At 36.6% G+C, this 57,671-nt stretch carries 51 protein-coding genes and 1 tRNA gene (1 of these 52 running past the window's edge); 39 read left to right on the top strand and 13 right to left on the bottom strand.

The window, feature by feature from the left end; genetic code table 11:
- The 5 genes from ACN0U3_RS10395 to ACN0U3_RS10375 all read left to right on the top strand — a co-directional run.
- Nucleotides 1-871 carry the 3' portion of a Glu/Leu/Phe/Val family dehydrogenase gene (locus ACN0U3_RS10395; RefSeq protein WP_417266171.1) on the top strand. It extends 227 nt beyond the left edge of the window, so 871 of the gene's 1,098 nt are visible here — the last part of the coding sequence; its start codon lies off the left edge, out of view; the stop codon is at nt 869-871.
- Nucleotides 872-974: 103 nt separating this feature from the next.
- A complete protein-coding gene (nusB, locus tag ACN0U3_RS10390; RefSeq protein ID WP_417266170.1) occupies nt 975-1,919 on the top strand; it encodes a transcription antitermination factor NusB in 945 nt (314 codons plus the stop codon).
- A 53-nt stretch (nt 1,920-1,972) separates the two neighbouring features.
- Nucleotides 1,973-2,443, top strand: coding sequence for a DUF1573 domain-containing protein (locus tag ACN0U3_RS10385; protein WP_073219012.1), 471 nt, complete (start codon nt 1,973-1,975; stop codon nt 2,441-2,443).
- Between the two features lie 27 nt (nt 2,444-2,470).
- Nucleotides 2,471-2,761, top strand: coding sequence for a preprotein translocase subunit YajC (yajC, locus tag ACN0U3_RS10380; protein WP_073219009.1), 291 nt, complete (start codon nt 2,471-2,473; stop codon nt 2,759-2,761).
- Nucleotides 2,762-2,917: 156 nt separating this feature from the next.
- Nucleotides 2,918-4,156, top strand: a complete 1,239-nt coding sequence (locus ACN0U3_RS10375; protein WP_417266169.1) for a DUF445 domain-containing protein — start codon at nt 2,918-2,920, stop codon at nt 4,154-4,156.
- A gap of 82 nt (nt 4,157-4,238) precedes the next feature.
- On the opposite strand, the gene pepT is transcribed toward ACN0U3_RS10375, so the two are convergent.
- Nucleotides 4,239-5,501, bottom strand: coding sequence for a peptidase T (gene pepT / locus ACN0U3_RS10370; protein ID WP_417266168.1), 1,263 nt, complete (start codon nt 5,499-5,501; stop codon nt 4,239-4,241).
- Between the two features lie 85 nt (nt 5,502-5,586).
- On the opposite strand from pepT, the gene ACN0U3_RS10365 reads away from it, so the two are divergent.
- From ACN0U3_RS10365 to guaB, 9 genes are all read left to right on the top strand, one after another.
- Entirely contained in the window at nt 5,587-6,633 is a 1,047-nt protein-coding gene (locus ACN0U3_RS10365; protein WP_417266167.1) for a quinone-dependent dihydroorotate dehydrogenase, read from the top strand.
- Between the two features lie 321 nt (nt 6,634-6,954).
- Nucleotides 6,955-7,569, top strand: coding sequence for a LysE family translocator (locus ACN0U3_RS10360; protein WP_073218998.1), 615 nt, complete (start codon nt 6,955-6,957; stop codon nt 7,567-7,569).
- A gap of 98 nt (nt 7,570-7,667) precedes the next feature.
- Nucleotides 7,668-8,531 carry a hydroxymethylglutaryl-CoA lyase gene (locus ACN0U3_RS10355; RefSeq protein WP_073219067.1) on the top strand — a complete coding sequence of 288 codons (864 nt, stop codon included), beginning with the start codon at nt 7,668-7,670 and terminating at the stop codon, nt 8,529-8,531.
- Between the two features lie 10 nt (nt 8,532-8,541).
- Nucleotides 8,542-10,062, top strand: coding sequence for a bifunctional metallophosphatase/5'-nucleotidase (locus tag ACN0U3_RS10350; protein ID WP_417266166.1), 1,521 nt, complete (start codon nt 8,542-8,544; stop codon nt 10,060-10,062).
- Between the two features lie 333 nt (nt 10,063-10,395).
- Nucleotides 10,396-11,616, top strand: a complete 1,221-nt coding sequence (locus ACN0U3_RS10345) for a DUF4856 domain-containing protein (protein WP_417266165.1) — start codon at nt 10,396-10,398, stop codon at nt 11,614-11,616.
- Nucleotides 11,617-11,694: 78 nt separating this feature from the next.
- Nucleotides 11,695-12,816, top strand: a complete 1,122-nt coding sequence (locus ACN0U3_RS10340) for an imelysin family protein (RefSeq protein WP_417266164.1) — start codon at nt 11,695-11,697, stop codon at nt 12,814-12,816.
- 74 nt (nt 12,817-12,890) lie between these two features.
- Nucleotides 12,891-14,255: an HTTM domain-containing protein gene (locus ACN0U3_RS10335; RefSeq protein WP_417266163.1), complete on the top strand. Its 1,365-nt coding sequence runs from the start codon at nt 12,891-12,893 to the stop codon at nt 14,253-14,255.
- Nucleotides 14,256-14,276: 21 nt separating this feature from the next.
- Nucleotides 14,277-16,880 carry a TonB-dependent receptor domain-containing protein gene (locus ACN0U3_RS10330; protein ID WP_417266162.1) on the top strand — a complete coding sequence of 868 codons (2,604 nt, stop codon included), beginning with the start codon at nt 14,277-14,279 and terminating at the stop codon, nt 16,878-16,880.
- Nucleotides 16,881-17,221: 341 nt separating this feature from the next.
- Entirely contained in the window at nt 17,222-18,694 is a 1,473-nt protein-coding gene (gene guaB, locus ACN0U3_RS10325) for an IMP dehydrogenase (RefSeq protein ID WP_417266161.1), read from the top strand.
- Between the two features lie 102 nt (nt 18,695-18,796).
- Here guaB and ACN0U3_RS10320 read toward each other — a convergent pair whose 3' ends face one another.
- From ACN0U3_RS10320 to ACN0U3_RS10310, 3 genes are all read right to left on the bottom strand, one after another.
- On the bottom strand, nt 18,797-19,252 hold the full coding sequence (locus tag ACN0U3_RS10320) for a GNAT family N-acetyltransferase (RefSeq protein WP_417266160.1): 456 nt from the start codon (nt 19,250-19,252) through the stop codon (nt 18,797-18,799).
- Nucleotides 19,253-19,417: 165 nt separating this feature from the next.
- A complete protein-coding gene (locus ACN0U3_RS10315; protein ID WP_073218984.1) occupies nt 19,418-19,936 on the bottom strand; it encodes an OmpH family outer membrane protein in 519 nt (172 codons plus the stop codon).
- Nucleotides 19,937-20,121: 185 nt separating this feature from the next.
- Nucleotides 20,122-20,361 carry a hypothetical protein gene (locus ACN0U3_RS10310; protein ID WP_073218982.1) on the bottom strand — a complete coding sequence of 80 codons (240 nt, stop codon included), beginning with the start codon at nt 20,359-20,361 and terminating at the stop codon, nt 20,122-20,124.
- Nucleotides 20,362-20,783: 422 nt separating this feature from the next.
- Here ACN0U3_RS10310 and ACN0U3_RS10305 point away from each other — a divergent pair, with 422 nt between their 5' ends.
- The 6 genes from ACN0U3_RS10305 (at nt 20,784) to ACN0U3_RS10280 (ending at nt 29,200) form a co-directional block, all read left to right on the top strand.
- The gene (locus ACN0U3_RS10305) at nt 20,784-22,742 is read left to right on the top strand and encodes a peptidylprolyl isomerase (RefSeq protein WP_073219058.1); all 1,959 of its coding nucleotides are present in this window, start codon (nt 20,784-20,786) and stop codon (nt 22,740-22,742) included.
- Entirely contained in the window at nt 22,739-23,596 is an 858-nt protein-coding gene (locus ACN0U3_RS10300) for a peptidyl-prolyl cis-trans isomerase (RefSeq protein ID WP_417266159.1), read from the top strand. The genes ACN0U3_RS10305 and ACN0U3_RS10300 overlap by 4 nt, the downstream gene beginning before the upstream one ends.
- Complete coding sequence (locus tag ACN0U3_RS10295) at nt 23,589-25,028, top strand: peptidylprolyl isomerase (RefSeq protein WP_417266158.1); 1,440 nt, start codon at nt 23,589-23,591, stop codon at nt 25,026-25,028. The genes ACN0U3_RS10300 and ACN0U3_RS10295 overlap by 8 nt, the downstream gene beginning before the upstream one ends.
- A 16-nt stretch (nt 25,029-25,044) precedes the next feature.
- Nucleotides 25,045-25,998 (top strand): AAA family ATPase, encoded by a 954-nt coding sequence (locus tag ACN0U3_RS10290; protein WP_417266157.1) that lies wholly within the window; start codon nt 25,045-25,047, stop codon nt 25,996-25,998.
- A 305-nt stretch (nt 25,999-26,303) separates the two neighbouring features.
- Nucleotides 26,304-28,568: an aconitate hydratase gene (locus ACN0U3_RS10285; protein ID WP_417266156.1), complete on the top strand. Its 2,265-nt coding sequence runs from the start codon at nt 26,304-26,306 to the stop codon at nt 28,566-28,568.
- A gap of 68 nt (nt 28,569-28,636) precedes the next feature.
- Complete coding sequence (locus tag ACN0U3_RS10280; RefSeq protein ID WP_073218968.1) at nt 28,637-29,200, top strand: TlpA family protein disulfide reductase; 564 nt, start codon at nt 28,637-28,639, stop codon at nt 29,198-29,200.
- A gap of 2 nt (nt 29,201-29,202) precedes the next feature.
- Here ACN0U3_RS10280 and ACN0U3_RS10275 read toward each other — a convergent pair whose 3' ends face one another.
- From ACN0U3_RS10275 to ACN0U3_RS10245, 7 genes are all read right to left on the bottom strand, one after another.
- On the bottom strand, nt 29,203-29,787 hold the full coding sequence (locus ACN0U3_RS10275) for an SET domain-containing protein (RefSeq protein ID WP_073218965.1): 585 nt from the start codon (nt 29,785-29,787) through the stop codon (nt 29,203-29,205).
- A gap of 115 nt (nt 29,788-29,902) precedes the next feature.
- Nucleotides 29,903-30,604, bottom strand: coding sequence for a lycopene cyclase domain-containing protein (locus tag ACN0U3_RS10270; RefSeq protein WP_417266155.1), 702 nt, complete (start codon nt 30,602-30,604; stop codon nt 29,903-29,905).
- 3 nt (nt 30,605-30,607) lie between these two features.
- Nucleotides 30,608-31,057, bottom strand: coding sequence for a sterol desaturase family protein (locus tag ACN0U3_RS10265; protein ID WP_073218959.1), 450 nt, complete (start codon nt 31,055-31,057; stop codon nt 30,608-30,610).
- 319 nt (nt 31,058-31,376) lie between these two features.
- Nucleotides 31,377-32,219, bottom strand: coding sequence for a phytoene/squalene synthase family protein (locus ACN0U3_RS10260; protein WP_417266154.1), 843 nt, complete (start codon nt 32,217-32,219; stop codon nt 31,377-31,379).
- Nucleotides 32,216-33,682 (bottom strand): phytoene desaturase family protein, encoded by a 1,467-nt coding sequence (locus ACN0U3_RS10255; RefSeq protein WP_417266153.1) that lies wholly within the window; start codon nt 33,680-33,682, stop codon nt 32,216-32,218. The genes ACN0U3_RS10260 and ACN0U3_RS10255 overlap by 4 nt, the downstream gene beginning before the upstream one ends.
- Before the next feature lie 83 nt (nt 33,683-33,765).
- Nucleotides 33,766-34,656, bottom strand: a complete 891-nt coding sequence (locus tag ACN0U3_RS10250; RefSeq protein WP_417266152.1) for a MerR family transcriptional regulator — start codon at nt 34,654-34,656, stop codon at nt 33,766-33,768.
- 153 nt (nt 34,657-34,809) lie between these two features.
- Nucleotides 34,810-34,893: transfer RNA gene (locus tag ACN0U3_RS10245), tRNA-Leu, on the bottom strand.
- A 322-nt stretch (nt 34,894-35,215) separates the two neighbouring features.
- On the opposite strand from ACN0U3_RS10245, the gene ACN0U3_RS10240 reads away from it, so the two are divergent.
- The 6 genes from ACN0U3_RS10240 (at nt 35,216) to ACN0U3_RS10215 (ending at nt 40,177) form a co-directional block, all read left to right on the top strand.
- Nucleotides 35,216-35,998: an MlaE family ABC transporter permease gene (locus ACN0U3_RS10240; RefSeq protein WP_417266151.1), complete on the top strand. Its 783-nt coding sequence runs from the start codon at nt 35,216-35,218 to the stop codon at nt 35,996-35,998.
- A complete protein-coding gene (locus tag ACN0U3_RS10235) occupies nt 35,999-36,748 on the top strand; it encodes an ABC transporter ATP-binding protein (protein ID WP_073218945.1) in 750 nt (249 codons plus the stop codon).
- A 4-nt stretch (nt 36,749-36,752) separates the two neighbouring features.
- On the top strand, nt 36,753-37,739 hold the full coding sequence (locus ACN0U3_RS10230; RefSeq protein WP_417266150.1) for an MlaD family protein: 987 nt from the start codon (nt 36,753-36,755) through the stop codon (nt 37,737-37,739).
- Between the two features lie 47 nt (nt 37,740-37,786).
- Nucleotides 37,787-38,419 carry a Crp/Fnr family transcriptional regulator gene (locus ACN0U3_RS10225; RefSeq protein WP_073218939.1) on the top strand — a complete coding sequence of 211 codons (633 nt, stop codon included), beginning with the start codon at nt 37,787-37,789 and terminating at the stop codon, nt 38,417-38,419.
- Nucleotides 38,420-38,526: 107 nt separating this feature from the next.
- Nucleotides 38,527-39,552, top strand: a complete 1,026-nt coding sequence (locus tag ACN0U3_RS10220; RefSeq protein WP_417266149.1) for a c-type heme family protein — start codon at nt 38,527-38,529, stop codon at nt 39,550-39,552.
- A 43-nt stretch (nt 39,553-39,595) separates the two neighbouring features.
- Nucleotides 39,596-40,177, top strand: coding sequence for a methyltransferase (locus tag ACN0U3_RS10215; protein WP_417266183.1), 582 nt, complete (start codon nt 39,596-39,598; stop codon nt 40,175-40,177).
- 348 nt (nt 40,178-40,525) lie between these two features.
- Here ACN0U3_RS10215 and ACN0U3_RS10210 read toward each other — a convergent pair whose 3' ends face one another.
- Nucleotides 40,526-40,741 (bottom strand): hypothetical protein, encoded by a 216-nt coding sequence (locus ACN0U3_RS10210; RefSeq protein WP_417266148.1) that lies wholly within the window; start codon nt 40,739-40,741, stop codon nt 40,526-40,528.
- Here ACN0U3_RS10210 and ACN0U3_RS10205 point away from each other — a divergent pair.
- Entirely contained in the window at nt 40,673-40,939 is a 267-nt protein-coding gene (locus ACN0U3_RS10205) for a methyltransferase family protein (RefSeq protein WP_417266182.1), read from the top strand. The two genes, ACN0U3_RS10210 and ACN0U3_RS10205, sit on opposite strands and share 69 nt — an antisense overlap.
- A 310-nt stretch (nt 40,940-41,249) precedes the next feature.
- On the opposite strand, the gene upp is transcribed toward ACN0U3_RS10205, so the two are convergent.
- A complete protein-coding gene (gene upp, locus ACN0U3_RS10200) occupies nt 41,250-41,906 on the bottom strand; it encodes a uracil phosphoribosyltransferase (protein ID WP_417266147.1) in 657 nt (218 codons plus the stop codon).
- A gap of 353 nt (nt 41,907-42,259) precedes the next feature.
- On the opposite strand from upp, the gene ACN0U3_RS10195 reads away from it, so the two are divergent.
- The 12 genes from ACN0U3_RS10195 (at nt 42,260) to ACN0U3_RS10140 (ending at nt 57,268) form a co-directional block, all read left to right on the top strand.
- Complete coding sequence (locus ACN0U3_RS10195) at nt 42,260-43,078, top strand: sulfite exporter TauE/SafE family protein (RefSeq protein ID WP_417266146.1); 819 nt, start codon at nt 42,260-42,262, stop codon at nt 43,076-43,078.
- A 64-nt stretch (nt 43,079-43,142) separates the two neighbouring features.
- Nucleotides 43,143-43,412: a heavy-metal-associated domain-containing protein gene (locus ACN0U3_RS10190; protein WP_417266145.1), complete on the top strand. Its 270-nt coding sequence runs from the start codon at nt 43,143-43,145 to the stop codon at nt 43,410-43,412.
- Between the two features lie 7 nt (nt 43,413-43,419).
- Complete coding sequence (locus tag ACN0U3_RS10185; protein ID WP_417266144.1) at nt 43,420-44,019, top strand: class I SAM-dependent methyltransferase; 600 nt, start codon at nt 43,420-43,422, stop codon at nt 44,017-44,019.
- Nucleotides 44,020-44,134: 115 nt separating this feature from the next.
- The gene (locus tag ACN0U3_RS10180; protein WP_073218917.1) at nt 44,135-44,797 is read left to right on the top strand and encodes a peroxiredoxin; all 663 of its coding nucleotides are present in this window, start codon (nt 44,135-44,137) and stop codon (nt 44,795-44,797) included.
- A 202-nt stretch (nt 44,798-44,999) separates the two neighbouring features.
- Complete coding sequence (locus ACN0U3_RS10175) at nt 45,000-46,346, top strand: MBL fold metallo-hydrolase (RefSeq protein WP_073218915.1); 1,347 nt, start codon at nt 45,000-45,002, stop codon at nt 46,344-46,346.
- A gap of 127 nt (nt 46,347-46,473) precedes the next feature.
- Nucleotides 46,474-47,808, top strand: coding sequence for a cytochrome ubiquinol oxidase subunit I (locus tag ACN0U3_RS10170; RefSeq protein ID WP_073218912.1), 1,335 nt, complete (start codon nt 46,474-46,476; stop codon nt 47,806-47,808).
- 2 nt (nt 47,809-47,810) lie between these two features.
- Nucleotides 47,811-48,887 (top strand): cytochrome d ubiquinol oxidase subunit II, encoded by a 1,077-nt coding sequence (gene cydB / locus ACN0U3_RS10165; RefSeq protein ID WP_417266143.1) that lies wholly within the window; start codon nt 47,811-47,813, stop codon nt 48,885-48,887.
- Nucleotides 48,888-48,909: 22 nt separating this feature from the next.
- Nucleotides 48,910-49,212: a hypothetical protein gene (locus ACN0U3_RS10160; protein WP_417266142.1), complete on the top strand. Its 303-nt coding sequence runs from the start codon at nt 48,910-48,912 to the stop codon at nt 49,210-49,212.
- A gap of 152 nt (nt 49,213-49,364) precedes the next feature.
- Nucleotides 49,365-50,822: an NAD(P)/FAD-dependent oxidoreductase gene (locus ACN0U3_RS10155; protein ID WP_417266141.1), complete on the top strand. Its 1,458-nt coding sequence runs from the start codon at nt 49,365-49,367 to the stop codon at nt 50,820-50,822.
- Between the two features lie 316 nt (nt 50,823-51,138).
- Nucleotides 51,139-51,537, top strand: coding sequence for a hypothetical protein (locus ACN0U3_RS10150; protein ID WP_417266140.1), 399 nt, complete (start codon nt 51,139-51,141; stop codon nt 51,535-51,537).
- A gap of 228 nt (nt 51,538-51,765) precedes the next feature.
- Entirely contained in the window at nt 51,766-56,097 is a 4,332-nt protein-coding gene (locus tag ACN0U3_RS10145) for a CusA/CzcA family heavy metal efflux RND transporter (RefSeq protein WP_417266139.1), read from the top strand.
- A gap of 10 nt (nt 56,098-56,107) precedes the next feature.
- Nucleotides 56,108-57,268: an efflux RND transporter periplasmic adaptor subunit gene (locus ACN0U3_RS10140; protein ID WP_417266138.1), complete on the top strand. Its 1,161-nt coding sequence runs from the start codon at nt 56,108-56,110 to the stop codon at nt 57,266-57,268.
- Nucleotides 57,269-57,671: the final 403 nt, after the last annotated feature.

Here is a 57,671-nt window from a genome sequence, read left to right as displayed (position 1 = left end):
AAGGGGAATGACTTTTAAAAGCGCTATTACGGGCCTTGATCTGGGTGGAGGAAAAGCTGTGATTATTGGTGATGCTAAAACACAAAAAACTCCTGAACTAATGTTGAAGTTCGGAGAGTTTGTACATTCATTAGGGGGGAAATATATTACTGCCGAAGATGTAGGAATGAAAACTTCCGACATGGATCTTGTACGTACCGTAACTCCGCACGTAACTGGTATTTCTGAAGCAAATGGAGGTTCAGGAAATCCTTCTCCTATTACAGCGTATGGTGTGTATATGGGTATGAAGGCCGCTGCAAAATATACCTACGGAACAGAGGATCTTCAAGGTAAAGTTATCTATGTTCAAGGTATTGGTAATGTTGGTGAGTCTTTGGTAGAACACTTGAGCAAAGAAGGCGCTAAGGTTGTTATTTCCGACATCAACCAAGAGCGTTTGGAAGAAGTTCGCGACAAATACGGAGTAAAAATTTACGAAGGTAAAAACCTGTATTCTGAAGAAATGGACATCTATGCTCCTTGTGCTTTAGGTGCTACAGTAAATGACGATACTATTGGTCAGTTTAAAGCAAAAGTAATCGCAGGTGCAGCAAACAACCAATTGGCGGTTGAACAAAAACACGGAAAAGCACTACGGGAAAAAGGAATTGTTTGGGCTCCAGACTTTTTAATTAATGCGGGCGGAATTATTAACGTTTATGCTGAACTCGTAAAATACGACCGAGCTGAAATAATTCGAAAAACAGAAAACATCTACAACACAACGCTCGAAATTTTGAAAAATGCTGATGTTAATGACATTACTACGTATCAAGCAGCTTTCAATATTGCACAAGCACGTATTGATGCAAGAAAAAACGAAAAATAGTCACTAATTTGTGCCACTTGGCACTTACAATTTTATGTATCTTTGCAGCGCACAGGTAAAAACTTGTGCGTTGTTTTTTTATCAAAATAGTTCTTTAAAAAATATGCTTACAAGAAGACATATCAGGGTAAAGGTTTTACAGTCGGTTTATGCTTATAATAGGTTGGAAAACCCCGATATTGATACACAAGAAAAGTTTTTGAAATACAGTATCGAGCAAATGCAGGATCTCTACCTGTTAATGCTTCAACTAATGGTGGCCATGCAAGGGCAAGCTGATCGATTTATGATAATATCACAGCAAAAACACCTAGCAACAGAAACTGAAAAAAATCCTAGCCAAACGTTTGTTAAGAACAAAGTGCTGAATTTAATAGCAACCAATTCACTTTTTGTTGAAACAATAGAAAAGAAAAAACTGAACTATTGGGATCTGGATTCCGAATATGTGAATATTCTGTTTAATGCGCTTAAACAAAAAGACTGGTATCAAGCCTATCTCGAATTAAAAGAAACTGATTTTAAAGAAGATCAAAAGTTTGTAATCCGCGTTTTTAAAGAAATTGTAGCTCCTAACGAAAAAATTTACGAGTATATTGAAGACAAACGTCTAACTTGGATAGACGACTTTCCACTTGTAAACACTGCTATTGTGAAAATGCTAGGCAAACTTTCAGAGAAAAACGCATCCGACTTGTTAGTGCCTGATTTATATAAGAATGAAGAAGACAGGCAGTATGCTATTCAACTTTTCAGAAAAGTTATTTTAAACGAAGATAAATTAAATGCTGAAATAACGGGTAAAACCCCAAATTGGGATCAGGATCGCATTGCAGATGTAGATTTAATTATTTTAAAAATGGGCATTGCTGAGTTTTTGTACTTCCCATCAATTCCTGCTAGAGCTACTATTAATGAGTATCTCGAAATATCTAAAGAATATTCTACACCGAAAAGCAGCATTTTCGTTAACGGAATTTTAGACAAAATTGTTAAAGAATTTACCGAGAATGGCAAACTCAATAAAATAGGACGAGGCCTTCATTAATGGTGAAAAAATGCCTATTTTTGGCGTGCTAAAAACAAAAAATATTTATTACAATGAAAAAATCAATCTTATTACTAGCAGTTCTGTCTGTTTTTGCATTTTCTTCTTGCAAAGATAATGCAGCAGATAAAGTAAATGAAGAGAATGTTGCCGCCGCTGCAGATCGTGATGCAGAGTCGGGTAAGTTTCCAAAAATCACTTTTGAAGAAAGTCAATACGATTTTGGAACTATCGACAAAGGAACTCACGTAGAGCACCTTTTCAAATTTAAGAATACTGGTGACGCTCCATTGATGATTGTAAATGCAAAAAGTAGCTGTGGATGTACTGTACCGGAATGGACAAAAGATCCTATCGCACCGGGAGGAGAAGGCGAATTATTAGTGAAGTTTGATGGAAGCGGACAAAATCAAGTTAGCAAAACCATCACACTTACAACAAATACAGAAGCTGGAACTGAGTCTTTGGTTATTAAGGCATTCGTAAATCCTACTAATCCAACAACCAAAGCACCAACATCTTAATTAAATTCAATATTTATAGTTACTGTTATGGGAGATCTTTCTCAATTTTTACCAATAGTTTTATTATTTCTAGTAATGTATCTCTTCTTGATACGTCCTCAAATGAAAAAAGCCAAACAAGAAAAACAGTTTGCCGCCCAACTTAAAAAAGGCGATAAAGTGATTACAATGGGAGGCATGCATGGAAAAGTCCTTGACCTTTTTGACGACGGAACCTGCATTATCGAAAGTTTGGCTGGAAAAATGAAGTTTGAGAGATCTGCTATTTCTATGGAAAAAACAGCAAAACTAAACGCACCCGTAAAGGAAAAGAAGTAATTAATTGTTCCTTTTATTTAAAAACTCCCTTGCTATAATTAATAGTAGGGGAGTTCTTTATTTTAAATAATAATTGCCGAGAATTTAAAGCGAATTTTATTTTATGTTGCGGCATAAACAATTTGGTTTACACTTAATTTTCTATCTTTAATAGCTATGTCCAACCACAAAAAAAACCAACTCCGGAAACATAAAAGATTAGCAACTGGTCTTTTCTTTTTCATGGCAATCGTTTATGCTGCAATGGTATATTTACAGCACAACGGTGGCCAAACGTGGATGGGTTATGTCGAAGCTTTTTCTGAAGCGGGAATGGTTGGTGCACTCGCCGATTGGTTTGCAGTAACGGCTATTTTTAAGCACCCATTAGGAATTCCTATTCCACACACTAATTTAATTGAAAGGAAAAAAGATGATCTGGGTCAGAATTTAGGAAAATTTGTGAAAGACAATTTCTTAAACTCCGAAAACATACGGCCATATATTGAAAAACTAGACGTTGTTAAGTGGGTGTCTGAGTGGTTGAATAAACCCTCTAGCCAGAAAATTCTAGAAACTGAAGTTGTTGGTCTCACAAAAAAAATTATTTCCGATCTTAAAGATAAAGACGTAGAAACGTTTCTTGCAATTAAAGGCACCGAAATTTTACATGAAATCGATTTTCAAAAAATAACATCTTCTGGTATCGATTACTTTATTGAAAAGAACGAACATATTCATTTACTAGAAGTATTACTCCCACAAATTAAAGGCTATATCAATGAAAGTGAAGAATTGATTCGGCAACGCTTGTACGAAAATAGACCTTTTCTAGCTTTTTTAGCTGGAAAAAAAATATCGACTGAAGTTGTAGATGGATTAGTTAAATTTCTTGACGAAGTAGATGCAGATAAAGAACATTTTGTTCGAAAGAAACTTACAGAAAATCTACGGAATTTTTCAAATGATGTAATAGTTTCTGAAAGTTGGAACAAGAAATTTGATAACCTGAAGCAAGAAGTGTTAACGGAACAAAACCTCCGTCCCTACACAGATGATGCGTGGCAATCTATTAAAGGGCTCTTAGTGCAAAACCTAGAGAATCCAGATTCGCAACTACATGGCTATTTAAAAAGTAACATTCAAAAATTTTCGCACAGCCTGTCTCACGATCAAGCATTGAGTAGTCGCATAAATAGTTGGGTGCGTCACTTTTTATATCGAATGGTTCTTAAAAACAGAGATGAGGTTGAAGCTTTAATAAGCAGGACTGTAGCTGGTTGGAAAGGCAAGGAGCTAAGTGAAAAGCTAGAATTGGAGGTAGGAAAAGATCTGCAGTTCATTCGTATAAACGGCACTTTAGTAGGCGGATTTGTAGGTCTTTTGATTTATACGCTTACTCAATTGTTTCTTTAAGAATTTAGAACCCAAATAAAAAGCACCAAATTCCAAAAGTATTCATTGGAATTTGGTGCTTGATTTATTGAAGTTTCAATACTTATTCCTCTTCCGATTTGTATTTCGTAAGATCTTTAGCAGTAAGTTCTGCAATTTTAACAATTACTTCCGTTGCTTTTTTGATGCTTTCTACAGGAACGTATTCATATCTTCCGTGAAAATTGTGACCTCCAGCAAATATATTTGGACAAGGAAGCCCCATAAAACTTAATTGTGAGCCATCAGTTCCACCGCGGATAGGCTTTATTAATGGTTTAATTCCTAACTGTTCCATGGCTTCCTTTGCGATAGAAACTATATGCATCACAGGTTCGATTTTTTCACGCATATTGAAATACTGATCCTTTATTTTAACAGATACAGCTTCCATCTGGAATTGCTCGTTGATATCGTTTGCCAATTCTTTCATCATTTCTTTTCGCGCTTCAAAATGTTCTTTGTTATGATCGCGAATAATGTATTGTAGTTTTGTTTCGTCAACACTGCCATCAATTGTATGAAGATGGAAAAATCCTTCACGGCCTTCGGTGTGTTCAGGAGTTTCAAGTCTTGGAAGCGAGTTAATATAGTCTGTAGCAATGTACATACTGTTTATCATTTTTCCTTTGGCATATCCAGGATGTACGATTTTACCTTTAATAGTAACCACCGCTCCGGCAGCATTGAAGTTTTCGTATTCCAGCTCACCTACTTGACTTCCGTCCATAGTATACGCCCACTCCGCTCCAAACTTTTCAACGTCAAACTTATGGGCGCCCCGACCAATTTCTTCGTCAGGAGTAAAACCAACTCGAATTTTCCCGTGTTTAATTTCTGGGTTATTGATAAGATATTCCATCGCTGACACTATTTCGGTAATTCCAGCTTTATCATCTGCACCTAGAAGCGTTGTTCCGTCTGTGGTAATAAGAGTTTGTCCTTTATACATTAATAAATCCTCGAAATAATCTGGAGAGAGTATAATGTTTTGTTCTTCGTTAAGAACAATATCTTTTCCATCGTAATTTTCGATAATTTGTGGTTTAACATTCGCTCCTGTAAAATCGGGTGAGGTATCAAAATGTGAAATAAACCCAATTACTGGCACTGGGTACGAAACGTTAGAAGGCAACGTAGCCATTATATAGGCGTTTTCGTCTATGGTTACATCTTCCAGGCCTATTTGTTTCAACTCCTCAACCAGTTTATTGGCGAGGTTCCATTGCTTTTCAGTGCTTGGTGTTGTATTGCTATTGGGGTCACTTTCTGTGTCAATCGTTACATAGCTGGTGAAGCGATCAATAATGTGTTTTTTTTCAATCATAACTTTTCTTTTACAGTGCAAAATAAAGCATATTCAAAATAACAAATACATGGTTTAGTGTATTTTTGTACCATATCTGTCAACCATGTATAAAACCATCATTCGCCCCCTGTTTTTTAGCTTCGATCCAGAGAAAATTCACCATTTTACATTCTCAATGGTTCGCTTTTTTCATAAGATTGGCTTCGGAAGTATTTTCCGAAGTATCTATAAAATCGAAGACCCTAAACTTGAACGCGAATTATTCGGATTGAAATTTCCGAATCCCGTTGGACTTGCAGCTGGTTTTGACAAAGATGCGAAACTTTACAAAGAACTCTCGAATTTTGGATTCGGGTTTATTGAAATAGGAACTGTAACCCCAAAGCCACAAGCTGGAAATGAAAAGCCGAGACTCTTCAGATTGAAAGAAGACTCAGCCATCATTAACCGAATGGGTTTTAATAATGGAGGGGTGGAAGAAGCGGTTGAAAGGCTGAAAGAGAATCCAAAAGGAATTGGAAGGGTCTTAATCGGTGGAAACATCGGGAAAAACAAAGTCACTCCCAACGAAGAAGCGGTCAACGATTACATAATCTGTTTTGATGCGCTGTATGATTATGTCGATTATTTTGTAGTAAACGTTAGTTCGCCAAATACGCCAAACCTTAGGGAACTGCAAGAGAAGAGGCCTTTAACCGAATTACTGCAAACACTTCAAGATAGAAACAAAGCAATGTCAGCTCGAAATGAGTCGAAAACTTGCAAACCTATTCTTCTAAAAATTGCACCCGATTTAACGAACGACCAACTTTTGGATATAATAGATATCGTTTCTGAAACTAAAATAGCTGGGGTTATCGCTACCAATACTACTATTTCACGCGACGAACTTACTTCAGAAAAACAAAAGGAAATGGGCGGCCTTAGTGGAAAACCATTAACTAACAGGGCGACAGAAGTAATCCGCTTCCTGTCAGAAAAAAGCAATAAATCGTTCCCGATAATTGGAGTTGGCGGAATTCATTCCGAAGAAGATGCGCTGGAAAAACTAGACGCCGGCGCTAGCTTGGTACAACTTTACACCGGTTTTATTTACGAAGGCCCAGGTTTGATTAAGCGGATTAACAAAGCAATTTTAAAAAGGACTTAGGATTAAAGGACTTACGACGTAGGACGCCTTTTATTATATATTTGTTTTTTGTCATACGAGTAATAGGTCTGCGAGTATCTGCGACATCAGCGGGAACCGAAAATCTGAGAACGCGAAAATCATCCCACAGATCACGCCGATTAACGCAGAATAAAAAAGTAGTTGCAATTTGAGACTCCTTATAAAAGTTGTTTTAATGTTACAATTCACTCATTATGATATTTTGCGGATAATCAATTCTATTAATATAAAATTTAAATTCAATAAATTGAAAGTCTTATATCGTACGTCCTATAGTGCAGCGGTCTTACGCCATTTTTTATGATAGAAACCCTAATTTCTTTCTCAATCGCTACGCTTGCCCTCGCCATTTCTCCGGGGCCAGACAATATTTATGTGCTTACGCAATCTTTGGCGAATGGAACTAAAAGCGGAATTGCAACCACTGCTGGCTTGATAAGTGGCTGCATTGTCCACACCACGCTTTTGGCTTTTGGTCTTTCGGCTATTTTAATTGCTTCCGAAGAAATTTTTTATGGAATAAAGGTTTTGGGAGCTTGCTATTTACTTTATTTGGCTTACAAAGTTTATAAAAGTGATTCGGATATTTCTGTAGCTAATAACGCACCTAAAAAATCGTATCTCCAACTGTTTAAAACAGGTGTAATAATGAATTTGGTGAATCCGAAAGTGATGATTTTCTTCTTGGCGTTTTTCCCAGGTTTTCTATGGGATAAGGAAGGGAATACGATAGTTCAGTTTTATATTTTAGGAATTGTTTTTATGATTGTTTCCTTTATCACTTTCAGCAGCATTGCACTCGCCGCAGGACGAATCTCTAAGCTGCTTATAGAATGGAAAAATATGGGAGTTGTTTTAAAATGGTTGCAGATTGTGGTTTTTGTGGGGATTGCAACTTTCATTCTACTGCCTTAATATACTTTTCGCCACTTTCTAATTTCAAATTATTTTTTATAAACCATTTTTAAAGAGGAAAGATTTCTGACTTCGTGGGAATTCTTATCTTTGAGCCAATGCAGCAAGTAAAAATAATAGAATGTCCGCGCGATGCCATGCAAGGCATTAAGGATTGGATTCCCACTGAAAAAAAGGTGCAATACATTCAGTCGCTTTTGCGCTGTGGTTTTGATACCATTGATTTTGGAAGCTTTGTTTCGCCTAAAGCCATTCCGCAAATGCAGGATACAGCCGAAGTACTTTCAAAACTCGATCTCTCAAAAACATCAAGTAAGTTACTAGCCATTATCGCCAATGAGCGAGGGGCAATAGATGCCGTAAAACATCCAGAAATAGATTATTTGGGTTACCCGTTTTCCATTTCGGAGAATTTTCAGATGCGGAATACTCATAAAACGATTGCCGAATCTTTGGTGATACTCCAAGAGATTTTAAATCTAGCGCATAAAAACGATAAGGAAGTTGTCGCTTATCTGTCTATGGGTTTTGGAAATCCGTATGGCGATCCTTGGAATGTAGATATAGTAGGGGAGTGGACCGAAAAATTGGCGTCTATGGGCGTGAAGATTCTTTCGTTAAGCGATACCGTTGGCTCGTCTACGCCTGATATTATTTCCTATTTATTTTCCAACTTGATCCCGAAATATCCTGAGATAGAATTCGGTGCGCATTTACACACCACACCGACTGCGTGGTTCGAAAAAGTTGATGCTGCCTATAAGGCTGGCTGTAGAAGGTTTGACGGTGCTATTCAAGGTTTTGGTGGATGCCCAATGGCAAAGGACGATTTAACGGGGAATATGCCAACAGAAAAAATGCTGAGTTACTTTACAACAAACAAGGTTTCTTCAAATATCAGCCCTATGTCGTTTGAAAGCGCACATAACGAAGCAACAAAAATTTTCACTAAATACCATTAAACATTTCGAAATGGGAAGATTCTTATTCATAGCAATCGCAAGTTTGTTCTTAACGAGTTGCGGTGTATCCAAAGATGCTACCAATAAAACAGGTGAGATTACCATTAAAATTGTACAAATTAATGATATCTATGAAATCGCCCCACTCAACGGAGGTGAGTATGGCGGACTAGCACGCGTAGGTTTTATCCGTGATTCTATAAAAGAGAAATTCCCAAACACGTATTTGTTTTTGGCAGGCGATTTTTTAAACCCTTCACTTCTAGGAACAGTTAAAGTGGATGGGGAACGCCTTAATGGGAAGCATATGATAGATGTTTTAAACGCCTTGGAAATAGATTTGGTAACCTTCGGAAATCACGAATTCGATTTAAAAGAAAAGGAGCTTCTAAAAAGATTGGAGGAGTCTACCTTTAAATGGACTACAGCCAATACACGTCATGTTACTGAAAGCGGGACATTGCCTTTTGTTACAGGCAGTGGTCTAAATAAAATAGTGACTTCGGATTATGAAATCTTTACAGCTGTTGGCTCCGGAAGTGATAAATTGAAATTCGGCGTTTTCGGGGTTACACTTCCTTCAAACCTGAAAGATTACGTTTACTATGGCGATATTTATGAAAATGCCGAAAGGGCATACAACCTAGCGCTTCAGAATACGGATTTTGTCGTAGGACTTACCCACGTTGCTTTAGAAGAGGATTTTGAAATTGCAAAACGTCTGCAGTCAATTCCCCTAATAATGGGAGGTCACGAACATTTTAATATGCTTGAAAAAGAAGGTAGCACAATAATAGCCAAAGCAGATGCCAATGCCAAGAGTGTTTATGTTCATACGTTAACATATAATCTAAATAGTAAAAACCTTCAGGTTGATTCTGATTTGGTGATGGTTACTGACAAAACGCCTTCCAGTCCTAAAGTAGAAGTTGTTGTTACCAAATGGAATGAATTATTGAACAACAAATTAAAAGAAGTGATTGATAACCCCAATGAAATTATTTATCACGCTTCAATTCCGTTAGACGGAACCGATAAAGCGAGTAGAAGTAAACAAACCAATCTGGGCGATATTATTACCCGCTCTATGGCGAATGCGTATACAGGAAAAGTAAATGCTGCCTTGGTTAACGGAGGCTCCATCCGAATTGATGATAACTTAATTGGCGATATTACTAGCACAGATATTTTTAGGGTGCTTCCTTTTGGAGGAAGCGTTCTGCGAGTTGATTTAAAAGGTAGCCTTTTAATAGAAATATTGAATTACGGAGTAGAAAAAAGTGGAACAGGAGCTTATTTACAACGCTATAATTTTTCTAAAAATACAAACGGAAATTGGCAAATTGGAACCGATTTAATCGAAAATGAAAACACCTATTCAGTAGCTTTTAGCGATTTCTTATTAAAAGGCTATGATATACCTTTTCTTACTCCAGAGAATCCAGAAGTGCTAAATGTTTATTATCCTATCGAAAAAGAAACAGCCTCGGATATTCGAAAAGCGATAATCGAGTATTTTAAATTACAATAGCACCAAGATTCCACAAGCTTCAATAGCTGTAAATTAGTGCTGTAATATGTTAAGGGTAGACAATCTTTCAAAGAAATAAGCTGTTGAAAAAGAACTAAATACTATATCTTTTTTTGGCAAGTTAGTCTTCCGGATGTAATTTGTTTTACTTCTATATTTTCAGAAAACACTGTTTACTTCTAGTGTTTATAGGTGTTTATGACTTCTTATCTGATTGAAAAAACTTTAAATATTATCTTTATTTATTCTAAATAAGCTTGTGAGTTAGAATTTTCAATCTTACTTTTGCAAGCGTAAAACCAATCTATTTAAATTAAGTCTAAATAAACTCTAATGAAAAATTTCTTATTTAGTGCGTCTATAATTAGTGCACTAGTCTTTACTTCTTGTTCTTCGGATGATTCTGTTAATCCTGACGATAACACGGTCGTTCCTCCAGCAACCTATACATTTAAGCGTGGAGGTGAATCTACTGTTTCTTTTGGAGGTCAAACTACGCGAATTAAAATGGCGGGTGAGTTAAAGTCTGCTCTTATGGATTTTGACAATGCTACCGAAAATTCCTTATTAGCTATGTATGCGCACGAAGCTGGAAATAATGATTTCAGCGATTCAGAATTAAATGCATCCGATAAAAGTCTTCGAAGCAAAACAGCGGCCTCTAAAGATTATTTCTCGGCAAATGCTTCAGAAAGTGCAATCATTAAAGCAACTTTAGAAGGCTTTATTTCTTCACAAGTAAATGAAGTTTTTCCTAATAAAATGGTGGTTGCCTCTCCCGGAGTTGCAGGTCAAATTGCTGATGGGGATAAAACGCGTTACGTAAACCAATATGGGCTAGAGTACAATCAAGCTTTCGCTAAAAGTCTATTGGGAGCCTTAATGACAGATCAAATGCTTAACCATTATTTAAGCTATGCGATTTTAGATGAAGGAAGCAATAGAATAAATAATGACAATAACATTACAGAAGAAGGCAAATCGTACACTACTATGGAACATAAGTGGGATGAAGCTTATGGCTATTTATATGGTAACTCTCAAGACCCAACAAATCCAAACTTAACAATAGGAGAAGACGATGCTTTCTTGAATGAATATGTAGGACAGGTTAGTAAAGATCCTGATTTCTCATCAATTGCAACTGATATTTTCGACGCCTTTAAGCTTGGACGTACTGCTATTGCTGCCAAAAATTACGAGGTTCGTGATTCGCAAATTGCAATAATTCAGAAAAATGTTTCAAAAGTAATTGCAGTTCGTGGTATTTTCTATTTACAAAATGGTAAAAACAAAATTGAAAACGGAAATGTACAAGGCGCATTTCACGCTTTGTCTGAAGCATACGGATTTGTCTATAGTTTACGGTTTACACGAAATCCTGAAACCAATACGCCACTATTTACACGATCTGAAGTAGATGCGTTGTTAGCCCAGTTAATCAATCCAGCAGATAATGGCTTTTGGGGAATTACACCAGAAACCTTAGAATCGATTTCTGAAGCTGTAGCAGCAAAATTCGACTTTACTGTTGCGCAGGCAGCAAGCATTTAATAATAGTCTTAGTTATTTACCAACCGAATCGTGATTTCACCTTTCGGTTGGATTTTTTTGATTTTTAAACCTAGCAAAATGAAATATTTAAAATTGAGTGCCATCGTTTTTTCACTAGCGCTAATTCTTGCTTCCTGTTCTAACAGCAGCGACAATCCAGAAAGTGCTGATGATAATTTTGATCGTGGTGCCATGCTTGCCAACTGGGCAGACAATATTATTATACCAGCTTATACGAGCTTTAATGCTAAGGCAGCCGATTTAAAAACTAAAACCACCGAATTTTCTACAAATCCGACGGTCGAAAAGCTTCAAGAACTTCGAAACACTTGGGAAAGCGCTTATGTTTCATTTCAACACGTTTCTATGTTCGAAATAGGGAAAGCAGAAGAGCTAAGATTCAGAAACAGAGTTAATATTTATCCTACCGATACCGCTCAAATTGAAGGTTTTATATCCACTGGAGAGTATAATCTTGACTTGCCTTCAACAATCGATGCTCAGGGCTTTCCAGCATTAGATTATATGATAAATGGATTGGCAACCAATGATAATGAAATTATTTCATTTTATACTTCACACACTAATGCCGAAGGGTATAAAAATTACGTAAACACCCTTGCTTCAACCATTTCATCTTTAAGTGCTGAAGTATTGACTAGTTGGACTGCTGGCTATCGCGATGTGTTTGTTTCCAATACCGCTTCTTCAGCTTCTGGAGCAGTAGATAAGTTTACAAATGCCTACATTTTCTATTATGAAAAGTCCCTACGTGCAGGAAAAATTGGAATTCCAGCCGGAGTATATTCTAACGGGGTTTTACCAGAAAAAGTGGAAGCATTTTATAAAGAAGATATTTCTAAAAAACTTTTGTTAGAGTCGATTACAGCGACCCATAATTTTTTTAATGGGAAGAAATTTGATGGCAACACAAATGGGCCGAGCTTTAAAACCTATCTCGATTATTTAAACACGATTAAAAATGGGGAAAATTTGAGTGCCTTAATTGATGGGCAATTTACAGTTGCCCACAACAAAGCAAATGAACTCAATCCTAATATTGTAGAACAAATAGCAACAGATAACACAAAAATGCTGCAAACTTTTGATGAGCTACAGCGAAATGTAGTTTTGATGAAAGTAGATATGGTTCAAGCCCTAAATATTTCAATCAACTATGTTGATGCAGATGGGGATTAGCAATTTATTGGAACATTTTTTAATGTTTTAATGCTGAGAACCAATCTAATAACCAATACCGTTGTTTAGGAACTATGTTTCCAACGTTTTCAAAATATTTGAATAAAAGCACATCGGCCGCACCTCTTGCGGTCTTTCGTGTGTTTTTTGGGTTGATGATGTTGGTTAGCATCATTCGGTTTATGCTCAATGGTTGGGTTTACAAACTTTATATCGAACCCAAATTCTTTTTCAGTTACTACGGCTTTGAATGGGTTCAACCGCTTGGCGATTACACCTATCTCATTTTTATTATTTGTGGAATAGCCTCTCTTTTTGTGGCTTTAGGCTATAAATACCGATTGGCGATTATTGTTTTCTTTTTAAGCTTCACCTATATTGAGTTGATGGATAAAACTACCTATCTCAATCACTATTACTTTATAAGCTGTGTTGGGTTTTTAATGGTATTTCTTCCTGCAAATGCCTTTTTCTCGCTAGATGCTTATAAAAATCCATCCAAAGCATTTTTAAGAATTCCAAGATGGACGGTGGATAGCATCAAGTTTCTTTTGGGACTAGTTTATATTCACGCAGGTTTGGCAAAATTAAACAGTGATTGGCTTTTTAAAGCGATGCCGTTAAAAATTTGGCTTCCTTCAAAATACGATTTGCCAATATTGGGAGATTTACTACAACAAGAATGGGTTCATTTTGCGTTTAGTTGGAGCGGTGCCATATACGATTTAATTATTCCATTTCTACTTTTTTATAAACCTACACGTTGGTTTGCGTTTGCCTTGGTTGTTATTTTTCACGTGCTAACCAGGGTTTTATTTCCAATAGGAATGTTCCCTTTTATCATGATTGTCAGTGCGCTAATCTTTTTTGACGCAGGCGTACATCATCGAATTCTCGGATTTATTTCAAGAATATTTCGGATTAATTATTCAAAGGTTATTTCTATGGCCAATGAAAAAAGTTTTCGTTTTAAAAGAAACTTTACGCTTCCTATTGTTGCAATCTTTTTAGCTGTTCAGTTACTGCTACCTTGGCGCTATTTATTGTATCCAAATGAATTGTTTTGGACGGAAGAAGGATTTCGATTTTCGTGGCGCGTTATGTTGATGGAAAAAGCCGGGTATGCACAATTCACGATAAAAAACACAGAAACAGAGGAGCAGTTTGTTGTTGATAACGATGATTTTTTGACTTCTTTTCAAGAGAAACAAATGAGCTTTCAACCCGATTTTATTTTGGAATATGCGCATTACTTAGGAAATCATTTCAAAAAGCAAGGTTATGAAAATGTAGGTGTGTTTGTTGAAGGTTATGTAGCCTTAAACGGACGATTAAGTCAACCTTTTATTGACCCAAAAGTTGATTTATTGAAGAAAAATGAGTCCTTTTGCCGAAAAGATTGGATACTGCCGTTTAACGATGAGATTAAAGGATTATAAAAAAAGGTCATCCGACTGAAAATGATAGAATTTAAAACCAATATATTGCGAAAGACCTCACAGGTTTCAGTTGAGACCTCACTGGATTTTCAAACCTGTGAGGTCTGGGGACACTCAAAGAAGACCCCAAGGGTTTTTAAAACCTTTGTGGTTTGGAACCACGATATTATTCCGAATGAAGTTTTTCATCTTAGTAGAAATCTTTTTCTCACTGTTTTCTTCTTATTTATTACTATTCCTCTTTTCGCGCAGTTTTCCGTCTCGGGAAAAGTGCTTTATAAAGCCAATAATCTGCCTATTCAAAATGCTGAAGTTTACAATCTCGATTTAGGGAAATCGACAATTACCGATACCGAAGGAAGTTTTCAATTCGATAACGTGCCTGCCGGAACCTACGAATTTGCTGTATTTGATATGGAATACAAGGTTTTGAAGGAGTCGATTACTGTTTCTCAAAACACAATTGTAAATTTTGAATTAGAACCCTTGGGCGAACAGCTTTCCGAAGTTGTTATAAAGAGAAGGAAGGAAGAGGTTTTTGCCTTACGCAGTTTAAAACAAGTAGAGGGAACCGCCATTTACGCTGGGAAAAAGAGTGAAGTAGTAGTGATGGATAACCTCACTTCCAATACCGCAACCAACAATGCGCGACAGATTTACGCTCAGGTTGTAGGGTTGAATATTTACGAAAACAATGATGGTGGTTTACAACTCAATATAGGAGGTAGAGGTCTAAACCCAAATAGGACAGCCAATTTCAATACACGTCAAAATGGGTATGATATTTCTGCTGATGTCTTGGGCTATCCAGAGAGTTATTACACCCCGCCAGCCGATGCATTAAGCGAGATTGAAGTGGTTCGTGGTGCGGCTTCGCTTCAGTACGGAACCCAATTTGGAGGGTTGATCAACTTTGTTCTTAAAAAACCAAATCCAGATAAGAAGTTTGAATGGGTTTCCCGGCAATCGTTGGGTTCCTTCAACTTGTTTAATAGCTTCAATAGTTTTAGCGGAACGGCAGGGAAATTGGGATATTACACTTATTATAATTTTAAAACGGGCGATGATTTCCGTCCTAATTCGCAATTCGATTCGCATAACGCCTTTGCACACTTAGACTATGCGTTTTCTGAAAAGACTAAGCTCACTTTTGAAATGAGTTACCTTCATTATTTGGCACAACAGCCTGGAGGCTTAACAGACAGGCAATTTGAAGAAGATCCAACTTTCAGCAACCGCACACGCAACTGGTTTGAAGTAGATTGGAAATTATATTCATTGCGTTTTGATCATAGTTTTTCAGAAAGAACAGATTTTAGCCTAAACGTATTCGCTTTAGATGCCAGCCGAAAAACAGTTGGGTTTAGGGAAAATCGTGTTTCACAAGTAGACGATTTAGAGAAACCACGCGAGTTAATTTCAGGAAACTTCAATAACTGGGGCGCCGAAGCACGAATTTTAACGCGTTATGACTTTTTAGGAAAAGAGAATATAGTTCTTTTTGGAGGGAAATATTACCAGTCAAATAATGATGAGCGTCAAGGTCCAGGAACCAATGGAATGGACGCAAATTTTAATTTTGCTTCCTCCACATATCCTAATTACGAGCGTCAGAGTGATTTTACATTTCCAAATTTAAATTTCGCAGCCTTTGGTGAAAACATTTTTAATCTTTCATCTAAGTTTTCTGTTACACCCGGTTTTCGATTTGAATATATAAAGACTCAAAGTGAAGGTGAGTACAAAAAAATTAATTTTGACATTGCTGGAAACCCGATCTTAAATGAGGACATTCCCGATAATCGTGAATTTGAACGAGCATTTGTGCTGTTGGGCGTTGGTGTAAGCTATAAACCCACAAAACAAACCGAGCTTTACGGAAACTTAAGCCAGAATTACCGATCAGTAACCTTTAATGATATTCGAATAACAAACCCCTCATTGGTTGTTGATCCAGATATTTCGGATGAAGAAGGATATACATTTGATATTGGAGCTCGAGGTCGATTTGGAAAATATGTTTCGTATGATGTTGGTGCTTTTTTCCTGAGTTATAAAGATCGATTAGGTGTGATTGTTCGAGAAGTAAGCGATATTCAAGAAGAACGTTTTCGTGGTAATATTGGCGACGCTATTACGTATGGCTTCGAAAGCTTTGTAGATTGGAATATTTTAGAGACTTTTTCTATTGATAGAAGTTTTAGATTGAACTATTTCGCAAACCTAGCGCTTACAAATAGCGAGTACACTTCTTCAGAAGAAACGAATGTGAAGGGAAAAAAGGTAGAATTCATTCCAGCCGTAAACCTGAAAACAGGACTTGGTTTTGGTTATAAAGATTTTTTGGGAAGCCTTCAGTATACTTATCTAAGTAAACAATTTACAGACGCAACCAATAGCGAGCGTGATTTTGAAAGTCAGAGTGGCATTATCGGCGAAATACCTGCTTATGCTATTATGGATCTCTCGGTATCCTATACGATTGGTCATTTTAAAATCGAAAGCGGCTTAAACAACGTGTTGGATACGAGTTATTTTACACGAAGAGCGACGGGATACCCGGGACCAGGAATTTTGCCAAGCCAACCACGAACTTGGTATGCGACCTTGCAGATGAAGTTTTAGCTTTTAGACCTACAAGGTGTTCCCCGCTTTTGAGCGGGGCTCTTTGTAGGTCTAGTTTTATTTAGACAAGGTTTTTGAAACCGTGCTCGATAATTCAAAATTCTCAATTAAATTCCACAAGGGCTATTGAGATTTAGGAAATCATCATGATTTTGGCATATCGTTATACCTACAAGTTTTTTGAAATCTTGCAGGACGTATTGAAAACCTTGCAGTATAAAACTGAATTCGGAGTATATATTTCTGAATTAATTCCTGTATATTTGCACGCAATTAATCCATAAACACATTCCGACTTTACTCATCTTCAACTTTGTGCCTCGGAAGTTAATTTAATTGCCATGAACGAACATCAAAATAAAATTTTAGGAGAAGGACTAACTTACGACGATGTCCTTTTAGTTCCCGCTTATTCCGAAGTACTGCCTCGCGAAGTTTCTATCGCTACTAAATTTTCACGCAATATAACGCTTAATGTTCCTATTGTTTCCGCAGCAATGGACACTGTTACCGAAAGTGCTATGGCTATTGCTATTGCAAGAGAAGGAGGAATTGGCGTTCTTCATAAAAACATGACTATTGAACAGCAGGCAGCGGAGGTTCGAAAGGTAAAACGCGCTGAAAGTGGGATGATTATTGATCCTGTTACACTTCAAAAGCACAATACAGTTGGCGATGCTCAAAAGACAATGCGGGAGTACAGCATCGGCGGAATACCAATTATTGATGATTCAGGAAAGTTAATAGGAATTGTTACTAACCGTGATCTTCGTTTTGAACGTGATTTGAACCACGAGCTAAGCGAGGTTATGACTTCTAAAAACCTTATTACTGTTGCTCAAGGAACTTCTTTAAAAGAGGCGGAAATAATTCTTCAGAAACATAAAATTGAAAAACTTCCTGTGGTAACAGACGACGGAACACTCCTCGGCCTTATCACATTTAGGGATATTACAAAGCTTACTCAAAAACCTAGTGCCAATAAAGATCAGTTTGGGCGTCTTCGCGTAGCTGCTGCCTTGGGGGTTACTCCAGATGTAATGGAGAGAGCCGAAGCTCTGGTAAATGCACAAATTGATGCAGTTATAATCGACACCGCTCACGGTCATACAAAAGGCGTGGTAGAGGTGTTGAAGCGTGTGAAAGAAAGATTCCCAGAATTGGATGTGGTGGTAGGAAATATTGCTACTCCAGAAGCTGCAAAATATTTGGTCGATGCTGGTGCCGATGCCGTAAAAGTTGGGATTGGGCCAGGTTCTATATGTACTACACGAGTGGTTGCTGGTGTTGGTTTTCCTCAGTTTTCAGCTGTTTTGGAAGTTGCTGCGGCAATTAAAGGCAGCGGAGTTCCAGTGATTGCCGATGGTGGGATTCGATATACTGGCGACATCCCTAAAGCCCTTGCAGCTGGTGCAGACTGCGTAATGCTAGGGTCATTACTTGCAGGAACTAAAGAGTCGCCAGGCGAAACGATAATCTATGAAGGCAGAAAATACAAATCGTATAGAGGAATGGGGTCTGTAGAGGCAATGAAGCAAGGAAGTAAAGATCGTTATTTCCAAGACGTAGAAGACGATATAAAAAAACTTGTTCCCGAAGGAATCGTTGGACGTGTTCCGTATAAAGGAGATTTATTGGAGAGTATGACACAGTTCATCGGTGGATTGAGAGCTGGTATGGGATACTGCGGCGCTAAAGATATTGAAAGCCTAAAAGAAAATGGAAAGTTTGTTAAAATAACCTCTTCAGGAATTGCAGAAAGCCATCCTCATGATGTAACCATAACTAAAGAAGCTCCTAATTACAGTAGATAGGTAGGGTGAAAGGCATTTCTTTTGCCAGATTTTAACTTTAAGATTATAACGAACGATATCGATTAAGCAATTGGTGTCGTTCTTTTTTTGAACTGTGTTAGTTTAATTTTCCCCTCGTTTTTCAAACAACACTTTTTTAATTCCGAAGTCGGTATTCCATTGTTTAATTTCAACGAAACCGAGCTTTTTATATAACTCAGTCGCTGGTTTATTATTGATGCCAGTTTCAACAGTAAAAAGGTCGGAATTAAATTTATTGAAAACGAAAAGTAATAACGTTTTCGCTATTCCACGTCTAAAAAACAGGGGGTGCACCACCAAGCTATTTATAGCGGTATGGCTATCATCGTGATTAGCCTCTATAACTCCTGCTAATTCGCCATTTTCAAAGTATCCAAAAAAATCATTCTCGCTTTCTAAATAATTTTCAATAGGTCTTATAAGTGGTGGAAAATCTGTTGCCTCTAAAGTCTTGGCTTCAACAGCATACGATAATTGAAAAAGCGAATGTATTTGAATTGCTGTTTCTAGGTTGTTATTATGGAGGGAATGGACCATTAATTTATATCGTACAATTGAAATGTAATAATTATAAAATCATTGAAATATTCATTCTTTAGTTTTAGGCAGGTGTTTTAGCACATTGATTTTGTCCCTGAAAAAACAAAACGTGAAGCATTGTGCACTTCACGTTCTGTTTCTTAAAATAAAGTTGAGATGGGTTTATTCTTCACCTTCCACTTTTTCCTCAATAGTAATACCTAATTCTGCAATAATTGAGGTCGTAAGGTCGTAATTTGGGTCTAGATAGACAACATCTGCGGTAACTTGCATTACTTGTGTAAAACCTTGTGCCTTTGCCACCTTGTCTAAGGCAGCTGCAATTTTACTGTAGAGCGGCTGCAGGAATTCTTGTTGTTTTATTTCCATTAATTTAGCTCCATTTTGCTGAAATTTCTGGATATCATTTTCAATTTCTATCAACGCAGATTGTTTTTCCTTCTTTTGTGCAATTGTCAGTTCTTTTTCTTCTGCTTGGTACGCTTCAGCTAGAGATCTGTATTTGTCAATCTTTTTGTTAAGGTCAAGATCCATTTGTGCTCCATAGGCTTCTAATTGTGATTGCACAGAAGTCATTTCGGGCATATTGGAAAGTATGTAGTCAATATCAACAGCTCCTACTTTTCCTTGTGAAAATGCAGAAAGGCTTATGAAAAAAATGGCGATTTTTAGAAATCTCATAATAGTAGGTTTAATAAAATTAGTGCGCAAAGTTACTATAAATATTGAAAATGAGGAGGTGCGGAAGATGTTGATCGAGAACAAACTTCGGAATAGGTTCAAATCGCTAAGTTTTTTAAATAGGCACTATTGAGGTTTGAAGTAAGATTTATAGCATATTTGCTTAGATCTATTTATTATCACCGTTATTCTTTATAGTGTTGACCTCGGTTGGGTTTTAAAATTGCTCTTAGATCATCAACCATTTCTTTTTCAACTGCCATATAAGCAATGTGGTGTGTCGAACTAATTTGCTCCACGCCAAGCGGAATGTTGTCAAGTTGTTTAATGGTTATAAATTCTCCTAAATGCTTCACGTGATGCTCAGCTGTAGGCTTGCCATTGGGGCCATGAAAATCCCATATAAATTTTATTCTTTCAGTCATAGTGCTTTGTTTTTGAAATTAGGTCGTATCGAAAAGAAACCTTTTTATTTAGTTGTTTAGCATATTGCAAAGTACGGAATTCAGAAATACATTGTGAAACTACTGCTGTCGTAATTACACATTTTTTTAGGTAATAAATCACGGTTGATTTTTATTGAAATACAAAAATAGGTTGGATAGAAACATTCTTCTAAACAATCTAATTTATTACTGAAATAGTCTGAAGTAAGTAAATGTCTGAGGTGAGTTTATTCACTCATTATTGTAGCTGTTATTTATGCGATTCTAAGGACAATCATTTTAAATTATATTCGTTTATTTTTCGGGCATGAGTTACGTTGCTTTTGCTATTTTTGCAACTTTGTGCGCCAAAGCCATATAAGGGCGCTTGTGGAATCTTTAAAATTAATATTTTAGTAAAAATGAAAAATTTTCTTACTGTATTGTTCTTGGTATTCCTTGGTGGAACCACAATTTTTTCCCAAAACAAGAAAGATGTTTTGTTAACGATAGACGGTACACCCGTTTATGCCAATGAGTTTAAAAGAGTCTATGAGAAAAACCTTGAGTTGGTTCAAGATGAATCCCAAAAGGATATTGATGGCTACTTACAACTCTTCATAGATTATAAATTAAAAATATTTGAAGCAAAGGCCCAAGGTCTCGACGAGGGTGAAGTGTATAAAGCAGAGCTCACCAAGTACCGTGATCAACTTTCACGCAATTATCTCTTCGAAAATAAATTCACAGAAGACTTAGCAAAAGAAGCATACGATAGGGGTAAAGAAGAAATTAACGCCAATCACATTTTGATTAAGGTGAGTTATGAAGCTACGCCACAAGATACCCTTGCGGCATATAATAAAATTAAGTCTATTCGTGAAAAAGCTTTAAAAAATGGAGCCGATTTTGAACAATTAGCAAAAGAAAACTCAGAAGAGCCTAATGCAAAAAGTTCTGGTGGTAAATTGGGATATTTTTCTGTTTTCAATATGGTCTATCCATTTGAAACCGCAGCCTACAACACAAAAGTAGGTGCAGTTTCTGAAATTGTACGCACGAACTTCGGATATCATATAATTAAAGTGAACGACCGTCGCGAAAGACTTCCAAAAGTAGCAGTTTCGCATATTATGATTTCGGATAAAAAAGGCGCTAAAACGTTTGATCCTAAAGAGCGTATTAACGAAATTTCTACAATGTTAAAGCAAGGACAATCTTTCGAGAACCTCGCTAAAGAATATTCAGACGATAAAAACTCAGGAGTAAAAGGAGGGGCTTTAAAACCATTTACTAAAGGAGAACTTCGCGCCCCAGAATTTGAAGAAGTAGCATATCAATTGAAGAATATAGGAGACATTAGTGAGCCTGTAAAAACAGATTTTGGATGGCATATTATTCGCCTAGATGAAATTGTAGCAGATCCAACCTTTGAAGAACAAAGAGTTCAGTTAGAGAAAAAAGTAAAACAAGGAGATCGTGGTAAAGTTGTTATAAATGCGGTTAACAACAAAATAAAAGAAATATACGGTTTTAAAAAAGTAGAAAGTTATTTACCTTTTTTCGATACCTATGTAACAGATAGTGTACTTTCAAGAAAATGGAAAAAAGAGCCTATTGCCGCTGCACAAAACAAAACACTTTTTACCATTGGAAATAAAGCTGTTAAGTATTCAGACTTCGCTTCCTATATAGAAGAAAGACAAGGAACAACAATGCCTTTTAAAGACAAAGAGAAGCTGCTAATTGGAATGTACGATGAGCTTGAAACAAATGAATTAAAAGAGTACTTTAGAGACCAATTAGAAATTGAAAATGAAGAATATGCCGCTATTTTAGGTGAATACCGTGACGGTCTACTCATTTTTGATGTAATGGATAAAAACATTTGGAGCAAGGCCAAAAATGATACAATCGGGTTACAGAACTTCTATAATAAAAGCAAGGAAAATTACCGATGGAAAAAAAGATTAGATGTTGATATTTTTTCAGCTACATCACAAATTTATGCGCAGCGCGTTCAAAAAATGATTCAAGAAGGAATGGCTCCTGAAGATATTAAAACAGAACTTAACCCAGACGGGTCGGTAAACGTATTGCTTACTCAAGGTGTGTTTGAAATAGGCGAAAAAGAACTTCCAGAGAATCTTGATATCAAAAAAGGCGTTTCTTCTGTTTATCCAAGTAATGATTCATTTACAGTGGTAAACGTTAAAGAAATACTTCCTGAGAGCATCAAAGATCTTGAAGATGTTAAAGGAAGGGTTATTAGTAATTACCAAAATGAATTAGAAACTACGTGGATGAATGAGCTTCACGCCAAGTATAAGGTTGAAGTAAATAGCAAAACACTTAGAAAGTTGAAAAGAAGATTGAAGTGAGATTAACGTGGTTTTACATAGCGGTAGCGAGCCTTTTGGTGTCGTCTTGTGGGTATTTTGAACAAGAACCGAAAGAAGGGATAGTTGCTCGTGTACACGATGAATACTTATATGTATCCGATATTCAAGCTTTAATTTCAGAAAACACAACGCCAGAGGACAGTACACTTATCGTCAACAATTATATTACGCGCTGGGCTACTCAAAAATTATTGATAGGTCAGGCCAAAATCAACCTTACCAGCGATAAATTAGGAAGGTTTGACAAGTTGGTCGAAGAATACAAAAACGACTTACTTACAGGTGCATATAAAAATGTAATAGTTGGGCAACAATTGGATAGCACAATTACCGAAAGTGAATTTGAAAGCTATTACCAAGAAAATAAAGAGAACTTTAAGCTGAACTATATGCTTCTTAAAATGAGGTTTGTTCAGCTGCCGAAGAGCTATGAAGGCTTTGAGACTATAAAAGAAAAGTTTGTGCGTTACGACCAAAAAGATAAAGAGTTTCTTAGTGATCGCAATCTGCAATTTGCATCCTCAAATTTGAACGATTCTGTTTGGATTAAAAAGGAAGTTCTATTTGAGACGATTCCCATATTGAGATCAGCAAAAGATGAAGTGTTAAAGAAATCAAATTTCACACAATTGCAAGATTCAATAGGAGTATATTTGGTGAAAATTGAAGATATCCTAAACCAAAATGAAATTGCGCCTCTTTCTTATATTAAGCCTACATTGAGACAGATAATACTCAATAAGCGAAAGCTTGAACTTATTAGAAAACTTGAAACAGATATTACAAGAGATGCCATTGAACACAATAAATTTGAAATTTACAACAATGAATAAATTTTCCCTGTTACTACTTCTATCCACCTGTATTTTACAGGCACAGAATGTAGTAGTTCCTGATAGTACCGGAGTAGTAAAGAGCAGTGATGCTATTACGGTTCCTGCAAAAAACGTTGCTAACGACACCTTAAAACCTTTTGAGCGCTTTAAAGCTGAGGGGATTAACGCAGTGGTTGGCGAATACGTTATACTCGATTCCGATATAGATAAAGGATATCTTGAAATGCAATCTCAGGGAATTTCAGTAGAAGGTATTTCTCGTTGTCGACTTTTAGGAAAACTAATGGAAGACAAACTATATGCACACCAAGCAAAACAAGATAGCTTGATGGTTTCAGAAGCTGAAATTAATTCACGAACAGATCAACAACTTCAATATATGGCTAGTGAGTTGGGAAGTGAAGAGAAAGTAGCACAATATTACCGAAAAGACAATATTGCCGACCTTCGAAAAGAGCTTTATGATGCCAATAAAATCAATGCGTTGGCTACGAAGATGCAGCAAAAAATTATAGATAAAATGGAGGTTACGCCAGAAGAGGTTCGTAGTTTTTTCTATTCCATACCAGAAGATGAACGTCCCGTTTTTGGAGCCGAAATTGAGGTCGCGCAAATTGTAATTGAACCAGAAATTTCGCAAAAAGCAATAGACGATGCCGTTGCCAAATTAAATGAAATGAGAGCAGACATTATAGACAATGGGGCAAGCTTTTCAACCAAAGCTGTGCTGTATTCTAAAGATCCTGGTACCGCAAGTAAAGGAGGTCTCATTACTGGAATTAAGCGCGATTCCCCTCTTGCCAAGGAATTTATGGATCAGACTTTTTCTCTTTTAGAAGGAGAAGTAAGTGAGCCTTTTGAAACAGATTTTGGCTGGCACATACTTTACGTTGAAAAAATTAGAGGGCAAGAAGTAGATGTTCGACACATTCTTGCATTTCCAGAAGTTTCACAAGAAGCAATAGAAGCAGCTCAAAACAAAATTGAAGATATTAGAAAACAAATTGTTGCAGGCGAAATTACTTTTGCTGAAGCAGCACGAAAATACTCCGAAGACAAAGAAACTAGAAATAATGGAGGTCAAATTGTGAATCCACTTACGTTTGATACTAAGTTTGATCTAACCAAAATGGACCCAACCTTTAGTGCACAAGTGTATAACCTAAAAGAAGGAGATGTTTCTAAAGTTATTACCGATCGAGACCGTACGGGTAAAGGATTGCTGAAAATTTACACTGTAACAAGACGTTACCCTGAACACAACGCCGATTATGTTGAAGATTACGAACGTATTAAACAACTTGCTCTTCGCGAAAAACAAATTAAAGAAATTAATAAGTGGCAGGATGAGGTCATCGTAAAAACTTATGTTCACGTTAATGACGATTATCAAGATTGTGATTTTGCTGCAAATTGGTTGAAAAAATAATATTGAAATTAAAGATATGTCAGACGTAACAGCGGTTTCGCAACTTGTTTCCAAATATAATGCACTTCGAACCGAGATAAAAAAGGTTATCGTTGGCCAAGATGAGGTAGTAGAGCAGGTTTTACTAGCTATATTTTCCGGGGGTCACGCCCTTTTAATTGGGGTTCCTGGTCTTGCAAAAACACTATTGGTAAACACTGTGGCGCAGGCGTTAGGATTAGAATTTAAAAGAATTCAGTTTACTCCTGACTTAATGCCAAGTGATATTTTAGGTTCTGAAATTCTCGATAAAAACAGAGAGTTTAAATTTATTAAAGGACCCATTTTCGCAAACATTATTCTTGCAGATGAGATTAACCGTACGCCACCTAAAACCCAAGCAGCATTACTTGAAGCTATGCAAGAGCGATCGGTTACTGTCTCTGGGCATCACTACAAATTAGACTTACCATATTTTGTGCTGGCTACGCAAAACCCCATCGAGCAGGAAGGAACTTATCCGTTGCCCGAAGCGCAGTTGGACAGATTTATGTTTGCCATTAACTTAGACTATCCTACATTTTTAGAAGAAGTTGAAGTTGTAAAAATGACAACGGCTGGAACAAATGAAAAAGTAACTCCTTTATTTAATAGTGAAGAAATTATTGGCTTTCAGCAGTTAATTAGACGCATTCCAGTAGCAGACAATGTTATTGAATATGCGGTAGGTCTTGTGGGGAAAACACGACCAAACAGTCCTACAGCGCCTGAAATTGTTAAGAACTATGTCGATTGGGGAGCCGGGCCAAGAGCTTCTCAAAACCTGATTTTAGCTGCCAAAACCAACGCAGTGCTTAATGGAAAATTCTCTCCAGACATCGAGGATGTTCAAAAAACAGCAATCGGAATATTACGACACCGTTTGATTAAAAATTACAAAGCTGAAGCAGAAGGGCTAAGTATTGAAAAAATTATTCAGAGTCTGTTTTAACTATGTCGTTTTATAACTGCCAATTCAATTCAATTCAATTCTTTTCTTCATTTTTATTCAATCGTGAATAGTGTTGGGTAAGTAGTTAACTTCTAAATAGATTCTATCAAGAAATTCTATAAATCTGAATTGTGAATTTCATATTTTAAACAGCTTCTTCTTATGGTTTGTTTATTAAATATTAGCTTAATTGATTATTTAATAAATATATCGCAGTCAAAGAGTCCTTCTGTTAAATACTTTTGAATTATATCAAAATTTTGTACTTTTGCAGAACTTTCAAAAATCTTAAAAACTTACATTATATGGCATTTGATATAGACATGATTAAAGAGGTGTATTCTCAAATGGCTGAGCGTGTGGATAAGGCACGCGAGCTAGTTGGAAAGCCCTTAACTCTTTCAGAAAAAATACTTTATTCTCACCTGTGGGACGGAACTCCTAATAAATCGTTTGAACGCGGAAAGGATTATGTCGACTTTGCTCCCGATCGTATCGCTTGTCAGGATGCAACAGCGCAAATGGCCTTGCTTCAGTTTATGCAAGCAGGAAAAAAAACAGTTGCTGTTCCAACTACAGTTCACTGCGATCATTTAATTCAGGCAAAACAAGGCGCTTCGAAAGACTTACTGCGTGCCAATGAAACGAGTAATGAGGTTTTTGACTTCCTAGAATCTGTTTCAAATAAATACGGTATAGGATTTTGGAGACCAGGGGCTGGAATTATCCACCAAGTAGTTCTTGAAAACTACGCTTTCCCAGGAGGAATGATGATTGGTACCGATAGTCATACTGTAAATGCTGGTGGATTAGGAATGGTGGCCATTGGAGTAGGAGGTGCAGATGCGGTTGATGTAATGGCGGGTATGCCTTGGGAATTAAAATTTCCGAAGCTAATCGGTGTGAAATTAACTGGTAAATTGAATGGCTGGACAGCGTCTAAAGATGTTATCTTGAAAGTGGCTGGAATCCTTACAGTAAAAGGAGGAACAGGGGCTATCGTTGAATATTTTGGACCTGGAGCAAAAAACCTTTCTTGCACAGGAAAAGGAACCATTTGTAATATGGGAGCCGAAATTGGGGCAACCACCTCAACCTTTGGATATGACGATTCTATGGAACGCTTTTTAAGAGCTACCGATAGACACGAAATTGCTGACGAAGCAAATAAAATCCGTGAATACTTAACTGGAGATGATGAAGTATATGAAAATCCAGAAAAATATTTCGACCAAGTAATTGAAATCGATTTATCAACACTTCGCCCACACTTAAATGGGCCGTTTACACCAGATTTAGCAACTGAAGTTGGTGATTTAGGCGAAAAAGCTAGAAAAAATGACTGGCCTCTTAAAGTTGATTGGGGCTTGATAGGTTCTTGTACAAACTCGTCTTACGAAGATTTGTCTAGAGCGGCTTCTATCGCACAACAAGCAATTGATAAAAATTTAAAGTCGAAAAGTGACTTCGGAATTAATCCAGGTTCAGAACAAATTCGTTTTACTGCTGAACGCGACGGACTTTTAGATGTTTTTGAAAATCTTGGCGCTACAATATTTACAAACGCTTGTGGACCTTGTATTGGACAATGGGACAGAAGTGATAGAAAAGGAGATGAGAAGAATACAATTGTACATTCCTTTAACAGAAACTTTTCAAAACGTGCCGATGGTAACCCAAACACCCACGCATTCGTAGGTTCACCAGAAATGGTTGCAGCAATTGCAATTTCAGGTCGTTTGGACTTTGACCCGATGAACGACACACTTATTAACGAAGATGGCCAAGAAGTAAAACTTGACGAACCAGTTGGGCTTGAATTGCCTCCAAAAGGTTTTGCCGTTGATGATAACGGATATTTAGCACCTACGGCAGACGGAAGCTCTGTGGAAGTTAAAGTTGCTCCAGATAGCGAGCGTCTTCAGTTATTAGAGCCTTTTGTGCCGATTAAAGACTCGGAATTACAAGGAGTGAAGTTGTTGATTAAAGCATTCGGAAAATGTACAACAGACCATATTTCTATGGCTGGTCCTTGGTTGCGTTACAGAGGGCACTTAGATAATATTGCAAACAACACCTTAATTGGTGCTGTGAACGCTTTCAATAAGCAAACAAATTTTGTTAAAAATCAACTCACTGGAGAGTATGGCGGAGTTCCAAACGTTCAAAGAGAATACAAGGCTAATGGTATAAAAACCATTGTTGTTGGTGACCATAATTACGGTGAAGGTTCTTCTAGGGAACACGCTGCAATGCAGCCTAGATTTTTAGGTGTAGCTGCTGTTTTAGTGAAATCGTTTGCAAGAATTCACGAAACAAACTTGAAAAAACAAGGAATGTTAGGGTTAACATTTGCTAATGAAGCAGATTACGATTTAATCCAAGAAGATGATACTTTCAACTTTGTTGATATAGCTGACTTTGCACCAAACAAGCCGTTAACAATTGAGATCGTTCACGCTGATGGTAGTAAAGACACTATTAAAGCAAACCATACCTATAATGATGCTCAGATTAAATGGTATCACGAAGGTTCCGCTTTAAACTTAATTAAAAAGCAAAACGCTTAAAATATTTTAATAGGATCTAAACCTCACAGCTCTCCGAGACCTGTGAGGTTTTTTTATTTATATAAATTATGGAGAAATTTTTTAAAAAGCATTGGAGTAATATTCTCTTTGGGGTGTTAGTTGTTTTAATGATAATCCCGCAAACACGAATGCCTATTCAGGTATTTGTTCAACGGCTTATTTCTTTTTCTCCATCAGAAACTTCGGAAGAAAAACGAGAAACACTTCAGGATTACAATTGGTCACTTGTGTCCTTGAATTCAGAAGAAATCAATTTTTCACAATCTCAAGGCAAAGTTGTTGTTGTAAATTTTTGGGCTACCTGGTGTCCACCTTGTGTTGCAGAAATGCCTTCATTTCAGAAACTATACGACGCTTATGGTTCAAACGTAGACTTTTATTTTGTTACTTCAGAGAAGCCTGATAAGGTGAATAGGTTTTTAGAAAAACACAACTACTCCCTTCCCGTATTTTTACAATTTTTTGAAGCTCCAGAGCAGATGCAGTCAAGTGTATTGCCAACAACTTATGTTTTGTCAAAATCAGGGGAAATCGTGGTAAATGAAACAGGAGTGGCAGATTGGAATAGCAAAAAAATAAGAAGCTTATTAGATCGACTTATAGCTGAATAAATTTAGCTTGGATAATAGTTTGTTTTAATAGATTCCATTTCTTTTTTGCCCTTTGCAATTTCTTCAATTTCGTTCCAACGATCTGGAGTAAATAATACGTGTAAAGGTTGCGCTACTTCAATAATTTTCGGGAAGTTTTGAATTAATTTTTTGTCCCAAGTTTTATAGTGCTTCAACAAATCGTCTGGGTAAACTGTTTTTCTTCGCGTTCCTTCATTTATACCTTTAAAAGGCTCGGTTACATTTAAGTATCCATAATCGTCGGTTAGCTCTTCTCCTGCTTGGATATCACGTATTGCAATTTCGAAATCGTAAGCTGTAGAAAGACAGTTGCTTTTAAAACTGTGGTTTACAAAACGTCCATAATCCCAGCATAGCACTAAGTTTCCCTTATTGTTTCGGTAGCTGTAAGTTTCTAATACTTGTTGATATATTGGTTGTAACTTTTTAACTTGGTCAGGAGTAAATTCCCTATCCAATTCATCTAAAACCCACGTAATAGTACCAGCGGGAATAAATTCCTTTGCTACAACACCATAACCAATTTCTTCGCTTATAAGTTTTAGTTCTGTTTTTGGATGTATCATTGCCTATTTTTTATACAAAAATAGTGCGAAAAACAATGTGTAATACGAGTGTAAGCTATTGGATATTATTTATTAAAACTGTTTATTTGCCGATTTTTTCAGAAGAAAAATTTCACTAGTCCTGAATTCTTTTACTGTTCCAAGATTTAAGCTTTTCCATTAATAAAAACACAGTCAAAAGCATTGTAAGTGCGTAAATACTATCTTCAATAGGAACAGTACCGATTCGAACTCCAAGATTTTCAGCATCGTTGTACCATACAACTTGTTCGTCTATCCAACTTCCGGTAAGAAAACCGTTTACAATAAAAAAAGGAATTAAAAGTATGGCGAAAACTGGTAGAAACTCTTTTAACAAATCGCGTTCATTATTAAAAATCCAGGCCAATAGAATTACTGCATATCCAAAATTTACGGCGGTGTACCAACGGTTATAATTATACAATAACACCAAAATCAGTATGGTTTGTAAACTAAAGTAAATGTTTGACGTGGCTTTTTCTGAAAGTTTAAACTTTGGAAGTAAATTTTTAAACGAATATACAGTGAATAAGCAGGCGTAAGGAATACAAATAAAAAACAGCCATTCTTCAATGGGTAAATTCCCCAATCGTATTCCAGAAAGATATGCTTCATTAAATCCCCAGAATCCATTATGAGTAAAAATGACATCCCACGTTACAAAAAACGCCATCATAAGCAATGTTGCCGGAAAGAAATATTTCCAGAGCTTATAAAATTGAAGTTTTGGGTGAAAACTGAACAAAAATGGAATGCTTAGCGAAGCCAAGTCCAATATAAAGTAAAGATGCCACATGATTTATTTTTTGAAATATTTCAAAGGGGGAAGCAACATTCCGAAACATTCGCCTTTGTCTTTTCCCAAGTGTTTATGATGCATTTTATGTGCTCTTCTAATGCCGCGAGCATATCTATTATTAGCATTTCGGAATAGCTTAAAGCGCTGGTGTATAAAAATATCGTGAACGAAAAAATAAGCCAATCCGTATGCGAAGATACCCAATCCGATAGGCAATCCCGCCCAAAATTCAAAATAGCTCCATCCAATAAAACAACCGATGCTCACTAAAGCATAAAAGAGGAAGAAATAATCATTTCGCTCCCACCAACTGTTGTGGTCTTTTTTGTGGTGATCTTTGTGTAGCGACCATAGAAAGCCATGCATAATGTATTTATGGGTAAACCACGCCATGAATTCCATAAGCGAAAAGGTTGTTACAAATATTAAAATCCAAATTAGGGTAGACATTTTATTATAGTTGTTAAGGCTTTGGTACAATCCCAATGCAATTTATTATCGGGATGGTATTTCTCCGCCATCTTTTTTGACTCGATTTTGAATATAGTGGGTAATGAAAATTGTCTGTACTGTGTCTGGTCCAGCCTGCCTTTGGCGGCAGACAGGCGCGGGCTCGAGGTGACATTGTTGGTATAAATCACTTACTTTTACCCACTCAAAATAAGATAGAGCCTCTTTATTTTATTCGTTGATTAAACTAATAGTATTATTTTTTGTTCATTTATAATGTTTCTGAGTATTCCGATGCAATCGGAATGTATCAAAGACCTCACTTCACCAAATTTAATTGATATTTCAGATAGCTGCCGGTCAAAAGTCCGATTTTTTCAATATTCGGAACTCTAATTCTTGAGTTTCTTATTTCGGCTGCAGGAGTTTTTTGTAATTTTTTTAATAACCTGCGATAGTATTTATAGGCCACAAATACTCCCAATCTTGCTTCGTGTGGTAACTTCAGAATTCCTAGATATCCTTTTTTAAAATTATCTTCAATTTCTAAAATGATTTTTTCTTTTGAGATTTCATCTAAGGTGTTTAGGTCGATATTTGGAAAATAAGTTCGACTTAAAATTTCCTCGTCTTCTTTTATATCGCGTAAAAAATTCACTTTCTGGAAAGCAGAACCCAAATTCATGGCAGCGTTTTTCAGTTCATCGTATTTTTCGGAATTACCTTTCACAAAAACCTGAAGGCACATCAAGCCAACAACATCTGCCGAGCCATAAATATAATCGTTAAATTCTTCTACAGTAGTGTAAACGCTTTTGGTGAGATCCTGCCGCATGCTACTCATAAAAGTTTGGATTAACTCCCTGTCGATATTGTACTTATGAACGGTATTCTGAAACGAATTTAAAATAGGGTTTAAGCTTATTCTGTCATCTAAAGCAAGCTGTAAGTCTCTTTCAAAACACTCGAAAAGCTTTTCCTTGTTGTATTTATGAAATGAATCGACTATTTCATCGGCAAAACGAACAAATCCGTAAATGTTGTAAATATCTTGACGTATAGATGGTCCCAACATCTTCGTTGCCAAAGAAAAGGAAGTGCTGTAAGCCTGAGTCGTCTTTTTAGAGCACTCGTCTGATAGTATGTCGAATATTTCTTTCACTTTGTGTTGTTCTTATCAATCAATCCTGCGGCTAATTTTCCAGATATTAAAGCTGGTGGAACTCCTGGCCCTGGCACAGTGAGCTGTCCTGTAAAGAATAAGTTTTTTACTTTTCCACTCTTTAATTTTGGTCTTAAAAATGCAGTCTGCAATAACGTATTTGCCAAACCATAGGCATTCCCTTTATAACTATTGTATTCAGAAATAAAATCATTGATGCAAAAGGATTCTTTAAATATAACGTGTTTTTTTACAGTTTGCCCAGTTACTTTTTCTAAACGAGTTATAATTTCTTCAAAATATTCTTCCCTGAGTTCTGGAATATCATTTAGGTCTGGGGCTAACGGAATCAAGAATATACCTGCTTCTTTTCCTTTAGGAGCAAAACAATCTTCCGTTTTGGAAGGAAAACTTGCATAGAACAATGGTTCTTTAGGCCATTCAGGACTATCGTAAATAGCTTTGGAATGCGCCTCAAAATCAACGTCGAAAAAAAGAGTGTGATGAGCTACGTTATCTATAGGTTTGTCAAAGCCTACATAGAATAGTAGGGCAGAGGGCGCCAATGTTTTTTTATTCCAGTACTTTTCTGAATATTGTCGTAACGATGATGGCAATAAAGTTTCGGTATGATGATAATCTGCACCACTTAAAACGATATCTGTCTTAATCTCATCACCATTTATTACTAAACCAGTTGCCTTACGCTCTTCAACTACAATTTTTTCTACGTGTTGGCTTGTCTTAATTTTAACTCCCAATTCTTTAGCGAGACTAGCAATTCCATCTACAACCGAAAACATTCCATTTTGTGGATGAAAAGTTCCCAATCCAAAATCGGCGTAGTTCATAAAGTTATAAAATGCTGGAGTTCGCGATGGTTTGGCGCCTAAAAATAACACTGGAAATTCTAAAATTGAAATCAATCTTGGGTTGGTAAATTCAGAACGTACTTCTTTACTTATTGTGCTGAAAAATTGATTGATTTTTTTCGCAGTCTCCACGGTAATTAGCTCCATTGGGGAAACTCCAGGACGATAGACCAAATCTTTAATGGCAATATTATAATTGTCTTGAGCTTTGGCAATAAACTTTTTTAGTTTCACAGAACTTCCAGGCTCTTCAGTTTCAAAAGCGATACATATTTTTTCTAAAGTATCGGCAATCGTGATATAATCGTTATCGCCAAAATATACCCTATATGCTGGATTTAACTTTAGTAAGGAATAATAATCTGATGGTTTTTTATTGAAGTCTGAAAAGAATTTTTCAAAAACATCTGGCATCCAATACCACGTAGGCCCTAAGTCGAAAGTAAACCCATCTTTCTTTAATTGACGCGCGCGACCGCCAATTGCTTCATTTTTCTCATAAATGGTTACATCGTGACCAGCTTGTGCCAAATAGCAAGAAGCAGCCAAAGCTGAGAAACCAGAACCAATAACAGCAATGTCTTTTTTCATATTGTTTAACAAAAATACAATTTATTTAAACAAAAATGAAAACCGAATAGATTTAATTTTAAGTTAAATTCATTTTCAACACGTTAGAATGACTTTTTAAGGTGATTTTTAAAATGGTCAATCGCCTCAAATAACTTTATGTTTTTCTGTTTCGTTTCAAAAGTGCGTACTCTATTTCCTAAGATCCACAGTTCATTTTTTGACCCTACTTGTTCTTGGAAGCTATCGATATATGATTTCAAATTTTCTGTTTCAGGTTGTATTGTAAAGTAACTCACAAACACCGCATTAGGCATTTGTTTTTGTACGTGTTTCAGGCTTTCAATAGGAATGTTTGGACCGAGGTAAAGTGTTGGAAATCCGTTAGAAACTAGTTCGTAATGGGCGTAGAGTAGGCTAATTTCGTGAATTTCGGAGGAAGGGAGGTAAAGAATAAAAATAGGAAAATCTTTTTCTACAATTTGTTTTTTTAACTTGGCAGTTTCAAGAATTAAGCTGTGTTTTATTTTTTCAGAAATAAAATGTTCGTGAGAAGGGTCTATGGAGCCGATGTGCCAGAGTACACCTGTTTTATTCAGTAGCGGTACAAAAATTTTTGAATATACATCGCTGTAGCTCTTTTTTTCTAACAAATTTTTCAGGGTTTCATCAAATTTCTGTCCGTCAAATTCTAACATCGCCGATTTGAACATTTCAAGGCCATAGGTAGCGGCGTGAATTTCCATATCCTCTTTAATCAAGGATTGTATTTGAGCCGGAGTCATTCCCGCAAGTTTTGAAATTTTATAACCTGCTTTATATAAATAGGTGATGTTAAGAAGTTTTTTTAAACTTTCAAGATCGTACTTCCGGATGTTGGTATCCGTGCGATCTGGTTCTAATAAGTGATATCGTTTCTCCCAAATGCGTATGGTGTGCGCCTTTACGCTCGATAGATTTTCAAGATCTTTTATGCTGAATTCCGTTTTTACCACAACTAAAAATTTCGGTTAAAGTACTAAAAAGAATGGAGTTGTGTTTAGTTTTTTTGAAGAATGACTGAACAAATTTTTCGGGAGCTGCAATTTGATTTGTTTTGTTAAAAACAAAGAACCCCGCCAAACAAAGGTTTAGCGAGGCTTTTATAGTACCCGGAATGAGACTTGAACTCACACGCCCGTAAGGACACATGGCCCTCAACCATGCCTGTCTACCAATTCCAGCACCCGGGTAGCGGTGTTGCTAAATTTTCAAATTGCAAGTATGAATTGTTTATCACACTTTTCGCTTTACAAGCCTTTTTCTTAGCGGGCACAAATATAAGGTATTTTAGATATTTTGAAGGATGAAAAAATGGGATTAATCAAAAAAATAATTAAAATAGGTTTTTGGTAAGAACCGCATTACAGCATCAACGCACGTGCTAGAAAAAATTAAAAAGAAATACCCTCATTTTTTCGAGAATCTATTTTAATCACTATGTTACAGGAGTTATGATGTATATCATTCTTTTTCAGTAAAATCCGCCTTATATTTGAGGTTTACCTGTTTCAAATGTCTAGATCAACCTCTTTTTTAGATCGTTCCAAATCATTCTTCGCTGAAATTGGCGATATGACTTTATTTGCCGGACGTTTTTTTCGGGAATTGTTCAGTACGCCATTTGAGTTTAAGGAATTAATCCGCCAATGTTATAATATGGGAATTCGCTCCCTATTTCTAGTAATGGTAACTGGGTTTATTTTAGGGCTGGTATTTACGCTTCAATCGCGCCCCACCTTGGCCGACTTGGGTGCCGAAGCCTGGATGCCTTCTATGATTAGTATATCAATTGTTAGGGAAATTGGACCCGTAATTATTGCACTTATTTGCGCCGGAAGAATCGGGTCGGGTATAGGAGCAGAGCTTGGCTCGATGCGCGTTACAGAGCAAATTGATGCCATGGAAGTTTCTGGCACCAATCCGTTTAAATACCTCGTTGTAACCAGAATACTTGCGGTTACTTTAATGTTGCCGTTGCTCGTTATAGTTGGCGATGCCGTAGCATTAATAGGTTCCGCAATTATTGAAAATTTAAAAGGCGACGTATCATATACCTTATATTTCAACAAAGTTTTTGATGCCTTGAGTTTTAGCGATTTACTTCCCGCAACTGTTAAAACAGTATTTTTTGGTTTTGCAATCGGGCTTGTGGGAACTTACAAAGGATATAATTGTGCAAAGGGAACCGTGGGAGTAGGAGAAGCATCAAATTCCGCTGTGGTGTACACTTCGATGCTCTTGTTTATAATTGATTTTATCGCCGTATTTGTTTCAGACATATTTTTTGAAATCTAGATGAAGAAAGAAAACCAAAAACCTGTACTCGAATTAAAAGACATTCATAAGAGCTTCGGAAAAAACCACGTGCTCAAAGGATTCAGCCTTAAACTTCACGAAGGTGAAAACCTAGTAATCATGGGGAAATCTGGTTCAGGAAAGTCCGTAATGGTAAAGTGTATTGTAGGCCTAATTCAGCCAGACAGCGGTAGCATCACTATTAAAGATCAGAATATTATCACTATGGGGCAAAAGGAATTGGACTTTTTACGAACAGAAATTGGATACCTTTTTCAAGGAAGCGCTTTATACGATTCTATGACGGTTCGAGAAAATTTAGAGTTTCCTTTAAGGCGGCATAAAGATAAAATTGAAAACTTTCAAGGAACCGATGAAGCTGTAAAAGCTGCATTAGAAAGTGTTGGATTGTTGCATACATTAGATTTAATGCCCTCTGAACTTTCTGGCGGAATGCAACGTAGGGTAGCTTTGGCCAGAGCGTTGATTTTAAAGCCCAAAATTATAATGTATGACGAACCAACCACAGGTTTAGACCCAATAACGGCAAATGAAATTATTCAACTTATGCGAAATATTCAAATTGAATATAACACATCATCCCTCATCATTACGCACGATGTAGATTGTGCGCGGGTAATTTCAAACCGAATTATTTTACTGGTAGATGGAATTAATTATGCAGAAGGAACTTACGAGGAACTTTCAAACTCGAGCGATCCTCAAACCAGGGCATTCTTTAAAAATTAAACTTATGGCAAAATCGAATTCACAAAAAATAAAAGTTGGAATATTCGTGGTTGTGGGAACTATCCTTCTCATTGGCGCACTTTATTCCATAGGAAAACGGCAGCATATTTTTAGCAAAACCACACAGGTTTATGCCGTTTTTGGAAACGTAAATGGGTTGCAAATAGGTAATAATGTCCGCTATTCTGGAATAAACGTTGGCACGGTAAGTAAAATTGAAATGACCGAAGTTGGAAAGATTACAATCCAAATGTCGGTAGAGGAAAAAACCGCCTCATTTATCAAGAAAGATGCAATCGCTTCCATTGGGTCAGATGGGTTGGTGGGTAGTATGGTTGTAAATATTATCCCAGGTAAAAACGAGCAAGCCGTGCGAATCGCTACTGGCGATACCATTCAGTCGTACAGTAAAATTGGGGCAGACGATATGCTTTCAACATTAAATACAACAAATGAAAATGCTGCTCTATTGACTTCGGATTTATTGAAAATAACCAATCAGATTTTAGAAGGAAAAGGAACTTTAGGTGCCTTGATCAACGATACGATCTTGGCCCAAGACATTCGGAAAACAATGATTGAGCTTAGAAAAACCTCTGAAGGAACAGGATTGGCTGTGTCTAGAATAAACAGGATTATTTCTAAAATTAATTATGATGAAAGCGCCGCGGCTGTAATTTTGAGCGATACGGTTACTGCAAATCAAATTAGAAATGTATTTGAAAATCTTGAAAAATCTAGTGAGGATATAAATGAAGTAACCAAAAATTTGAATGAATATTTAACTGAAATTAAATCGGGAAAAGGCGCATTAAATTATATTACACAAGACGAAACCTTCGTGAAAAATGTTGATTCTACAATGCTTCAGATAAAAGAAGCATCCGAAAAATTAAACCAAAACATGGAAGCCCTAAAACACAATTTCTTCTTCCGTGGCTATTTCAGAAAACTAGAGAGACAAGAACGAAGAGAAGCCAAAGAGAAGTGATTTTAAATCCGTATTTTAGCTATTCAAAAACCACCAAAATAATTTGAATGCTAAGTAATTTAAAACAAAACTTCTCGCATCTTTTTGAAGATGATTTGATAGCAGAAATAAACCAAGTAGGTAATTTAATACACGTAACAGAAGGGGACAAGCTAATTGAAATTGGAGATTATTTGCGCTCTATGCCGTTATTGATTTCGGGAGCTATAAAAATTCTGAGAGAAGATAGCGAAGGCGACGAGCTTTTATTGTACTTTCTAGAACCCGGTGATACTTGCGCCATGACCCTTACTTGCTGTTTAGGACAAAAAAAGAGTGAAATTAGGGCCCTCGCGGAATTAGACACCACACTGGTTATGATCCCAGTTCAAAAAATGGAAGAATGGATGGGCAGGTTTAAAAGTTGGCGAAACTTTGTATTGGCCAGTTATCACACACGGCTTATGGAAATGCTTGATACCATTGACAGCATCGCCTTTTTGAATATGGATGAGCGATTGGTAAAATACCTTCGCGACAAAAAAAATATTGCGAAAACTGATGTAATTGCTTCCACGCATCAAGAAATTGCTTACGAACTGCACACATCGCGAGTAGTGGTTTCACGTTTGTTGAAGAAATTGGAATCAATGGGGAAAATAGCGCTTAACCGAAACAGTATCAAGATAATTGAACTTTAAAGAAATTGCTTTTTAAACTTTATTTTTCGGGTTGAATGTAACTTTTGTTACTGCTAAAAATTCTTTTCTAGCTTATTTTTGAAATGTTTCAACTTAAACCGCATCTTATGAAAATATTTCTCACATTTTTTATGGCTATTCTGTTGGCTTCCTGTAACGATACTGTTCGTAAAGAGTATTCAGGAATGACAGCAAATGATGATTTTGCTAAAGCAGAACTTGTTCAAAATCATCCAGGAAAAAAATTGATGGAAAACAATTGCTACGTTTGTCATAACCCGAAAACAGCCGAAGATCGCATGATTGCCCCACCCATGGTAGCGGTGAAAATGCACTATCTTTCCGAAGAAACTTCAAAAGAAGAATTTAGTAATAATATGGTTGCGTTTTTAGAAAAACCATCCGAAGCAAATTCAAAAATGCCCGGTGCGGTTAAAAAGTTTGGTTTAATGCCATATCAGTTCTATCCAAAGGAAACCATCAGGCAGATTGCAGATTATATGTACGATAACGACATAGAAGAACCTGAGTGGTTTGAGGCGCATTATTCCGAAATGCACGGAGATAGACCTAGAATGAAAGGGAAAAAAGGACAGGGCAAAGGCAAAGGAATGATGAGGAGCAATCAAACAGGTAATACGCAACAATTAACAATTGAAGAACGCGGAATGCAAATGGCGCAAACCACAAAAGCTGAATTAGGTAAAAACTTAATGGGACAAATTCAAAAAAATGGAGTAATCGCAGCACTCGATTTCTGTAATATCCAAGCCATGCCTATAACCGATAGCATGTCGGTAGTGCACAATGCACATATTAAACGGGTATCAGACAAGCCAAGGAACCCTAAAAACAAAGCCAATGCAATAGAATTGGAACACGTGCAGACATTTAAAAACCAAGTGGCTGCCGGTAAGGAGGTCAAGCCTATTGTAACTTCGATGGGAGAAAAAAGCAAGTTTTACTATCCCATAGTAACCAATTCTATGTGCCTAAAATGCCACGGTACGCCTGAAAAAGAAATAGAAAGTCTTACGCTAACAAATATTTTGAAGCACTATCCAAACGATAAAGCAACAGGATATGGTGAAAATGAAGTTAGGGGAATTTGGAGTATTGAGTTTGATAAATAATTATTCAGATTAAGCACTTGCGTTAAAAAAAGTTATGGCGAATTTGAAATTGGACGAATCGTTTTGGAGTGAGAAGTATTTAGATGGACACACAGGATGGGATATTGGGTATGTTTCAACACCATTAAAAGAATATATCGATCAGCTTACAGATAAGGAATTAAAAATATTAATCCCTGGAGGCGGAAATTCGTATGAAGCAGAATATCTTTTCGAGAATGGATTTAAAAATGTTTCAGTTATCGATATTTCGACCATTCCCCTTGAAAACTTGTTAAAACGGGTTCCGTCTTTTCCGAAGAAAAATCTTTTGCATCTCGACTATTTTGAGCTTGAAGAAACGTATGATCTTATTATAGAACAGACCTTTTTCTGTGCTCTCAACCCAGAAATTAGAAAAGAATATGTTCAAAAAACACATCAGTTACTGAAGCCAAAAGGAAAGTTGGTAGGCTTGCTATTCAATATTCCGTTAAATAACGACAAACCTCCTTTTGGTGGAAATGAGCTTGAATACCGTTCTCTTTTTGAAGAGAAGTTTATAATCGATATTATGGAAACCTCTTATAATTCCATTCCACAACGTGCAGGAAATGAACTTTTCGTGTATATGAGAAAGAGGTGAAGATGAATCCGAAATCGAAAACGAAATTGAAATCGAAATCGAAACTGAAACCCCAATTGATGTTGAAACTTTAAGAGATACAGACCTTTGCGCCTTTTCGAGAGGGTTTCACGCGGAGGGCGCAGAGCAGACGCGGAGTACGCAAAGAGGTGTGTTTTCTTGTGGTTTGATTTGTTGCAATGAGGATTGCTTCATCGAAATTGAAATCGAAACTGAAACCTAAATTGAAGTTGAAATTTTATGAAATATAGACCTTTGCGCCTTTGTGAGAGATAACTTTGCGACCTTTGCGTGAAAACAAACATCCAATTTGAAAATTCCATTTAAAGACATACTATTCGTGGTGCTTCAATTTTTACTGTTTATAGCATTTTCTTTTGAAATTGATTCAATGGCAATTATATTTCCTGAAGTACTTTTTTGGTTTGGAGTAGTCATATTTGTAATTGGAGCTTTTATCACAATTACTGCTGCATTACAACTTAATTTCAATTTATCGCCATTTCCAAGTCCGTTACCCGGCTGAACCTTATTGAAAATGGAGTTTATAAATTCATTCGCCATCCCATTTATACAGGTCTAATTTTGTCATTTTTCGGATTTGCGATTATCAGCGATTCAGGATATAGAATACTTATTACCGCTGTTCTTTTCTTGTTGTTTTATTTTAAAACCATTTATGAAGAAAAACGGCTCATTGAAAAGTTTCCAAGCTATTTAGAATACAAAAGTCGTTCAGGAAGGTTTTTTCCGTGGAGTTAAGGGGGAGGGAAATCGAAACCGAAACGGAAACTGAAATCTAAATTGAAGATAAAAATTTTAAAGAGAATAAACCTTTGCGTTTTCACGCCCTTAGAGAGAGAATTTCCTGTAGAGGGTGAATTTCCCGCAGATTTCGCAGAGAATACGCAGAGAAGGTAGAGGATTGAAAGATTAAGGAATTGAGGGGAAACGGAATCAGAACGATTAGAAGTATTCTTCAATTTTATAGAAAATAAAACCTTTGTGCCTTCGCGTCTTTGCGAGAGATAAAACAGCTGTATTATCTTGAACTACCAACTACCATCTAAAATCAATCAAGCCTCGGCCCATAGCAAAGATCTCCTGCATCACCAAGTCCTGGTACAATATAGCCACGTTCGTTTAGCGCATCGTCAACAGCTGCTATCCAAAGATGTGTGTTTTTAGGAAAAATCATATCGGCGAGTTCAATTCCAGCTTTTGCTCCAATTATAGATAGTATGTGAATTTCTTTTGGCTCCCCGTGATTTTCCATTGCTTTTAAAACATTTTCCAGCGTTTTTCCAGTTGCGAGCATTGGATCGGCCAGAATTAAGGTTTTTCCTTCAATTGAGGGAGACGCTAAATACTTAACGATTACTTCAAAATCATCTCCTCCGTGAGGATGATGTCTGTAAGCAGATACAAAAGCATTTTCTACACCATCAAAATAATTTAAAATTCCTTGGTGCAAAGGGATTCCAGCGCGTAGAATAGAACAAATTACAAGATCGGAAGTAGGAACATTAATCGTTTTTTTACCCAACGGAGTTGTAACAGACTTAGAAGTGTATTCCAAAGTCTTACTCATTTCATAACTTAAAATTTCTCCAATCCGTTCAATGTTTCTCCGAAAGCGCATGCTATCTTTTTGGATAGAAATATCGCGAACTTCACAAATGTACTGGTTAATCAGGGTGTTTTCTTTACTAAAGTCGTGGATTATCATAATTTATGAATCAATCGGTTAAAAAAAATGTGAGTTCGAAGTTACAATTTCTTCACGATGAATTAAAATAAAATAGTAAGTTGATTTATACCTTGATTTTAGATGTATACCAACAATTTCAAAAATAACTAGTCTAATGAAGTTAGGAATTATTGAAGTACCATGTATTAACGATCTAAATGAAGCGATAACGTAATAATATGTGCAATTTCTGAAGTAATGATGCTTTTCAATTATACAAAAGGGTGAGCCGAATCATAACTTATTGAAAAATAATATTATATGTTATCAATGTAACTCTTGTTACTGCCCAAGGAATTTATAAGTACTATTTTCGCAGGAAGTAAAAATCTATGGAATTAATAGAAATTTTCGGTTATATAAGTGCACTGGCAATCGGTATTTCCCTCGGAATTATTGGCGGTGGTGGTTCTATTTTGGCCGTCCCCGTTTTGGCATATTTATTTTCAATCGATGAAAAAGCCGCAACTGCATATTCTTTATTTATTGTTGGGGCGAGTGCTTTGGTGGGTGGAATAAAGCAACATCTAAAAGGTTTTGTAGATTGGCGAACTGCTATTGTATTCGGTGTTCCAGCAATAGTAGGAGTTACGTTAATCCGATATTTTGTTATTCCTTGGTTGCCAGATATTCTGTTTTCAATAAACGACTTTGAATTTACCAGGCGTATGGGGATGTTTGGCTTGTTTGCTGTTTTAATGATTCCTGCAGGTATATCAATGCTTAAATCAAAAGAAGAAGTAACGAGCAATGAAAGTGAAAAAGTTAAATACAATTATCCACTTATTATTTTAGAAGGGGTAGTGGTTGGATCTATTACCGGTTTAATTGGTGCTGGAGGCGGTTTTTTAATTATTCCTGCGCTCGTATTATTGGCAAAAGTTAAAATGAAGGTTGCCGTGGGTACATCCCTAATAATTATTGCCCTCAAATCTTTACTTGGTTTCCTTTTTGGAGATGCCTTGACAATGGCAATCGATTGGCCTTTTTTAATGTTATTCACGGGCTTGTCTTTTATCGGCATTTTTATTGGCAGCTATCTAAGCAACTTTATAAACGGCACCAAACTAAAAATAGGCTTTGGTTATTTCATATTTGTAATGGCCATATTCATCTTCTATATGGAGTTTTTTGTAAATAGTGCTGTGTAACTTATGTTACTTCGGCTCTGGGGTATAAATCATATTTTTATAAATTAATCTTATTCACAAAAAAATGAAAACATCAATAACAGTTCAAAACTTAAAATGTGGCGGTTGTGCCAATACAATTTCCACAAACCTATCTTCAATTCAAAATATTTCTGATGTAGAAGTAGTTATAGATGAAAGCACTGTAACTTTCAGCTCTACAAGCCCTGAAGAAGCCCAAATGGTTAAAGAAAAACTGAAAAGTTTGGGGTATCCTTCCATAGACGATTCAAACTCATTAACATCCAAAGCCAAGTCGTTTGTAAGTTGTGCGACGGGTAAGCTTTCAAAATAAAATTAGTATGACAGGGTTTTGGGACAATAGATATAGCGACAAACAATTTGTCTATGGCACGCAACCAAACGCCTACATTAAAAAGAAGCTTGACAAACTTACGCCAGGGAAAATTCTTTTTCCAGCTGAAGGTGAAGGTCGAAATGCGATTTATGCCGCAAAATTAGGCTGGGACGTTACCGCTTTTGACAGTAGTGAAGTCGGGAAATCTAAAGCATTGCATTTGGCAGAACAAAACCAAGTGAGTTTGGATTATATAATTTCGGATGCTGAAAGTTTTATTTCGAAAGAAAAATTTGATGTGCTGGCACTATGCTATGCTCATTTTTCATTTGAAACAAGGCCTCAGATTCACAAACAATTAGTTTCGTATGTCAAGCCCGGAGGCATCATAATTTTTGAAGCTTTTTCAAAAGAACAATTGGAGTATAATTCTGGAGGGCCAAAAAATGAAAAGATGCTGTTTTCAATTGAAGAAATAAAAAACGAATTCCCAAACGTTGAGTTTACAGAATTAACAAAAAAACTTGTTGAGCTTAACGAGGGGGAACACCATAAAGGCACGGCTTCGGTTATTCGGTTTGTTGGCAAGGTTCTGGATTCTTAATTATTTAATTGATTATTAGTAATTTACAAGCTTATGTAACTTGTGTTACTGTGCAGTAGTTTAATATAGTTTAATTTTATAGAAAATATAAAAGCAATAACAAAAACAAATTACTATGGAAGCAAATGCAGAATTACAACACATAAATACAATGCCGAGAATTGGCGATAAAGCACCGGATTTTACCGCCGTTACAACCAAAGGAAATATAAAATTTTCAGATTTCGCTAAAGATAAATGGGTTGTAATGTTTTCACATCCAGCCGATTTTACACCAGTCTGTACAACAGAAATGAGCGGATTTGCACAGCGAAAAAGCGAGTTTGATGCTTTGAATACAGAACTTTTAGGGTTAAGCATCGACAGTATTCACTCACATCTAGGTTGGGTTCAAAATGTTCGGGAAAATACAGGGGTTTATTTCGATTTCCCAATTATAGCCGATATTGATATGAAGGTGTCAAAGCTATACGGAATGCTTCAGCCCAATGAAAGTGAAACAGCAGCAGTTCGCGCGGTATTCTTTATAGATCCGAGTAAAAAAATCCGGTTAATTATGTATTACCCATTAAATGTTGGAAGGAATATGGACGAGATTTTACGTTCTTTAGAAGCACTTCAAATTTCGGATGAACATAATGTTGCAATGCCATTAGATTGGAAAAAAGGCGATAAAGTAATTGTAGGGCCTCCAAAAACATTAGACCAGTTAAATGAAAGGTTAGCAGACGATTCACTTGAAAAAGTAGATTGGTATTTGGCAAAAAAGAGCCTTTAATAGTTTAATGAAAAAATTTGATTAAATAAGTTTTCATATCAAATCGGGTTAAGTCGAGTACTTTTATATTTATATTTAGGTCTCGACTTTGCCTACCTGCCAAAGGCACGTAGGCAGGCTCAATCTGACAAACCGAAGTAGTATTCATCTTATTTATGACTTCAATTTAATAATCTTAAGTAGAATAAAATAGTATAGAAATATGACAATAAAACAATTTCAAGACGTTCCATTAGCGCATTATTCGTATGCAATAATCAGCGAAGGCAAAATGGCATTGGTAGATCCAGCAAGAGACCCAATGCCTTATTATAAATATGCTGAAGAAAACAATGCTAAAATTGTAGCGGTTTTTGAAACACATCCACACGCCGATTTTGTTAGTAGCCATTTTCAAATACACAAAGAAACAGGGGCGACAATTTATGTGAGTAAATTGGTTGGAGCGAGTTATCCGCACAAAACTTTTGATGATGGAGATACCGTTACCTTGGGTAAAACATTATTTTCTGCAATCAACACGCCTGGGCATTCCCCAGACGGAATTACCATTATAGCCAAAGATGAAAACGACAAACACGTTATGTTTTCGGGCGATACCTTGTTTATTGGCGATGTAGGGAGACCGGATTTACGTGAAAAAGCCGGGAATATGAGAGCTACGCGCGAAAAATTGGCTCAAAGTATGTACAATACGATGCAGCATAAATTTAATCATCTACCCGACGAAACCATACTATATCCCGCACACGGAGCAGGTTCGTTATGTGGTAAAAATATGAGTACAGATTCTTCCAGTACGCTCGGAAATGAACGAATTGGCAATTGGGCGTTCAAAAAGCAAACAGAGCAACAATTTGTAGATCATATACTAAGCGATCAACCTTTTATTCCTTCTTACTTTGGGTATAATGTCGACATCAACAAAAATGGAGCAAGCAATTTTGGAAAAAATGTAGGCGACGTTCCTTTGATGTTATGCGTAGATAATCTTCCAGACAACAGCTTGATTATAGATGTTAGGGATGAAACGGTTTTCAAAAAGAACCATATTCCGGGCAGTATAAATATTATGGCCCGTGGTGAAGACGACAAAGTGGAAACGTGGCTGGGAGCAATAGTAAAACCCGAAGAGAAATTCTATTTGGTTTTAAATTCTATTCATGATAAAGATGAAATTGTTGCCCGAATTGCCAAAATAGGATATGAAACCCAAATTGAAGCAGTCGTTACACTTTCAGACGAAGCTTCATTTAAAAAAGTGGAGGAAATCGATTTGGAGCATTTTGTAAAAAACAAAGATGCTTATTCAATTATCGACATTAGAAATAGAAGTGAAGTCGCAGAAGGTAAGTATTTTGACAATGCAATAAACATCCCGCTTAATGAATTGAGGGATTCTAAAGACCAAATTCCAACAAATAAACCCATCGTAGTGCATTGCGCTGGAGGATACAGAAGTACCTCAGGAACTAGTATTGTTGAAAATATGGTTACTGAAGTAAATGTGTATGATTTAAGTCAACGCATAAATGATTTTAAAGATTAAATAAACTTTACGCCTAAATATGAGAAAGGACGTAATCAAATACATCCTTTCTTCATTTATGTAACAAGTGTTACCAAGATAGTTGCTGTAATTATCTAAATTTGAATCATCCGAGATACACTCATTTATGGAAGACATGATATTTTATGATAGAATGCAATTTGCATTTACTATCACGTTTCATTATTTATTTCCGCAGTTAACTATGGGGCTATCATTAATGATAGTCTATTTTAAATGGCGATTTTTAAGAACCCAAATTGATAAGTATAACGATGCGGCCAAGTTTTGGATGAAGATTTTCGCACTCAACTTTGCGATGGGTGTGGTTACAGGGATTCCAATGGAATTTCAATTTGGAACCAATTGGGCTAAATTTTCTGAACTTACTGGCGGAATCATTGGTCAAACCCTTGCGATGGAGGGAATGTTTTCATTTTTTCTAGAGTCTTCGTTTTTAGGATTATTTCTTTTTGGAGAAAAGTTAATGGGCCAAAAGCTACATTTCCTTACTGGTTTTCTTGTGTTTTTAGGCTCTTGGGCGAGTGGTTATTTAATTATTGCTACACATTCTTGGATGCAATATCCTGTAGGTTATGAGATTTTAGAAAATGGGAAATTTGTACTTAATAACTTTGGAGCCTTATTTTCAAATCCTTGGCTTATGCCCGCATTTTTACATAATCAAATGGGGTCTTTAATTACTTCTTCCTTTGTAGTGGCAGCAGTTGGCGCATTTTATCTATTGAACAATAAACATAGTGAATTCGGAAAACTCTTCGTAAAGACAGGCGTTATTTTCGGTTTGGTCGCTAGTATTGTAGTGGCTTTTCCAACAGGAGATTGGATGGCAAAAAACGTTGCCATTCATCAACCAGTAACTTTTGCTGCAATGGAAGGTATTTTTGAAACCGAAGATGGTGGCGCGGAGATAATATTAATTGGCCAACCAGACGTAGAAAATAAAAAACTAGACAATAAAATTGCAGTGCCAAATGTGCTCAGCTTTTTAACTTACCAAAGATGGGATGCCGAGATTAAAGGATTAAATGAATTTGACGAAAGTGTACATCCCACAAACATTCCAGGGCTGTACTACTCGTATCATATTATGGTTGGTTTAGGTACAATTTTCATTGGATTATTACTTCTTGCAAACATTCAGTTGTTCCGAAAGAAACTCTACGAAACCAAATGGATACTATGGTCATTGATGTTTATGTTACCCTTTCCGTACATAGCCAATACCGCTGGTTGGTACACCGCCGAATTAGGCAGGCAACCTTGGTTAGTCTATAATCTCTTGCGAACTGTAGATGGTATTTCACCAACAGTTTCTTCAGGAAACACCCTGTTCACATTGCTCGGTTTTATCGGACTCTATTTATTGCTAGGTTTATTATTTATAATGTTAGCTGGAAAAATCATCAATAAAGGACCTGAAACCACAAAACAAATCTAACTATGGAATTATTCTGGTATATCGTTTTAATGACTATGCTTACCATTTATGTAATTTTAGATGGTTACGATTTTGGCGCAGGTATTATCCACCTATTCTTCGCAAAAAAAGAAAGAGATAAAAAGACAATCAGAAATGCAATTGGACCTTTCTGGGATGCTAATGAAGTATGGCTAATTGCTGTTGGAGGTGTATTGTTTTTTGCTTTCCCAACCTTATACGCTTCATCGTTTAGCGGATTTTATTTGCCGTTGATAATGATTTTATGGCTACTCATTTTTCGGGCTATAGGTCTCGAATTAAGAGGACAAATTCACAACAGCATGTGGGAAGCTATTTGGGATAAAGCCTTCGGTATTTCAAGTTTACTATTAGCTTTATTCTTCGGAATAGCATTGGGAAACATAGTAAGAGGCGTAAATTTAGGAATGGTTACCGATGGTGTTTCTGCACACGAACCTCATTTTTTCTTTTTGCCTTTATGGAATTCAACTTTTAGTCCACACTCAGAACATCTAGGTATAATCGACTGGTTTACATTGTTGCTTGGGGTAATTGGGGTTGTAGCTTTGGCAATACATGGCGCAAACTGGATTGTTTTTAAAACCAATTCAGATTTAAATCAAAAGCTTAAAAAAGTAATTTTTAATTTAAATTTCGTTCTGTTGGTCTTAGTGATAACCTCATTACTCACTTGGCACGTAATTGAGCCAAATCCATTTCACAATTTCATAAAATATCCTTGGCTTTTGATTTTCCCGATTATTACATTCACTGGGCTTTTCGGCTTGTTTAAAGTAAAGACGTTTAAAAAAGATGGTTTGGGATTCTTGTTTTCAACGTTATTTCTATTTGGAGGTTTAGCTTCTACGGTAACTTCAATTTTTCCAAAAGTATTGCCTTCTACCAACGATGTAAATCCATCGTTAACGCTTTATAATGTCGCTGCAGACGAGTATGGTCTTTCTGTTGGCGTGTATTGGTTTGCGATAGCTGCCGTTTTAGTAGCTGTTTATATGTTTATTCAATATCGTGTCTTTAAAGGTAAAATGGACGATGTTGGTTACGGCGAACATTAGTAAATTTTACAATTACTCTATTATGACAGATACACTTATTGCCATACTCAGTATTTTTATTGGTATCCTCGGGGCTAATTTATTAAGTGTATTAAAGAAGAAATACGCGATGGGATTTACAGGAAATACCATCGCAGGAATTTTTGGAAGTATCTTTTTTATTAAAACATTTGGAAGACTTGGTTTTGATCCTATCACCATCATGAAATCAGGGGAAGTAAACTATATCCTTTTTGCGGTGAATATTATGGTATCACTAATAGGTGGCGCTATTGGGTTAATGCTAACTAAGCTAATTGTAAATAAGTTGAATAAGAAAAGGTAAGGCAAAATATTTCTTCTGTGTAACAAAAGTTACTGTTTCGGTTAAATAATTATGCCATCTTTGGTAGATATAGATTGTTCATTTTCAATATGATTGTTGTCATATTTAGAATTCAAAAATGAATTAATTGATAATGTCTAAACTTTCAAACCATGGCAAAAATTGTAATATTAGGAGCTGGAATTTCAGGGCACGTCGCTGCATCTCATCTCCGTAGAAAGTTGAAAAAGGAACACAAAGTTGTCGTTGTTTCTCCAAATAGTAATTATCAATGGATTCCTTCCAATATATGGGTAGGGGTAGGCCGAATGAAGTCTAAGCAGATACTTTTTCCCTTAGCGCCTTTGTACAAGAAGAAGGGAATTGATTTTAAACAAGCCAAAGTAGTAACCTTTCATCCAGAAGGAGATGCTGAAATAAATGAACCCTTTGTTATTGCTGAATACGTTTCAGATGATAAACGTGGCGAAACCGAGAAAGTGACTTATGATTACCTTATTAATGCCACAGGGCCAAAACTCAATTTTGAAGCTACCGAAGGTCTTGTTCCCGGCACAAACAAAACGTATTCAGTTTGTACCTATAGTCATGCCGATCACGCTTGGGAAGGATTAAGCGCCCTTATTAAAGAGATGCAAAACGGTAAAAAAGCCAAGATTGTAGTCGGTACTGGACACGCAAAAGCCACTTGCCAAGGAGCTGCGTTTGAATATATATTGAATGTGGAACAAGAACTTCGTCGACATAATGTTCGGGATATGGCTGAGGTTACTTGGATTTCTAACGAATATAAACTCGGTGATTTTGGTATGGACGGGATGCTGTTGAGCTATGGCAGCAACATTATGAAGTCCAATGAAATGATTGAAATGGTTTTTGAAGATCGGGGCATTAAATGGATTCTCGGTGCGGGAATTACTAAGATAGAAGATGGAAAAGCGCATTATGAAAACTTGGACGGAGAATTTAAAAGCATAGCATACGATTTTGCAATGTTACTTCCTTCTTTTTCAGGACACGGCTTTAAAGCTTTTGACAAAAACAATCAAGATATAACCGAAAAGCTATTTAAAGGATTTATGATTGTGGATGCCGATTACACTCCCAAGCCTTATGAAGAATGGACGGTTCAGGATTGGCCAGAAACATATCAAAATCCCATTTACAACAATATTTTTGCGCCAGGAATTGCCTTTGCACCGCCACATCCTATTTCAAGACCGAGAAAAAGCCCGAACGGGACCGATATAACTCCTTCGCCACCGCGCACAGGAATGCCATCGGGAATGACTGCAAGACTGGTTGCCGACAATATCATCGATAGTATTAAAAACAAAAAAGAAAGCAGACATCACAAAGGTTCTATGGGCAATATGGGTGCCGCTTGTGTTGCTTCAGCAGGATATGGAATGACAAAAGGTAGTGGCGTAAGCATAACCACATTCCCAATTGTTCCAGATTACATAAAATACCCAAATACACAAGGGAGGAAATTAGGCAAAACTTTTGGTGAGATAGGATTGGCTGGACATTGGTTAAAATTATTTTTGCACCACGCATTTATGTATAAGGCGAAGATGAAGCCATTTTGGTGGTTGATTCCAGAATAAATTAAACAGTTTTTGAGTTTAGAGTTTAAATGTTTATTTGACAAGTCCTTAAACTTATAAACCCTAAACTTTTAAACATAATCCAAGTCATTATTCTAAATCACTCAAATCTAATTACAATGGCAACAAAAAGAATTTCAAATACCAAGCGTTTTTTTATGATGAATCCCATCATACAATTTTTCAAGTTTATTTACTTGAGTATAAAAATAATGTTCATAGTGGCAGGTGGTCACGGAGGAACGCGAAAAGCAGGATACTAAGCTGATACAAATCATATAAAAATCGAAAAAAAATACATATTTTTGAGGCATAATTGAAAACAATTGTCGCCATATCGCTCTCCTTTCTCGTCTTTTTTCAAAGCGTAGGGCTTAGTATTTCAGATGTTTTTTTATTCAGCGACTTAATTGAGCATGCTGAATATCATTCAGAAGAATACGGCGATGATTTCTTTACCTTTTTTGAAAAACATTACGGCGATTTAAAAGCAGAACACGAAAATTCGCATCAAGGTGAAAAATCCCCGCACGAAAAACTTCCTTTTCAGCATAATAGCTGCAATCATTTAGTGGCAGAGGTAATTGTTGTCGGGTATGAATTTTCATTAGAGAAGTCGGTGGTTTTAAATACTTCAAATCCACATTTTTATTACCAAGATTTATATTCCTTCCTTGAAAGAGCTTCTATCTTTCAACCTCCTAAAATTGCATAATTAAATTAGTGAAACTCAATTTTTAAAAGTTGCAAAGCAATGAATTAAAAATTGTTAGTTGAGCTAATTCCGCTTTTTAGCGGAATCCCTGGGAAATCCTTTTCCCAAAGACTACTGTAGTGGTTTATTACTGTCAAAATGACTTGGTGGCTAATAACCATTTACCTCTTGTTTCATTTTTCAATATTGCTTTATAGCTGTTGGAAATCTAAAAGGTTTCACATAATTATGTTATCAAAAATCATTCAATTTAGCATCAACCATAAACTCATTATCGGGTTATTTACCCTTGTTTTGATTGGCTTTGGTGTGTTTTCACTTACACAATTACCTATTGGGGCTGTTCCTGATATTACCAACAATCAAGTGCAGGTTATTACCACTTCCCGCAACCTTTCTACTCAGGATATGGAACAGTTTATCACCTACCCTGTCGAGTTGGAAATGGCAAACCTACCTGGAGTTGTTGAAATTCGTTCTACTTCAAAATTTGGACTTTCAGTAGTTACTATTGTTTTTGAAGAAAGTATGGGTACGTACTTGCCCAGACAACTTATTGCAGAGAAAATTCAATCTGCATCCGAAAATATTCCCGAAGGATTTGGCACACCTCAAATGGGCCCGATAACCACTGGTCTTGGCGAAATTTATCAATACATTCTAGACGTAAAGCCAGGTTATGAAGGTAAATATACCACTACTGAACTGCGTACCATTCAAGATTGGATTGTAAAAAGACAGCTCTCCGGAATTCCTGGTGTAGTTGAAGTAAATACTTGGGGAGGACATTTAAAGCAATACGAAGTTGCTATAAATACCAACAAGCTGAATGCGATGAATATTACCGCTTCAGAAATATTTACTGCATTAGAAAAAAACAACAGTGTTTCTGGCGGTGGTTATATTGAAAAGGAAAATCAAGCTTATTTTATTCGCGGGGAAGGCTTGGCTACTTCATTAGAAGATATTGGAAATATTGTAGTGAAAAACGATAATGGCTTCCCTATTTATGTGAAGGATGTCGCCAAAGTACAGTTTGGTAGCGCCCCACGCTTTGGTGCTATTACTGGAAATGGAGAAGGCGAAAAAATCCTCGGACAGATAATGATGCTGAAAGATGGCGATTCCAATCAAGTAATAAATGCCGTACAAGAAAGAGTTGCAGAAATAGCAGAATCTCTACCTGAAGGGGTTTATATAAATCCGTTTTTGGATAGAAGTGTGCTGATTGGTAAAACCACCTTTACAATTGCTGAAAACCTTATTCTCGGGATACTTATTGTAATTTTTGTAGTGGTGTTACTATTAGGGAATTTCCGTTCAGGATTAGTGGTAGCCTCTGTTATCCCGCTGTCTTTGCTTTTCACGCTCTCGATGATGTACTTATTTGGTGTGGACGCAAACTTGATGAGTCTTGGCGCTATCGACTTTGGAATTATCATTGACGGTGCAGTAATTATAGTTGAATTTGTCGCTTTTCAAATTAGTAAAAACGCTTCAAAACTCAATGCACTTCCTTTATCAGAAAGGCGATTAGCAAAAGATAACCTCACCTGGAATAGCGCTTCAAAAATGATGAATTCTGCCATTTTTGGGCAACTTATTATTCTTATAGTTTTTATTCCCATTCTTTCATTAAGCGGTGTGGAAGGCAAAATGTTTAGACCAATGGCGATGACGTTTAGTTTTGCGCTTATCGGAGCTATGATTTTGTGTTTTACTTATGTTCCTGTAGCTGCTTCCCTATTTTTAAAACCCGAGGAAGCTTCCAAAAGAAACATTTCTGTTCGGATAATGACTTTCTTAAATCGTTTTTACGAACCTTCAATTCGTTGGGCATTGAGAGCGAAAAAACTGGTTTTAAGTATTGCTATTTTAATCCTTGCAGTTACTGTTTATATTTTTACTACTATGGGTGGCGAGTTTGTCCCTACGCTTGACGAAGGTGATTTTGTAATTCAGCCTGTATTAAAAACGGGGACTTCTCTTAGCAATACCATTGATATTACTACTCAAATTGAAAAAATTCTCATTGATAACTTCCCAGAAGTTGATCAAGTGGTTAGCCGTATTGGTGCCGCAGAAGTTCCTACAGACCCAATGTCCATGGAACAAAGTGATGTTATAATCACTTTAAAACCAATAAAGGAATGGACATCCGCCTCAACTAAAAATGAGTTAGCTGAGAAATTTAAAGAAGCCTTAGCAATAATTCCTGGGATGGAAGTGGAATTCACCCAGCCTATCGAAATGCGTTTTAACGAACTTATTACAGGAGTTAGAGCAGATATTGCGATTAAGATTTTTGGAGAAGACCTCGATATACTAAATAAAAAGGCGAACGAAATAAAAGGCCTAATAGAAAATGTTGAAGGTGCCGATGATATTATCGTAGAAAAAGTTGCCGGCCTACCCGAAATGAATGTAAAGTTCGACAGAAATAAAATAGCACGGTACGGTTTAAACATTGAAGATTTAAATGAAATGATCTCAATGGGCTTCGCTGGAAAATCTTTGGGAAGCATTTTTGAAGGTGAAAAACGTTTTGATTTAGTGGTTCGTTTAGATGAAAATAACCGTCGTGATCTTTCAAATCTTCAAAACCTTTATGTTGATATTCCTACTGGTGGAAAAATTCCTTTAAGTGAACTTGCTGAAATAAAATACTCCAAAGGTGCTGCGCAAATTTCCCGAGACGACACAAAACGTCGCATTGTAGTTGGGGTAAATGTTAGAAGTCGCGATCTACAAAGTGTAGTTGATGATGTTCAAAAAATAATTGACGATAACCTTAAACTCCCTGCTGGCTACACCATTGATTACGGAGGTCAGTTTGAGAATCTTCAAAGTGCAAAAAACAGACTTTTAATCGCCGTCCCCATTGCATTACTGCTGATTTTTATAATGCTTTATTTCGCTTTTAATTCAGTAAAAGAAGCTTTGATGATTTACTCTGCAATTCCTTTGGCAGCGGTTGGTGGCGTGTTGTTGCTTTGGATTCGCGATATGCCTTTTAGCATCTCGGCAGGTGTTGGTTTTATAGCCCTCTTTGGAATTGCCGTACTTAACGGAATTGTTTTAATAGAACATTTTAAAGAACTTAAAAAAGAAGGAAGGACAGATAAAAACGAACTTATAGTACAAGGTACAAAAGACCGTTTACGTGCAGTATTACTAACCGCTTCGGCAGCGGCACTCGGATTTTTACCGATGGCTGTTTCAACAAATGCTGGGGCTGAAGTTCAAAGACCATTAGCTACTGTGGTAATTGGTGGTTTGATAACAGCTACAATTCTAACCTTAATAGTTTTACCTGTGTTATTTTCAATTTTTGATTCTGATAAAAAGAAGAAGCCTAAAAAGAAATTAGGGAAGTCATTGCCAATTACAATTCTCGTACTACTTCTAAGTTTTTCAGGATTGGCTCAGCAGAATCCGAAATCGTTGCAAGATTTACAGCAAATGGCTTTGGAAAACAATGCTGGACTCAAAGCTTCCTCACTTCAGATGGATGAAGCCAATGCTTTAATTGGTAGTGCTTTCCGTTTTGATAAAACCACCGTTTTTTATGAATTTGACGAAAACAATATGGCGCCCAACAATGAGCCTCTTAAAGTTTTTGGTGTGGAACAAGACTTTCTTTTCCCAACAGTTTACTTCGCTGAACAGCATGTAAATAAGCGTCAGTTTGAAATGCAAAGCAAGCAATACCAACTTCAAAAACGCAAAACTGAAGGGTTTGTTGCAGCAGCCTATTATCAATATCAATATGAGAAAAACAGAGTAGGTGTTTATGAGAGATTGGATAGTTTGTATCAAAATTTTGCGCACGCAGCGCAACGCCGTTTTGAATTAGGTGAAACAAATTACCTAGAAAAAATAACCGCTCGCGCCAAACAGCGACAGTTAGAAACCGATTTCAATCAGACTAAAGAAGATGTATTAATTGCATTGGAGCAGCTAAAAACTGTAGTTCAATCTAAAGATAGTTTGCTTATCTCTGAGCAACCCCTTGAGAAACTTCAACTTTCAATTGCAGCTTCTGAACAACATCCAGCATTAGACTATTATGAAAGTAGAAACAACTTTTTTCAAGCTAAGAGCAGTCTTGAAAAGCAGCGCTTACTTCCAGACATCAGTCTTTCCTATTCTTTGGGAAGCAATTCTGGTTTAAATCAGAATCTGTACGCCTATCAAATCGGACTTAAAATTCCGTTGCTTTTTGGCGGAAATGCTTCAAAAATAAAAGCATCAAAGATTGCCGCAGATGTAAGTCAGCAACAAGCTGAAGATTATAAAATTCACTTGGATTCGCGAAAAGTGCAGTTGCTCAATGAAGTTTCAAAATATGAAGATGCACTTCAGTATTACGAAACCGAAGGAAAATCACTTTCAGAAGAAATTTTAAAGACAGCCAATATCAGTTTCAAAAATGGAGAAATAGACTTTTTTCAATACATCCAAAGTCTTGAAAACGCCTACGAAATTGAATTACAACATCTAGAAAATCTCAACAAATACAACCAAGCAGTAATTGCTATCAACTATTTAACGCTTTAAAAAATTAGTTATGAATTATATAAAATCAATTTTGTTGCTTTTAGCCTTGGTTTTGGCATCCTGTAACAATTCAGAAAAAGAAAGTCCCCACCTAACCTCCTCAGAGGAGAAGGACGAAATGATTCACCTTTCAAAAGCACAGTTTGAAAATGCCAAAATGGAAATCGGTCAACTTACCGAAAAGCCATTTGCCCAAACGGTTCAAACTAGTGGAGTTATTGATGTGCCGCCACAGAGCAGAGCGGTGGTTAGCGCTTTTGCTGGAGGTTATATAAAGAACACACCTTTGTTGGTTGGGAGTAAAGTTACCAAAGGACAACGTCTGGTAACTATTGAAAACCCTGAGTTTATCACAATGCAACAAACCTATATGGAAACTGTGGCGCAGCTTTCTTATCTTAATTCGGAATACGAGCGACAAAAAACGATGTTGGAAGAAAACATAACCTCACAGAAAAGCTTTTTAAAAGCCGAAAGTGAATATAAAACAGCCTTAGCGCGAAGTAATAGTTTAAAGAAAAACCTCGAAATGTTGAATATAAATCCAGCTTCCGTAGCCGCTGGAAATATAGTTTCGCAAGTAAATATTTATAGCCCGATTGATGGCAATGTAACGCAAGTATATGTAAACACGGGAACTTACGTTTCGCCAGCCGATAAGATTATTGAGATAATGAACACCGACCATATTCATATGGAATTGAAGGTTTTTGAAAAAGATTTGCTTCAACTTAAAAAAGATCAGGAAATACTGTTTTCAGTGCCAGAAGCTTCCACCGAAACTTTTAAAGGTGATGTGCATTTGGTTGGAACTTCTATAGATCCAAATTCAAGAATCGCAATGATTCACGGCCATATAGACGAAAAAGACGAGCAAAATTTCACGGCAGGAATGTTTGTAGAAGCACAAATCGTGATTGGCACCTCAAACCACTTAGCACTTCCTGAAGACGCTATAGTAGAACTGGAAGGAAAGAATTTCGTTTTACTAATTGAGAAAGAAGATGCTGAAGAATTCGAATTACATCCCGTAGCAGTAAAAATAGGTGCAACTTACAACGGCTATACAAGTATAGAAAATGCTTCGGAGTTTAAAAAAGATAGTAAATTTTTAACCAAAGGCGGATTCGTTTTGATGCAGGAAGAAGGTGCTGGTGGGCATAGTCACTGATGAAGTTGAAAACGAAATCGAAGTTGAAGTTGAAGTTGAAGTTGAAGATGAAGTTGAAGATGAAGTCGAAAAAAGAAATGTATAATCTAGTTTCTGACGGTTACGAGTTCCTTCCCCTTGATACTTTATTAAATATTTATACGAAATTATTTTTTAGGGGAGGGTGGTAGCTGCGTGATAGGTCAATTGAGAGCTATATTTACAATCCAGCTGTCGGAAGAGGTTAAGGATAATCGTAGAACGCCAATATCCTGCAAGGCGTTGTCTTTTCCGCTGCCAATCGGAACAGGCCTCCTTGTAGGTCTTTACCGAAATCTTAGCGACTTAGCGCCTTTGCGAGAGTGCTTTTACCAACATTCAAACGCACTCAGGGACCTTTGGTCGTTTGGAGTTTTGAGAAATA

Origin of the sequence: Brumimicrobium sp. (assembly GCF_048268645.1) — a bacterium.
GTDB classification, from domain to species: domain Bacteria; phylum Bacteroidota; class Bacteroidia; order Flavobacteriales_D; family Crocinitomicaceae; genus Brumimicrobium; species Brumimicrobium ulvae.
The sequence above is the reverse complement of the archived record's forward strand: the minus strand, read 5'-3'. Positions and strand labels throughout refer to the sequence as shown.

Bases quoted from the DNA above. Each gene is read 5' to 3' on its own strand.
- nusB (WP_417266170.1), top strand. From the start codon at position 975: ATGCTTACAAGAAGACATATCAGGGTAAAGGTTTTACAGTCGGTTTAT.
- ACN0U3_RS10385 (WP_073219012.1), top strand. From the start codon at position 1,973: ATGAAAAAATCAATCTTATTACTAGCAGTTCTGTCTGTTTTTGCATTT.
- yajC (WP_073219009.1), top strand. From the start codon at position 2,471: ATGGGAGATCTTTCTCAATTTTTACCAATAGTTTTATTATTTCTAGTA.
- ACN0U3_RS10375 (WP_417266169.1), top strand. From the start codon at position 2,918: ATGTCCAACCACAAAAAAAACCAACTCCGGAAACATAAAAGATTAGCA.
- pepT (WP_417266168.1), bottom strand. From the start codon at position 5,501: ATGATTGAAAAAAAACACATTATTGATCGCTTCACCAGCTATGTAACG.
- ACN0U3_RS10365 (WP_417266167.1), top strand. From the start codon at position 5,587: ATGTATAAAACCATCATTCGCCCCCTGTTTTTTAGCTTCGATCCAGAG.
- ACN0U3_RS10360 (WP_073218998.1), top strand. From the start codon at position 6,955: ATGATAGAAACCCTAATTTCTTTCTCAATCGCTACGCTTGCCCTCGCC.
- ACN0U3_RS10355 (WP_073219067.1), top strand. From the start codon at position 7,668: ATGCAGCAAGTAAAAATAATAGAATGTCCGCGCGATGCCATGCAAGGC.
- ACN0U3_RS10350 (WP_417266166.1), top strand. From the start codon at position 8,542: ATGGGAAGATTCTTATTCATAGCAATCGCAAGTTTGTTCTTAACGAGT.
- ACN0U3_RS10345 (WP_417266165.1), top strand. From the start codon at position 10,396: ATGAAAAATTTCTTATTTAGTGCGTCTATAATTAGTGCACTAGTCTTT.
- ACN0U3_RS10340 (WP_417266164.1), top strand. From the start codon at position 11,695: ATGAAATATTTAAAATTGAGTGCCATCGTTTTTTCACTAGCGCTAATT.
- ACN0U3_RS10335 (WP_417266163.1), top strand. From the start codon at position 12,891: ATGTTTCCAACGTTTTCAAAATATTTGAATAAAAGCACATCGGCCGCA.
- ACN0U3_RS10330 (WP_417266162.1), top strand. From the start codon at position 14,277: ATGATAGAATTTAAAACCAATATATTGCGAAAGACCTCACAGGTTTCA.
- guaB (WP_417266161.1), top strand. From the start codon at position 17,222: ATGAACGAACATCAAAATAAAATTTTAGGAGAAGGACTAACTTACGAC.
- ACN0U3_RS10320 (WP_417266160.1), bottom strand. From the start codon at position 19,252: ATGGTCCATTCCCTCCATAATAACAACCTAGAAACAGCAATTCAAATA.
- ACN0U3_RS10315 (WP_073218984.1), bottom strand. From the start codon at position 19,936: ATGAGATTTCTAAAAATCGCCATTTTTTTCATAAGCCTTTCTGCATTT.
- ACN0U3_RS10310 (WP_073218982.1), bottom strand. From the start codon at position 20,361: ATGACTGAAAGAATAAAATTTATATGGGATTTTCATGGCCCCAATGGC.
- ACN0U3_RS10305 (WP_073219058.1), top strand. From the start codon at position 20,784: ATGAAAAATTTTCTTACTGTATTGTTCTTGGTATTCCTTGGTGGAACC.
- ACN0U3_RS10295 (WP_417266158.1), top strand. From the start codon at position 23,589: ATGAATAAATTTTCCCTGTTACTACTTCTATCCACCTGTATTTTACAG.
- ACN0U3_RS10290 (WP_417266157.1), top strand. From the start codon at position 25,045: ATGTCAGACGTAACAGCGGTTTCGCAACTTGTTTCCAAATATAATGCA.
- ACN0U3_RS10285 (WP_417266156.1), top strand. From the start codon at position 26,304: ATGGCATTTGATATAGACATGATTAAAGAGGTGTATTCTCAAATGGCT.
- ACN0U3_RS10280 (WP_073218968.1), top strand. From the start codon at position 28,637: ATGGAGAAATTTTTTAAAAAGCATTGGAGTAATATTCTCTTTGGGGTG.
- ACN0U3_RS10275 (WP_073218965.1), bottom strand. From the start codon at position 29,787: ATGATACATCCAAAAACAGAACTAAAACTTATAAGCGAAGAAATTGGT.
- ACN0U3_RS10270 (WP_417266155.1), bottom strand. From the start codon at position 30,604: ATGTGGCATCTTTACTTTATATTGGACTTGGCTTCGCTAAGCATTCCA.
- ACN0U3_RS10265 (WP_073218959.1), bottom strand. From the start codon at position 31,057: ATGTCTACCCTAATTTGGATTTTAATATTTGTAACAACCTTTTCGCTT.
- ACN0U3_RS10255 (WP_417266153.1), bottom strand. From the start codon at position 33,682: ATGAAAAAAGACATTGCTGTTATTGGTTCTGGTTTCTCAGCTTTGGCT.
- ACN0U3_RS10240 (WP_417266151.1), top strand. From the start codon at position 35,216: ATGTCTAGATCAACCTCTTTTTTAGATCGTTCCAAATCATTCTTCGCT.
- ACN0U3_RS10235 (WP_073218945.1), top strand. From the start codon at position 35,999: ATGAAGAAAGAAAACCAAAAACCTGTACTCGAATTAAAAGACATTCAT.
- ACN0U3_RS10230 (WP_417266150.1), top strand. From the start codon at position 36,753: ATGGCAAAATCGAATTCACAAAAAATAAAAGTTGGAATATTCGTGGTT.
- ACN0U3_RS10225 (WP_073218939.1), top strand. From the start codon at position 37,787: ATGCTAAGTAATTTAAAACAAAACTTCTCGCATCTTTTTGAAGATGAT.
- ACN0U3_RS10220 (WP_417266149.1), top strand. From the start codon at position 38,527: ATGAAAATATTTCTCACATTTTTTATGGCTATTCTGTTGGCTTCCTGT.
- ACN0U3_RS10210 (WP_417266148.1), bottom strand. From the start codon at position 40,741: ATGGCGAATGAATTTATAAACTCCATTTTCAATAAGGTTCAGCCGGGT.
- upp (WP_417266147.1), bottom strand. From the start codon at position 41,906: ATGATAATCCACGACTTTAGTAAAGAAAACACCCTGATTAACCAGTAC.
- ACN0U3_RS10195 (WP_417266146.1), top strand. From the start codon at position 42,260: ATGGAATTAATAGAAATTTTCGGTTATATAAGTGCACTGGCAATCGGT.
- ACN0U3_RS10190 (WP_417266145.1), top strand. From the start codon at position 43,143: ATGAAAACATCAATAACAGTTCAAAACTTAAAATGTGGCGGTTGTGCC.
- ACN0U3_RS10185 (WP_417266144.1), top strand. From the start codon at position 43,420: ATGACAGGGTTTTGGGACAATAGATATAGCGACAAACAATTTGTCTAT.
- ACN0U3_RS10180 (WP_073218917.1), top strand. From the start codon at position 44,135: ATGGAAGCAAATGCAGAATTACAACACATAAATACAATGCCGAGAATT.
- ACN0U3_RS10175 (WP_073218915.1), top strand. From the start codon at position 45,000: ATGACAATAAAACAATTTCAAGACGTTCCATTAGCGCATTATTCGTAT.
- ACN0U3_RS10170 (WP_073218912.1), top strand. From the start codon at position 46,474: ATGGAAGACATGATATTTTATGATAGAATGCAATTTGCATTTACTATC.
- cydB (WP_417266143.1), top strand. From the start codon at position 47,811: ATGGAATTATTCTGGTATATCGTTTTAATGACTATGCTTACCATTTAT.
- ACN0U3_RS10160 (WP_417266142.1), top strand. From the start codon at position 48,910: ATGACAGATACACTTATTGCCATACTCAGTATTTTTATTGGTATCCTC.
- ACN0U3_RS10155 (WP_417266141.1), top strand. From the start codon at position 49,365: ATGGCAAAAATTGTAATATTAGGAGCTGGAATTTCAGGGCACGTCGCT.
- ACN0U3_RS10145 (WP_417266139.1), top strand. From the start codon at position 51,766: ATGTTATCAAAAATCATTCAATTTAGCATCAACCATAAACTCATTATC.
- ACN0U3_RS10140 (WP_417266138.1), top strand. From the start codon at position 56,108: ATGAATTATATAAAATCAATTTTGTTGCTTTTAGCCTTGGTTTTGGCA.